Genomic DNA, 57,671 nt, shown 5'->3' with positions numbered 1-57,671 from the left:
CAAAGACCACCGGCGTGCCCGGGTTGATCAGGTTGGCAATGGCTACACAAGACAGGGTCTCAGCGACGGCTTGCGCCAGAGTGCCGGCCAACGGCGCAGGAGACGTAGCCCCGGCTTGCGGCGGGACGGCCAGATCGCAGACAAGCCCCATCTTTGCTGTATCAATCAGGATTTCCAGATTTTCCCGCCCGAATCTGAGCGGTGAAACGATGGGGCACCCACCAAAGATGACTGAGGGTTTTTCAAGGAACTTACCCTCTCCCCCTGAAGCAAGATCGAACAGATGGATCGCATCCTGAATATGCTCGCGCGTGCGGAATGTCAGACAGGATGGTTTCTCGCTGCCCGCCAGAATGGCGTAAAGCATGCTCATGTCATGCTCATAATCTTGCGGAACATCCGTCGCCAAAACCGTATCACCTGTCATGTGGATGTTGTCGAGCCGGTCCACCAGACGGGTGAAATCGTAAATATCCTTGAGCGTTGACGGCCGGTAACTGCGTGTTTCCGCATCGAACGTGGTCACCGCCGTGCCGGAGTTCGCATAGTACACCTTGTCCTTGGTGCAGTGCATGTCATCCTTACCGGCCCGCGATCCGCGTGCATGGACATAGAATTCGCTGGCCGCTTTGGCCAACAGGTCTTCCATCAACGCCCGGGGAAAGCACAGCCTGCCATGCTCGTTAACCGTCGCCCCCTTTGGCAACACGAGATCCAGAACTTCCTGCGTGGGGTCCCCGACGCCTGTCCGTTCCAGAATGTTGAGCGCGGCTTCGTGAATGCGCGCCATATCTGCGTCTGTCAGCGGCTTGTACCGGCCACCCGAAATGCCGGGCCAGATTGCTTGCGAGGCGGCGTTGCTGGTGCGCACTGCTGCACGTGCTTCACGCCCGCCCCCGCGCCGTCTTGATCTGCGCTGAGTTAACTCTGTCATGTTTAGTCTCCGAATACTGAGCGTGTCAGATCATGTTGAAGTAGTTGCGATAGAAACCGGGAATGCTCCATTCCATTTCGGACAGCGGCCCTGGCACGAAATGGTATGAATTCACGCCTTCCTGATTGTGCCGGATGATCCGTTCGTCATCGAGCGATGTGACATGCCACAGCCATGTCAGGGCGTCCTTATCGTAGTCTCGACCCTCTTCAGCGTCGCCGCGTACGTACCAAACGATCTGAATGTCTGTTTCTTGCAGGGCACGCGGGACGAACCGATACCCAACCACATGATCTGCGTAGACGAGGAAGTAGTTAAGGGTTCCGATCCCCAGGTCAGTAGCACCACCATCATGGCCCTTCAGTTCACCCAAAGGTCGCGCAAGTGGCGCACCATCCTTGCTGCCCGTCAGATAACCGGGGAACAGCGGGTAGCGCCGCCAATAAACATCCGCACCAGGTGCGATCGCGTTTTTGCCGGTCAGGTCCAGCTCCTCAGAAGGTATTCCAGCCTCTTCCATCCGCTCATGAAGCGCACCGCTGAACTCCAGAACCTGCGCCGGGTCTTTCAGAGAATGGCTACGCGAATAATCCTGATGGGACGGCGCGCAGTGATAGCATTCCAGATAATTCTCCAGTGCCAGTTTCCAGTTTGCCGGAACGGGATATGAGGCCTCATGCGCGACCTTCAGATTTCCAAAATCGAATGGCTGTGAAAGTGGTGCCAACCTTTCCAAAGCTTCATCCAGTGGCGGCGGGTTTTCTGCCGCGCAGACAAAAATCAGACCCTGAAAAATCTTCACGTGAACCGGGAACAAACCGTACTGACCCGGGTCAAAATCAGGCCCCATCGAACGCCCGTTTCGCAGCTTGCCGTTCAGGTCAAAGGTCCACGCGTGATAGGGACAGATGAAATTACGCGCCTTGCCTTTGTGTTCAATGCAAACGCGCGATCCCCGGTGGCGGCACACGTTCTGATGCGCACGTACCTCGCCCTCTCGATCCCGAACGATAATCACGGATTCGGGCCCGTAGTCGAAAAGGAAGTAGTCACCGGGTTCAGCGACCTGGCTGACATGGCCGACCCAGATCCAGTTACGATTCCAGAACGTGTTGATATCGTTCTCGTATACTGCCTGAGACGTATAGAAGTGACGCGGCAAGGCGAACCCTTCCCGTTGCGCTTCCATCAAGTCGCGCATTACTTGCAAGTCATCTTTTGGCATAGCGCACCTCATACAGGTTCAAGGGAAACGATTTCCCGGCGGAAAAATTCGCGGTCGATATCGCCCGCATCGCGTTCGAAATTTCGGGCAGCCATGTGGCCGGAGTAAACGGCGTCAGCGATCAAACCCGGGTTCGCGGCATCACCGACCAATTCCAACGTAGTCAGCGGATTGTTGGCCAAACCGCGCAGCTCATCGTAAAGGGTGGTTTCGCGCATTCGCTGCGTCACCAACACGACAGAGCTGCACTCAATAAATTGTTCTCGTCCGGTATAGGCACAATGCAACTTCGCTTGTTCGGGTGCGATACTGGCCAAAGACTGGGACAAAACCAGTCGAACGCCTTTTTCGAGCAGACTGCGTTGCACTTTGGTCTGTTCCAGCGTCAATTCAGTAAACGGCGAAACAATTGAGGCTGGCGTCACAAAGACGACCTCTCGTCCGGCCTGAGCCAAATGATCCGCCAAAACTCCTCCGAGATAGGCTTGGTCATCATCGTAAACCATGATCGGGCCGTCCTCCGGCACAGCGCCGGACATGATGTCGTCCGGAGTGAAAACCTGAGAGCCTGAGCCTATCGAAACGCCCCGAAACGCAGACTTCCCGCGACCATCTCGCCGCCATGGCGCGCCAGTTGCTAGAAAGACATTTGGAATGCCCAACTCAACGACCTCGCTTGCTGATAAACGGCTGTCGGTGAACAGTTGCACGTTTCCGCGTTGCTGCAAGTCATAGATCCTGTGATCTGTCACGCGCTTCCATGCGGATAGCCCGACCAGACCGGATTCCAGCAACACGCGACCACCAAGCTCTTGCTTGCCTTCGGCCAGGGTTACGTCATAGCCCCGACGCGCCAGTTGCATTGCGCATTCAAGCCCGGCGGGACCGCTGCCAACAACGAGCGCGGTTTCTTCTTTTCCCCGGCGTTCAATGGTCTCAGGGTGCCATTTCCTTCGCCACTCTTCGCCCATCGTCGGGTTTTGGGTGCAACGGATTGGAACACCCAGCGTATCGGATGAAACACAGATATTGCAGCCGATGCATTCGCGGATTTCTTCGATGCGACCTTCCTTGATTTTGTTAGGAAGAAACGGATCAGCAATGGATGGTCGCGCCGCGCCAACAAAATCAAGAACGCCTTTCCTGACCAATGACACCATCAGATCCGGAGAGGTAAGGCGTCCGACACCCACGACGGGCTTGGACGTGACCTGTTTGACGAATTCGATATACGAGGTCTGAAAGCCGTCGCGGGGTTCAAAGCGGGTCGTTGCAGAGTCGTTACTCCAGTCCGCGACGTTCACATCCCACAGGTCTGGCAACTCGGCCAGTAATTCGACAACGGCGCGACCTTCCTCCTGTGCTTGCATCCCATCTGAGCCCAGCATTTCATCGACCGCGAACCGCAGAGCAATGGCGCAATCGTCTCCAACCTCTTCCCGGGTTTCTTCCAGAAGCTCGCGGGTCAGACGCACCCGGTTCTCCAACGAACCTCCGTATTCATCTGTCCGGTCATTGAACTGTGGCAGCAGAAAATGATGTGGGAGGGTCATGTGATGCCCGGCATAAACATACACAATGTCAAATCCCGCCTCGCGCGAGCGCCGCGCCGCTGCGCGGTGCCACTTGCGAAACTCGCGAATGTCCGTCTTGTCCATAGCACGGGCCTGCTTGGGATACGGGGATTGCAGGGCGAGTTCCGATGGTGCCAGCAAGGGCGCCCGGCTCAGATGGTTTTGCGCATGGTGGCCGTTATGCGCCAATTCAATTGCCGCCAAAGAGCCCTTGTCATGAACCGCTTCTGTCATAAGACGCAGCGCCGGAATATCCCGCTCGTCCCATAGCCGGTTTTCGGCATAGGGGGACAGGTCAGAAGTCGGGTGAATCTCCGTCTCTTGATTGGACACGACAGCCCAACCGCCCTCGGCCTTCATTGCCCGCATGGCGGCTTCGGCCTGCGGTCGCAGATGCCCCATACCATTGCAGTGGGGCACTTGATAAAACCGGTTTCGAGCCGTCACTGGCCCGATCTGTACCGGCTCGAAGAGAACAGAGTATCCGTCAGCGCCTGACATTGCCGCGCTTCCTCCAAAAAATCGGAAATAGTTTCGTGGGAATGGAAGGGGTTCTACGTCCCCACCATTCCCGGCTGTTTCGTAAAAGTGCGCCTAGAAGCCAGCTTTGATGCGCTCGAACTCCTTCAACATCTTGGCTTCCAGCTCAGGGTTAACCGCGTCAAAGAAGAGAGATCCTTCAAAGAAGCTGTCCACGTCCGAGAACCCGTAGGTTTCAATCAGCGCCGGATCAGCCTGCGCAAATGCATCCTGGTTGGCATGGGCGTATCCCCAGCTTTCGATGATGTATTTTCCGCTTGCAGCAGAGCTGAGTGCGTTCAGCATGTCATAGACCTGCTCATCCGACTGTTTGGCGGATTTCAGATGCACGTAACCGCAGACCCAAGTGGCGATGCCTTTGTCCACGTCACGCATCATGACGGCCGGGGTTTCGTTCCAGATCAGGTTCAGTTCCGATTGGTTCCAGCCCCATCCCAGTGTGACCTCACCGCTGGCAATTGCCTGATCCAACTGGCCCGCATCCGACCAGTAGAAGCGCACATTCGGATGAATCGCCCGCAGGTAGTCTGCCGCTTTTTGGAATTCCTCGTCGCTCATATCGGTATAGCTGGAGGCGCCAGTTGCCAGTGCGGCCATGGCAAACGCGCTGGATGCGGCGTCCGGAACGGCAACTTTACCCTGATAGGCCGGATCTGCTAGCAGCTGCAGCGAAACATCGTCCGCCGAGATCATATCGGTGCGGTAAATCAGGCCGGTGTTGCCCCATTCGAACGGCACCATGTAGGTCTGCCCGTCAATCGTGATGCCATCGACCTCTTTGATCTTTGGCATCAGTTTGTCCCAGTTCTCCAGCTTGCTGGTATCGATCGGCTTGATCATGTCCGCCGCTACCCATTTTCTGAGGGCGTCCGTGCAGGGATGGGCCAGATCGGCCTCAAACCCGGATTGAAGCTTTGTAAACGCCTCTTCCACGCTGCCAAAATAGGTGTAGCTGGGCGCGCCGCCGTACTTTTCTACATAGTCGCCGTAAAACCCCTGATCCTCATATCCGGACCAGTCGAACACAGTCAGGTCAGCCGCATTTGCTAGCGCTTGGCTGGCCGTAAAGGTGGCAACAACTGCTGCCGTAAGTGATGCTGCTTTATTCATGTTTCTCCTCCCAAAGATTCACGTTTGCCCAAGTCGATCACCGAGGCGCTTTGGACGCCAAGCCAGACGGTATCGCCGCGGCTGTGATCGACTGTATGAAAGTAGTTCGGTACTGCGACGGCGATGCTGTCTTTCAGACCATCGACACGCACATAATAGTGGACGCTCTCACCATAGAAGGCGACGTCCGACACCTCGCCCTGAACATGAGCATCGTAGCCATCCGGTTTATCCGCGCTGATCTCCAATTGTTCGGGCCGAACGCCGACAAGAAGTTTCTTGTCATGCACCTGAACGTTGGGGTTCACACCGATTTCCATCTGGCCAAAGCCCTGAATGTTGACTTCCAGCGTTTCAGAATTCTCTGAAGTCACCTCGGCATCCAGAAAGTTCATTCCACCGATAAAAGACGCCACTTCCCGGTTGCACGGTTGGGAATACAAGACCTCTGGCTTATCCACCTGCTTGAGCTGCCCTGCGAACATGACGCCGATGCGGTCGGACATGGTCATTGCCTCGTACTGGTCATGCGTGACCATGACGAAAGTAATTCCAAGCTTCTGCTGCAAGCGGCGCATTTCCAGCTGCATCGCTTCGCGTAGGTTTTTGTCCAACGCGGATAAGGGCTCATCCAGCAGCAACACCTTTGGCCGCATGACGAGTGCCCGGGCGAGCGCCACACGTTGCCGCTGACCGCCTGACAACTCATTGGCCTTGCGGTCCTGCAAGCCGCCAAGCTCAACCATCTCAAGCGCCTCGGCCACTCGTTCTTTGATTTCCTTTCGTGCAAGCTTTGTCTTGCGCAATCCGAAGCCGACATTGTCGCCGACATTCAGGTGCGGAAAGATCGCATAGCTTTGGAACACCATATTGGTGGGACGTTTGTTGGCCGGCACCGCGCCCATCGCTCGACCATCAATCCGAATTTCGCCTTCTTCGTGATCCTGAAAACCTGCGATGATGCGCAAAGCCGTTGTTTTTCCGCAGCCAGAAGGACCAAGCAGTGAAAAGAACTCACCCTCTTTCAGGGTAAGGTTCAGGTCTGAGACAGCCACAAAAGATCCAAAGCGTTTTTCGACGCCCTGTATCTCGATGATGTTCTGTTCGCTCATCTTGTTCGTTTCCTTTGGCTTCAATCTGACGATTGGATGGAACGGCGGCGGAAATATTCGGCGATCAACAACAGCAGGACCGAGGACAGCAAAAGCAGCGACCCCAGCGCCAACGTGTTTGGCAATTTTGCCGGGAAGCGGATCTGACTCCAGATATAGACCGGCAGTGTCGGACTGTTGCCAGACAGGAAGAAGGCCAGCACGAACTCATCAAACGACACGGTAAATGTGACCAGAAGACTGGCGACTATGCCGGGCGCAACAATGGGCAGAGTGACACGCCGAAACGTCCCCACGACGCTTTCACCAAGGTCGAACGCGGCCTCCTCCAAGGACTGGTCGAAATCGTCAAATGCAGACTTCATAATCGACACGGAAAAGGGCAGTGCCACGAACACATGCCCGAGGATCACGGTGGTTAACGATGGTTTCAGACCGATGCTGATGAACAGAACCAGCATCGAACTGGCAACGATGATGCCGGGGATGACCAGCGGAAGCATGACCAGGCCTTCGGACACCTCGCGCCCCTTAAAGCGGTAGCGGACATAGGCGCGTGCAGCAAACAGGCCCAGAGACGTTGCCATCAGGGCGGTCACGCTGCCGACGATCAGCGAATTCACCATCGCCTGCAACAACGTGTCCTGCTGCCCCAACTGCGCGTACCACTTCAACGTGAAGCCCTTTAGCGGGAAGGCCACGATGGTTCCGTCATTGAACGAAAATAGCGGCAAAAGCAGTACTGGCAGGTATAGAAACACCAGATAGCTGACTGCGTAGATAAGCAACCATGGGATCCGGATGGCGTTGGTCATCTGATCCTCCGTCCCAAAGCGGTGACAATGACCACGAACAGGATTGCAACGCAGCCGACCGATAGCATGGCAAGCAGAGACAGGGTTGCACCCAACGGCCAGTTATTGGCGGCGCCGAACTGCACCTGGATCAAGTTCGCCACCATTTTACCCTGCGATCCGCCGACGAGAGCTGGGGTGACGTAATCTCCCACCGTAGGGATGAAAATGATCAGACAGGCTGCAATGATCCCCGGCACCGTCAGGGGCAATGTCACGCGGACAAATCTTTCCAACTTACTGCACCCAAGGTCGGTTGCCGCCTCCAACAGGCTTCGGTCGATCTTTTGTAGCGACACATAGATCGGTAGGATTGCAAACGGTGCCCAGGCATGGGCCAGCGTTAGAACAACGGCGAACTCGTTATAAAGAAGGAATGTCAGCGGTTCCTGTATCAGCCCCAGCGAAATCAAAGCCGAGTTCAGCACCCCGTTAAAGCCTAGGATCAGTTTCCAACTGAACACCCGCAGCAGGTAGCTGCTCCAGAAGGGTATGGTGATTAGCAATAACCATAAGGTTTTCTTCTGCGTCCTGAACGCAATGAAGTAGGCGATAGGGTAGGCCAGACAGACTGTTGCCAATGTCACCGCTCCTGCAATCGCAACGGAACGGATCATCAGGTGCCGCACCAAGGGATCGGTGAACGCCTCTTGGTAATTCGCCCAGGTTAGTGTCCGGTCAACCTCGACATATGTCTGAGTCCAAAAGCTGTAGGCGACAAGAATGCATAGAGGTACAGCCACAAGCAGGCCGACATAGAGCGTCGCAGGCGCGCTCAGTGCCAGGCCCTTGCCCGTTTCACTTCGTAGTACTCCGGTCATGCTTCCCTGCTGAACTTTGCTTTCGGTGGCGCAACAATGTCGATCACAAAATGGACAATCGTCCATTTAAATCTGGAATTTTTGGACTACTTGTGTCAACTGATATTTTCACAGCCGGGGTTGGCCAATATCGCACCAGCCACTAGAAGGCACCGCAAGAGACTGAAAACAAACAGAACCGCCTGATCAAATGACTGGAAGACGACAAGAAATTCGCGAACGAAATCGCCTTTCCCTGATCGAGGCAGTGCTCGACTCAGTCGCAGAGAAAGGGATTTCCGAGACCTCAGTCAGCGAAATCATTCACCGCGCCGAGCTTTCCCGTGGCATGATTCACCTTCATTTTGGTGGCAAGGATAACTTGGTTGACGAAGCCGCCCGCTACTCGTCCGAGCTATACTACAACGGTATCTATGCTTTGCTGGAAAAGACCGGACAAACGGGTCAAGAACATATTGAGATGATTGTTAGGGGAGACTTGAGTGAAGCGATCCTCAACAAGAAAAATGTTTCAATTTGGTACGCATTTCGCGGTGAGGCCCGAAACAGAGCTGCAATAGCCGCGTTTTCAGATACCCGCGATGTTAAGCTTCGGACACTAGTTTTCAACGCTTTCGCTCGAATTGCGAAGGAAGCTGGACTTGAACACCCCAATCAGGTTGCACGGGACGCTACGCACGGCACACTCGCAATGCTTGAAGGCATGTGGACCGATTATCTACTCCACCCGGATTCCTTCGACCGCAACGAGGCAACGAGAATTGTTTTTCGATTTCTGCGTGCAATGTTCCCTAAGCACTTTGATCTGAGCGGTGCCTTGCTATTTGAGTAGAATTTTCGACAAGCTTTTTGTCTGATCACTTTAGAAGTGGCTAATCTCCATCTTTCAATCAACAAGATGGAAGCACGGTACGGGCGCGAAAAGTTCATTTGAATAGACTGCTAAGGCGCTGCCTCGCCCCCCCAATCCGCATTCGCCACGTGGCAGACCGGCAGGAACAGGCGTCTTCGGCGTCATATCGAACAGCAGTTCCTTGTAGCGGCCTCTCTGCTGTATTTTTATAGTTGCAGTTCCCATTGTCACCGTTCGGATAGCGGACGATCGTGCTTCTCTCTGCAGCGGTGCGTTTTGGATTCGGAACCAACCTGCAGTGGTGCAGCTTAAACTTCGAAATGCCTGCCCTTTAAATGTTAGCTTTCTTGTCAATGCCCAGATGGGTTAGCGCGTGCAGCGAACGTCTGCTTCCCGCTAAGATGCCTTCCAACGCGGTTGCAGAATGCCCATGGCGGTCGTTCAAGCTCAGAACATTAACAGCAGGTTTGTCCGCACAACAGGCATCGGCGCTCCCTTCTGTGAACTCTCGAATGTCTGCTGTGAGCCCATACCTTCCGGATGCTGCAATATAAACAGTATGTAGCCAAGCGCAGAAAGCCAACGTTGGCCGCGTTCATCGCGGCCCATAGCTGCCGTCTGCTTAGGGCTTCAGATGCTGCGATGCAGCCAGCAAGACCAGACTTTCGCCGCAGCTGCACGATCTGAGTGCCCTCGAACTCACAGTCTGCGGGACTAAACCGCCCTTGGATTTGAAGTAAGGTTCTTAGTTTAAGCGCCCTCAAAAGCGGTGATTAACTCTGATCCGCAATATATCAAATTCGGTTATCACGTGGCGATCAGGCTGTGTCGCACAGCTCTTTGGGGGCGCCTCGATGGACCATTTGACACTTTCCATGCTAGTTTGCTCCCGAAACAAAAAACAGAGCCTGCATGGAAATCGACGTACGCACCTGGCTCGAAGACCTCGGGCTCGGCGAATATGCCGATGCCTTTGAGGAAAATTTTGTCGATGGGCTCGTTCTTGCGCACCTCACAGTAGAAGACCTGAAAGATATCGGTGTGACTGCCGTCGGCCACAGGCGGAAATTGCTAGAGGCGATTGCGAAAGTCGACGAAGCCTCAAATGAAAAAGCTGAGACAGCGCAGAAAAATGTCGAAGCAAAGACTGCCGCTCAACGCTCAGGTGAGCGCAGACAAGTAACTGTTTTGTTTTCCGATATCTGTGGATTCACCAAATTATCTTCATCGATTGATTCAGAAGCTGCTCACGAGCTTCTGGCTGCGTACTTCGAAGCTGCCGACGGCATAGTCAATAATTTCGGAGGAACGGTTGATAAGCACGTTGGCGACAGTGTTATGGCTGTGTTCGGAGCGCCGATTTCACATGGGAATGACGCAGAAAGGGCTGTCCGCGCAGCTATAGCGATCCAAGAAGCGATGTCAGGTGTCTCAGAACAGGTTGGTCGGCCGCTCGAAACTCACATTGGTATTGCCTGTGGCGAGGTCGTCGCAAGCGGCGTTGGTCCTGATAGCCATTATACTGTTATCGGAGAGTCGGTGAACTTAGCCGCCAGACTTACAGATAAAGCTTCCGCCGGGGAAATCCTGATATCTGAACTGGTCCGCCAGTCCATAGAAGGGAAAATTGGCGCTACGGAGGTAGGGGACGTTTCCGTCAAGGGTCTTTTGGAGCCCGTGCGAGTGCATTCAGTGCAAGGCAGCCAGGACTCTCCAAAAACGCAGCGTGCAAGTCCATTTCTTGGCCGCGTGGCTGAGATCCAGCAATTCAAGAGTGCCCTGAAAGTGTGTAAGGACGCCGAAGAAGGGCAGCTGATCCAAGTTCGCGGCGATCCCGGGATCGGAAAGACCCGTCTAACGGATGAATACTGCCATTTGGCCGAAGAATACGGCTTTTCGTGTCACCGTACTCTTATCCTCGATTTCGGTGTCGGTCTGGGGCAGGATCCGATACGCTCGTTGGTCCATAGTCTACTCGATTTGCCGATTGGAGAAGATATTGAAGGTCGGTGGGTAGCGGCCAAAAGCGCGGTTGCGGAAGGGTTTGTTACCGCAGAAAATGAAATCCATCTCAACGACCTCCTGAACCTGCCGCGATCTCCAGAGGACCAGGCGCTTTACGACGCTATGGACAATCTGACGCGTAACACCGGTAAGGTAGATACTGTTGTCGCGCTTGTCCGGGCGCTCAGTAGGAAGCTTCCTAGACTTATCGTTTTTGAAGATATCCACTGGGCGGACAAGCTTGTACTTAAGCAAATTGCCAGTTTGGGACTTGGTTCAATTGGCGCGCCCATCATGATCGTTCTTACTTCGAGGGTTGAAGGCGACCCGATTGATCCGGCTTGGCGCGGGGCCCTGGCTGGCGCACCCTTCATAACCTTGGATCTGGGTCCTCTTGGCGAGGCTGACGCCATGGGAATGGCTGCCAACTTTGTCGACATCGCCAATAAATTCGCTCGTTCTTGTGTAGAGCGGGCCGCTGGAAACCCCTTGTTCCTAGAGCAGCTGCTCAGAAGCGCTCATGAGGCCAACGACGTTCAAGTTCCGGGATCAATTCAGAGCATTGTACAAGCAAGACTTGACCGTCTGCCAGCGATTGACAAATCGGCCATTCAAGCCGCTTCAGTTCTGGGACAACGGTTTACGCTGGCTTCGTTGCGTCGGTTGATCAGCAATGACTCGTATGACAGTGCGAAATTGGTAGACCATCAACTTATCCGCGAGCAGGGTGACGGATATCTATTTGCCCATGCGCTGGTCAGAGATGGTGTATATGGCTCACTGCTTCGAGCGCGTCGAAATGAAATTCACCTTGCCGCCGCGGACTGGTTTGCAGACAAGGATCTTCCACTGCATGCCGAACATCTGGACTGTGCCGGCCACAAGGACGCGGCACAGGCGTATCTTCACGCAGCAGAAGCGCAACAGGCGGCGTTGCGGTTTGAAAGTGCAAAACGGCTGGCTGAACGCGGCGTTGCCGTGGCGGACAAAACTGAGATGTCCTTCGCTTTGTATTGCCTGCTAGGCGAATTGCTGCGGGAACTGGGTGAGACTGAAAAGTCGATCGAAGCATATCAGGAATCTCTTTCTCGTCATTCGGACAATACGGAAAAATGCGTTGCATTGCTCGGCATTGCTGAAGGTATGCGCATCATAGACCGCACTGACGAGGCACTCGACCTTGTGGCCCAAGTGCAACCCATTGCAGAAGCCAATGGTTTGATCGAAACCTTGATGCGCCTTCATCATTTACGTGGGAACTTGCTATTCCCGAAGGGCGATATCACTGGATGTGAAACGGGGCATCGGCAAAGCATCGAATATGCAAGACAAATCGGTTCGACCGAGGGCGAAGCAATAGGGCTCGGCGGTTTGGGCGATGCAGCCTACGTGGCCGGGCGCATGCGCACTTCTCATGATATGCTGTCACGCTGTGTAGAAATTAGTAGAGCCAATGGTTACGGGCGGACCGAAGTGGCAAACGCGTCGCAGGTCTGTCACACAAAGGTCTATATGCTCGAGCTTGATGAAGTACTCGAACAGGCTCGCAAGACAATCGATGCAGCTCGCCGCGTTGGACACGACCGTGCCGAAATGAACGCTGCTGCTGCTGCGCTCTTTGCAGCTGTTGAACTCAGCGACTGGTCATCAGTGGATACGCTATGTGAGCATGTGAAAGCTTTGGGCGAAAAGCTGGGAGCGAGCAGACTCATCCAGGAGGCATTGTCGTTCAATAGCATTTATTTGAATGCAATCGGGCGGCATCAGGAAGCACTTGAATCGATCAATCAGGCAATTATGGGAGCAAGGAAACTGGGAATGTCTTTCGGTGGGCCCCGAATGCTTGGTCACTTTGCCCGCGTCACTCAGGACAAAATAGAGCAAGACAAAGCGATATCGGAAGCGGAAGAAATAATCGCCAACGGCTGTGTGGGGCACAATCAACCCTTTTTCTACCGCGACGCTATCGAAGTTATGTTGCAGCGCAAAGAGTGGGCACAGGCCCAACGACATGCTGAATCTCTCGAGGCTTTTTTTGCGCAAGAGGACATGCCGTGGTCGGACTTTTATGTAGCTAGAGCTCGCGCTCTTATAGCATGGCATTCCGGCCATAGAAGTGCGGAGGGCTGCGTCGTTCTGCAAGCACTTCGCGATGATGCCGTGGAATTTGGTCTAAAGTCATCTTTACCAGCTATCGATCAAGCGTTGAATACTAGGTAGCAATGCAATTGCATACCTGCTGATGCACCGCTCACAGGGTCCGCTTCGGGCTCATCGCAGACCTCAGAGGCGACACGGCAGCCGCCTGCAGTACACCAGCCACTCCAAAATCCCTGCAAGCGCAGCGAATGGCTGCTCCCCGCCCGAGGTGCCTTCCACCACGGTTGCAGAGCGAACAAAGCTGACGCGCGGCGCATGCAAACATTCGATCGAAACAGAGCGCATTGACGCCCAGATGACAGTTCGGACATATCGCACGATTTCGTGTATGATGCCGCCGAGCCATACGCTCAAACAATTTCGAACAACGGCAATTTTGGAGACGATAGATGCAGCATTTGTATGCCAAAGCCAGCAATACTTTTGTCGCCTGTATTAGCTCGTTTTTTGCTTTCGCACCTGCAGTCTTAGCGGAAGCTAATTTCCAGACGACATGCAACCAGAATGCAGATCAGGCGTTCAATGAAGGTCTGAACCTCATCCACAACATGATGTATATTCAAGCCGAAGAAGCGTTCAACAAAGCGGCGGCGGCAGATCCAACATGTGCTATGGCGCAATGGGGTATCGCGATGTCGAACTTTCATCCTCTTTGGCCCGGCACTCCAAGTGAAGCCGAAACAGAAAGAGGCTCCGCTGCAGCCGAAAAACTCGCGTCAATGTCCTCCGAAAGCGCGCTTGAGCAAGCATTGATCGATGCTGCCGTTGCTTTCTACGCCCCGAACCAAGAAGGCTACCGTGCTCAGCTTGCCTCGTGGGCGGAGACACAAATCGCAGCTGCGGACCAACATACGGACGACGTAGACGCTGCGGCTTTCGCATCACTGGCGCGGCTTGCAACGGCGCCACGGGGCTCCGAAGGGATCAAAGTGAAGTCGCAGGTGGGAGACACGCTCGACAAACTTCACCAAAAGGCACCAGACCATCCAGGTGTCATTCATTACGCTATCCATGCTTATGACAATCCGCCACTAAAGGATCGCGGCAGGCCATATGCCGAGATTTATGACAAAACGGCTCCCAGCGCTCCGCATGCGCTGCATATGCCCGCCCACATCTTTACACGGACAGGGGAATGGAAAAAATCAATCGACCTGAATGGCCGGTCGGCCGAAGCTGCTCTTGAGCAATCCAAGGACGTTGTGCAAAGCCATTATGCGCATGCCATCGACTATATGGTTTACGGCCACTTGCAACTTGGCGACGTGGACGAAGCGGCAAGGCTCGTCGACGAAATGCTGGCAATCCAAAACCATCAAGTCAGTTTCGGCAGCGCGTATGCACTGGCTGCTGCACCTGTTCGGCTGCCGCTGGAGCAAGAGCAATGGGAAGTCGCCGCAGCGTTGTCGGAGGAGATGCATCCGGTCATCCCTTGGGAGAAATTTCCTCAAACCGTTGCCATGCGGTTGTTCGCCATCGGAATAGGCTCAGCCCGTAGTGGCGATGTTGACAAAGCGCAGAGCGCGGTTGCCGAGCTCAAGTCTCTGCACGCCGCAATGGAGGAACGCGGACAAGGTTACTGGGCGCAATTGACCGAAGCGCAGATTTTGACAGTGGAAGCTTGGATTGAGTTGGCCAACGGTGAAGTGGAAAGTGCGGTAGCCAAGCAGGCTGCTGCGGCCGATCTCGAGGACAAGATAGGCAAAAGCCCGGTTACACCCGGCCACGTACTCCCGGCTCGAGAACTTCTTGGGGACATGCTGGCGGAGCTAGGAAAGCCCGATGAAGCTGCGGTCGCTTATCAGGCGACGCTGGATATTTCTCCAAACAGAGCACGAAGCCTCTCGGCCCTTCAATAAGTGGGCAGAACAAGCTCGGTCGGTGTTTGTAATTATTGCTGCAGTATTGACCGCTGTGGGCTTGATGCGGTCAATCGCTAAATCGCAACGGACATCCACTTTAATGGACTTAGTTGCCTTTCGCTGCGGCTGCGCCAATGACCCCTATTGGGAAACTAGCAGGCAAAAGACGTTCGTTCTTGGGACGACCCAAGCTAGCGACCCAAGCGTGCCTAACAAATTGCTTGGTCGTTCTACTCTGCGTTCGTACCCTCGCTTCCATGACTGATAGCGACTAGTGGAGAGCAAAATGGCTCTTAGCCCCGACCAGGAATTAGCGTTTTCATTGGCTTTGGAAGCGGCGGTGTCATATCGGCGCAACGATCATACTCAACCTGTCTGCCCTACAGAACCGGCACCTTCCGCCCTAGAACGGTTTCGCGAATGCATGCCCGAAGACGGAATGGCCGCTGATGCGGTAATCGGCGAGTTGATTGATCGAATGGAACCCGGATTGATGGGCACGACCAACCCAGGATTCCTTGGCTGGGTCATCGGAGCTTCGCACCCCACCGCAGTCGCAGCAGACTGGTTAACCTCTGCCTGGGGGCAGGTTGCCAGCTTTGCCGACATCGCACCGGGTGCGTCAGCCGCTGAAGAAGTTGCTGCCGATTGGCTTCTTGACCTGCTGGGCTTACCCACAGATGCAGGGCTGGGTTTTGCAACAGGCGCAACTATGGCGAACTTTACGGCACTTGCAGCTGCTCGGACTGCGCTCTTGGATAAGGTTGGTTGGGACGTCGAAGCGGATGGATTGTTCGGCGCTCCCGACGTTAACGTCGTTCTGGGAGGGGAAGCACATTCGTCTGTCTATCTGACACTGCGAATGCTGGGCTTCGGCTCGAGGCGCGTTCATATTGTAGAAGCTGACAACCAAGGGCGGATGCGTCCTGACAGACTTGCTGAAGTATTGCGGAACCTAAATGGTCCAACGGTCGTATGCCTGCAGGCAGGCAACGTCAACAGCGGCGCGTTCGATCCATTCGAAGACCTCGTTCCTATCGCCCATGAACACGCGGCATGGGTGCATGTCGACGGGGCATTCGGGCTTTGGGCCGCAGCAGCACCAGGAACGAAAAATCTAACGAGGGGGATGGCCCATGCCGATAGCTGGGCCGCAGACGCTCATAAGTGGCTTCAGATTCCCTATGATTGCGGCGTTGTTGTGGTCCGTGACCGAGGCGCTCAACAGCGTGCAATGGGATCGACCGCCAGCTATTTACCGCAAGAGGAGCGACGCAACCCTGCGGATTACGCCCCCGAGCTTTCGCGGCGAGCGCGGGGCATTGCCGTTTGGGCTATGCTAAAGGCCTTGGGACGATCCGGCGTTGCCGAGATGATCGAACGTCACTGTTCAATTGCCAAACATATTGCGGACCGTCTCGCGCAAGAGCCGGGGTTAACGGTGCTCAATGATGTGGTCCTGAATCAAGTTGTCCTGACATGTGGAGATGACGGCGACCCAGACGCTGGTCGCAAGACGGAAGCAACGCTTGCCGCAATTCAGGCTGAGGGAACATGTTATCCAAGTGCTGGACATTGGAGTGGACGCACGGCAATGCGGATCTCAGTATGCTCTGGGCCGATGACGTTGGAAGATGGTGCTCGCTCAGCAAAAGCTATCATATCAGCTTGGCGAAGCGTCCGCGAATAGGATTCGTCCCTGTATTAGCCACACCGCTAGTAGCGGACATAGGTGCATCCCGCAGCATCCGTGATTTTGGGCTCAAGGCAGTCATCTGAGCATTTCTGTCGGATGACTACCTTGCGTTGGTGAGCAGTCAGTGCCCAATCAACGGATACGCTTCTGTACTTTCTTGTCGGCGCGGATAAGTTCATTGATGATCCTGCCCGTTTCTTCAGTCTCGAAGGGTCTTTCACCGTGCTTTCACGACGGATGGATTGGCCCATCAAAACTTCAAAAAGCCGCAACTACGAGACAATTTATTCCGGCTTCGGTTGCGTGTTTGCCATTCTTGGTCCTCCGTTTCCTAATCCTAACGGTGGGCCCATTCAAATAGGGAGGCTCAATGAAAGTGCCACAAAAAACACCACTCAATGAGAGTGTGCTTGCGTAATTGGGTAAAATCCAATGAAACTCGCTAGCGCGACTACAGTCATAAAACACGAAGGTTTAAACAACCTAGTGTGGGTCATCAAAATTCGAGGAAATTACTGTGGAACGTCACTGGTATTTGACTCAATCGACAGGCAAAACCTCAATAAATCGGTCAGTCACGTCATTCAATTCTGACCCAAACGTCAAACATTTCTGACCCAACATAAATAGCGGCGATTATTCGACACTACGTTTAGTGTCTCAAGTTGGTGGATCGGGTCAGTCTATTGTGCGCTGGTTTAAACATTCTCGGCTATGTTCATTGAACGCGAGACATTCTTACCAAGCGAATAGGTGTCGAGAATGCTCCTTTGCAAAAACGTTTGTTTTGCGTTGTTGATCGCTAGGCTCAGGACGCATAGCCAGTATATGACGAGTGCTGTGAAGGTGATTGTAGACAGAAAGACCTTTGGGCATCTGTCGCATCGGGTGGCCACAAGCCGCCAATCCTTGAGCCTGCCGAACATGATCTCGATGCGCTTGCGCCTTTTGTAGCGCCGCTTGTCGTATAGGACGGTCGTCTTCCATTGTTTCCGGCTCGGAATACAAGGGCGTATCCCTTTGTCTTTTAAGGCTTCACTGGACCAATCGGCATCATAGCTGCGATCCCCGAGCAGCCAGTCTACAGTTGGCAGGCTGTACAGCAATGCCCTTGCGCCGATGTAATCGCTGACCTGCCCAACGGTCACAAACAGGTTCAGTGGGCGGCCTTTGCTATCGCAGATGGCGTGCAGCTTGGTATTCATGCAGCCCTTTGGTCCGACCGATCAGGCGTCCACGCCCCCTTTTTGACGCCCAAACTGGTCGCGGCACGGTGGGCCTTCAGGTAGGTGGCATCGATCATCACGGTCTTCTCTTCATCGTGTTCGGCAGCCAGACCGGCCATCATCCGGGCGAAGATACCCTTGTCGCTCCACCGTTTCCAACGGTTGTAGAGCGTCTTGTGCAGGCCATATTCCTTCGGCACATCGCGCCAGCGCAAACCATTGCGATTAATGAAGACTATCCCGCTCAACACCCGCCGGTCATCGACGCGGGGTCTGCCGTGAGACTTTGGAAAGAAGGGCTCAAGGCGCACCATCTGGGCGTCGGTCAGCCAAAACAGATCAGATATGTTCACCGCTCGTTTTTCAAACCGTGAATCACGCAACCCCGCAGAAATCAATGGATCCTGACCCTAACGACATCCAAGCTCAAAAACCGCTGTTTTCCGAGCCTCGTTTAGCCTACTGGTTAAATGATTCAAGCGAGTCGTCGAAAGTTCAGGCGTAGGCCAGACGCCAAAGAGAACAACACTTCAGAATAAAGAAAGTGATGTACAGAATTGCTTTGGTAGGCCGTGGTTTAATTGGTGGTGCGGGCCAGAACCCAAAGACTACAGGCCTTGCGGAATTTTACCGGTTTGTACCCGCGCCAAAGCGAATTGAAGTGAACTTTGAAATTATGAAAAGTTCGTATAGTATCTTGGGTGTGTGCGCTTGAACTTGGCGAAGTTACCTAAACACTTGGCTAGGATATTTGATAAGGTAACCCATTCGAAGACTATCAACTGTCTTGTTGGTCGAAGGCAGAAAATTAGGGAAGGGGGGCAAATTATATTGAAAACAACCTCAATCGGAAAACAGAAATATCTCTGTGACTACGACTTCTGATTTCGGAAATATTCCATTCTGCTGCCAGATCTCGCCAATAAAATCTTTGGCGAAATACACAAAATAGATGACCTGCCATCTTCCACGTTGGTCATTTAGGCAGCCCTTCTGAGATGTGACACTTTTGAAGAACCGCCGACTCAAATGGAAATGAATTCGATTGAGAAATGAACTGACAAACATCCATTGTGCAATACGCCTTGAGAGGTGGTTGTGTTCATCTTTTTCAGTATGCACCGCTTGGGGGTATCTTGGCCTGAAAGAGGCGAAACGGATAACAACCGAAGGCTGTTGCAGTGAACGGCGCCCGGATTCCTCAATCAGATATTGTGCGGTGTTCGGGTAATCCGCAACGCGATCCCATTCGAAAATACTCCAGCGAATATCAGGGGAATTGAACTGGGGTTCCAAGGTTCAGAAAGCTTGAATTATTCCCGTAATGCGGTCTTTCGTGCGCGATTCAAAAAAGTAAGAAGCTTGCACCAATACGCAGAAGACCCCGGCGGTGCAAATTTCTTCATCAAAGAGTATGATTAATGCCATCGAATAATTTCACTAATCAAAACAAGGGCCACGAACCCCATTTTGGGTCGCCATCAGTGTTGACCAAACTCACTGCGAAAACTAAGTCGGCGGCCGCGCGCCTTAAGTACTCGATTTCAGTTTACCTACTAAACAATCCAAGGGCAGCGCGAGTCGGTTTTGCCATTGCGCGGCGAATTCGGCCTATTTTTTGCATTGGAACGACATTCATCGCAGTACGAGACTGTGATGTTCAAAACCTCTTGCATCGAGACGAGGACCTGCTGGTCGGTAAATTCATGAACCCACGCATGGTCTGTGGCCCCTTCATTTTGGGCATTGACTGGCGGGAACAACACACATCAGAGCGCACCGCCCTTGAAAACGCACGCCATAAGAGCGCCGACCAAAGGATAATCCGCGATTATGCTGTCAACTCTGCGCAGCGTCTGATCAATGATGCCACAAATGGTGCAGTACATGGTCGAGCACATCTCGACATCGCGCGAGGATTTTCCGAAATCGTGGCGATTGAGGTTCTCACTCGCTATCTGGGGTTGAATATTCCAACTGATGCGAAAGCGCGCGATGAGCTGCGGAATATCTCTACAGCGATTCTGGATCTTCCGCCCAAAGGATCAGTACAGGCGGACCAGCTCTTTCGCTCGGCGACGACAATATCGGAACAGGTTGAGCTCGAAATCAGGCGGATCTTCAGCGCGGCTAACCAGAAGGGTTCGGTACAGGGCGGACCAAGCAACAGCTTCATAAGTCGGCTGGCGCAGGGTTCGCTTGCGACATTAAGCGCTGGAGAGGCTGGAGAGGAATGTGCCCGCCGATCTATTTTGGGATTGTTGACCGCAGGTGTCGCAACCGTTGCACGCGCGACGACCCACGCGTTTGATCAATTGCTCGCCCGCCCGCGCGAATTCGCGCTTGCACAAGAAACCGCACGGGCACTTTCGGCACGCATGCAAAAGGTTCCCAATCGCCCCGCACAGGATGTGGATGTCGAGGTGATTGAATTACGGAACGCGCTATCCGGCTATATCGACGAGGCACTGCGATTTCGCCCCACTTTTCCCTTTCTCGTTCGCTTTGCCCCCCGGCGCACCATAATTGGAACCCAAGAAGAGGACAGGCGCTGCGTGAGGGGTGGAAGCACTGTGATTGCAGCGCCACTGGCGGCGATGTTCGATCCGACTGTTTTCGACTGCCCGGCAGAGTTTCGCGCCGATCGGGGGGCGACCTCGTATCTGCACTTCGGGACCGGACGACACGCGTGCTTTGGACGCTACATCGCCGAAACCGAAATCTTCGAGATGATCAGGGAGCTTCTCTTGCTCAAGGACTTAAGACGGGAGTCACGGCTGCGTCACGAAGGGCCAACAGTAAAAGAGCTCAAAGTATCGTTCGATGCCGGAAACGTCAGTCAGGGTGTCGAACCATGACTCTGCAACGGCTGTGCTTCATTGAAACGATCCGGGCCGAGTGTGAGGATGAGCTGCGAAAGGCTCTTTCAAATTACAACCCGGGCATCGCGACCGAAGCGCCAAGGATGCAGCCCGACGCAAAGGATAGCATCCATCAGGGGGGGGCGACCGGTATTTCGAGCCCGCGCTCAATCCGCGCAAAGTGCAACACGGACTTTGATTTTTCGGCGCTGCCCAACTTGCACATGGCAAGTTTCCTGATCATCCCCGGGGAAGGTGATAGCGCGCCAGCGCTCTGTTTCGAAGGCACCTTCGACGGAGAACGCACGCGCTTTGTACAAGATTTAGTGCAAGCCTGCAGCGAAGGTGTCCGTCACACATTCGGAGCATGTATCGGTTGCCCGGATCCGAACGAGGCGGCAGCCGAGATTATTGTGCGCTACATTCTCGACCGTCATGTGGACGCAAACCTCTCGTTTTCCGGTGCGCCAGGGCGACCAGTGTCGCGCATTCTTGGCGAGCAAGATTTGCGAGATGCAGCTGTCGACTACGTCAAGACATATCGCTCTTTCATGGTTACTGCACCATCAAGCTATGAGGCGATACTCGAAGACATTCTGGCAAATGTTGTCCGTCGAGGCACCGGAACCGGTACCCACTCCGACCTTCGTTGGGCGGAAGAGGTACCCGAAACCGCTTTCCGGGTTAAACATGGCAGATGGGCCCTCTTCGCAGCGGCAGCGGCAGCTGTTGTGTTCCTTGCGCTGATCCTCAAGTGGGCACTTGTTTTGTTCGGCATTTTGTCAAGCGAAACGCTAATTCAACGCGCGCAAGATTGGCCGTCTATTGTCAAAGCCAGCGCGGGTGCGTTTAAAACCCAACTGGACTGGATATACGGGGCGTTCGACGGTACCGGCCTTCTTATTGCTGCGGTTGTATTCGGCGCGTCTGGTTTCCTGCTCGACCGTTTGGGAACCGCGCGGCCAACGGGCGGCGTGATGAAGTCACCTGTTCTACAGGCCAAATTGCTCTTCTACGGCCTTCTCTTCTTTGTCTTCTTCGGCTTTTCGACTTCTTGGGCGACCCATGCCTTGATCCAGGCGGGAGGTTTCGCACCGCTCGGCCTGATTGCAACGCTGGCGGTCTGGCTCATAGCGCGGTGGATCGGATTTACGGTCGAAATCGTGTTTCCTGATCCGCGAAGCCGGGACTACTATCCTGAGATATTGCTGCTGGTCACTCGCTTCGTCGCCCGCGCAGCCTCGGTAGCACTTATCGTGTTAGTAATCGACTATGTGCTTCGTATCGGTGCCCAGGACGTCTACAATCTAAGGTACCTTGGAACATGGCTTGTCGGAGATAATACAGCCTATCCAATCAGCGTCGGAGCGCTCGCTCTCCTGGCGGCTGTCGCGTCTTATTTCTGGCTGGGCTATCTGCGTTCAACGCTATTGTTGCCGCTTGAGACGCGGTTTTTGTTGCCGACTGAAAAAGTGTTGTTGAGTCTGAAACTGCATTTTATCAAGGTTCTCCGCATTTTGGTGATGACTTTCGTCGGCCTTCACCTTGCGTTTCTGATCCTGCCCTCAACCTGGACCGACGCGCCTTTATCCGCGAACCTGTTGCTGTCGCATGCTATCCCTCTTGGGATCTACATCCTTTTTGCAATTATTTTTCTGTTTTTGATCTTTCTTCTGATCATAGTCTGGATGCGGTTTTGCGAGACTTCCGATCTCCGTCGATATGATCATCCAAAGCGCTTGCTTTTGCGTCCGAAAGAGCTGGCTCGTGCAACCGCACGTGAAGAACACGGAATAAATCTGCTTCAAAACCATTTGGCCAGTGTGACCCACGTGAAACCCGGAGTGCTCAGACTGTACTTCCTGCGATTTACATTATTTGTCATCAATCTGCTTTCTCACTACGTATTCACACGCGGTACGTTGGGTGGAATTCCAACCATTCTGCATGCGCAATGGACGCTGATCAACGAAGGACGGCGGCTGCTCTTCCTCGTGAGCTATTGTGGCTCGTGGGAGAGCTATCTTAACGAATTCATCGATCTTGGGGCGGTTTGGGGCGTTAATTCCATTTGGACGCATACCCATCTTCGTCCAGAGCCCGAGTCAAAGGTAATCGGATTTTCTCCAACTCGGGGTATCCTTTTTGGTGGGGCGCAGGATGCCCGGCCCTTCAAAGCTTATGTTCGCACCAGTCAGATCGAGACACTGGTGTGGTACAGCGCCTACCCGGGCATCAACACTACCAACATCAATAATAACAGCCGTTTTCGCGAGGGGTTGCTCAAACCTCAAAGAACCGAAACGGCAAGCACTCTGCTTAGGAATATCTGAGGGTTAACAATGGCGGTTCAAACGGTCGAATGGGAAGACGTCCAGTGCCTTTTGTTGAGCGGATTGGGCCATCACAAGCAGTCCAGGAATCTTCTCTTGCGGGTCAAGAATAGATCCGAAGCCAAGTCATGGCTGCGGGCTTTACTGGCAAGAGGCGTCGTGCGCTCGGCGCATCAGGTCAATAGTCACAATGTCGATGCGAGCGATCTGCCCGATCATATTGTAAGCATTGCCATGACGTTCTCAGGGCTTCGGGCGCTGGGGATCGAAGAGGATACTTTGGAAACCTTTCCGCCAGAGTTTCAGGAAGGGATGACCGGAACGGATCGGCGACGGCACATGCTTGGTGATGTTGACGCAAGCGCGCCAAGCAAATGGGCATGGGGCTGGCGCGCACTCGAACCACATGTATTGATCCAGGTGTTCGCGCGTTCAAAGGCTCATCTCGATCCAGTAAAGCTTGAGCGCGCGATAGGTACTCCAACCGGGTTCGTTACCGTTGATGGCGACGAAATCGGCCCCGAGGGTACGACTGGTCTGCTGACCTACGTGCCGGAAGACCGTCGTGAGCATTTCGGGTTCGTGGATGGTATCTCGCAACCGCTGATCGAAGGAACACCAAGTGCCGAATGCAGGAGATACGGCCCAAACGAAATCTCGATCATCAAGGCTGGGGAACTTATCCTTGGATATGACAATGAACGTGGACTGCAGGCACCCAGCCCGAGCGTAGATACAAATGCCCATGGGGCTGACTTACTATCGTCCACGCCGGGAAGGCGGGATTTGGGGCGAAATGGCAGTTACCTCGTGGTCCGTCAGATCGCGCAGGATGTCGCCGCATTCCACAAGTCGGTAGCCGCCATAGCGCCCTCTAAGAAGGAACAAGGGCTTGCCGCTGCCAGGCTCATGGGCAGATGGCCCAGCGGCGCTCCGCTCGTTCGTCATCCCCACACTGATCCGCTTGCTTCTGGCGATGAGTGGTCGCGGGAAAACGATTTCCTGTTTGACCGAGAGGATCCTGAGGGTATTCGCTGCCCAATCGGTGCCCATATCCGAAGGTCCAACCCAAGAGACTCTTTGCTCCCAGACCCAGAAACCGCACTTCGACTGTCCAAGCGGCGACGGATATTGCGACGCGGGCGGCTGTATGACCGTGGGGCCTGTGTCAGTACCGCACACAAGGAAGAACTCGGCGGGATATTCTTTATGTGCTGTAACGCTGACATCGCGGATCAGTTCGAACTCATTCAGCATTCCTGGATCAATAATCCGCATTTCTCGACGCTGTATGACGAAAGCGATCCAATAGCGGCCACACATAAGCCACGTGGAGACCGATTTACCGTCCAGGGGAGCCCAACCAATGTCCAGACGCCAGAATTAGAGGCGTTTACGACCGTCAGAGGCGGAGCCTACTTCTTCCTGCCGGGGCTCCGCGCTCTGAATTACCTATCACATTCGTAACAATGTTGAGTGTCATGACCAAGAACGAGATCGAATTTGACTATATCGTAATAGGCGCTGGCACCGCCGGCAGTTGCCTGGCGGCCCGGTTGTCCGAGGATCCGGACGTCAGCGTTTTGCTTGTTGAATATGGGATTGAAGACAACCCTGCTTTGACTGGAAACTCTGAGGTCACGAACGTCTTCGGCCTTTGGTCCAACCCCGGTCTGTCGACAAATTTCCCGATGATCAAACGAAACCAAACACTGAATCGGTGGCGGATGCTGACACGTGGCACCATGATCGGAGGTTGCAGTTCAGTGAACGCAATGATCCACATCCGAGGAAGCGTGCAGGACTATGACGCCTGGGGCGCCAACAACCCGGGGTGGGACTACGATGCTGTCTTGCCCTATTTCATGAAAAGCGAGGATTATCTCGGAACCGATGCCGCGCATCGTGGGAAAGGAGGGCCGATTGTCGTGCGCGATCTCCCACGCCGCTCGTCGGCTGCATCGGAATTCATTGCCTCGGCAGCGAAAGTGGGCTTCAAGGCTTCGGACGACGCCGATTTAAACGGGCGGTCGTTGTCGGATGTCGGCGGCTACTACCAATTTGCGATCGACGGTAACGAGCGACGCTCCAGTTCGGCCACGGGCTATCTGGCGGCCATCAGAAATCGGCCTAATTTGACCGTGAAGCCGCTGACCCAGGCACTTTTCCTCGATGTGAGCAAGAAAGATGGTGGTCGAGCTCAGGTTTCGGGGGTTCAGTGCCTCGACCGAAGAAGCGGATTTTCTCAGATGTACAAAGCGCACGAAGCGATCGTGCTGTGCGGTGGCACCATCGGATCACCGCATCTGATGCTCGTATCAGGGATCGGTCTTCCTGAGGATCTGAACGGAGTTGGCGTTCCATCGGTCCATCCTTTGCCGGTCGGCCATAATTTGCGGGATCATATGATTCTGTTAACCCGCTTCGAAGCCAAGAATGCCCTTCCTCAGCCCATGTTCTTTTCCGAAGCAGGTCTGTTTGCTGAACTCGATGCCAACGCCGGGGTCAAACCAGGCGGAAGGCCAAATATTCAGTACTTTGCACATTCCGGGATTCAAATAACGCGGCCTCCGGGGTTCCCGGAAAAATTCCTTGTTATTGCACCAGCATTGACGCGACCAAATAGCCAAGGGAAGCTTTCGCTTCTCAGCAGCGACCCACGAATTTTTCCAAAGATCGATCCCAACTATCTATCCGCTGGCAGCGGCGACCTTGAAACCATGTTGGCGGCAATCGAACTCACGCGCGAATTGTCGGACAACCATGCGGGGATCGTGCCTGGCGGCAATACGAACTTACCCGGATCGAAGGCGAGCAAAGCCGATAGAGAAGCGTTTATCCGGTTCGAGGCGCGTGGCCTTTGGCACCCCACCGGGACCTGCCGGATGGGGCCGGATACGGATTCAGGCGCGGTTGTGGGCGCAGACCTTCGGGTTCACGGGGTTGATGGGCTGATGGTTGCGGATGCCTCGGTTATCCCGGATGCGATCTGTGCCAATACCAACGCAGCAGCTCTGATGATCGCCGAGAAGGCGGCATCGCTTTTGCGCGTTAGGGGGCGACCTGCGCGTTGACGGCATCGGGAAGCAGATGGAAGCCGATGCGCCTTGCGATTTGCAGAGCATTCTCGCGATAGGATCGGGCCTGTTCGGTACCGGCTAGTCCTCGGCGACTATGCAATTCACTTAGACTCCAGTTGCACAGCGCGGCCTTTGGCCACTCACCCCGGAATGTAACAAGGGCAAGGCAGGATTCGAGCTCGTCTAGCGCGCTCTCCAACCGGTTCGCCGCCAACAGGGCCTGCCCCTTGGCAAGTGCCAAATGAGACCGGCCAAAATAGTCTTCGCCGTCAAATCCAGCATTGATTTCAGGTCGTTCGAAGACATCGATTGCCGAGTCGATCTTTCCACTGGCAAGATGTATTTCGATCAGTATTGAAGCGGCGAACGCATACATCTTGTCGATCTGAAATCTTTTCGACAGATCAAACACAAGCTCGATGGCAGAGAGCGCCGCTTTCAACTCACCACGCTCGGCATGGATCCTAGCACGGATCACATACGCCATAGTCTGCGTATATGGATGACGGGCTGCGTCGGCACGTGCAGTTGCGTCACTTGCAACAGCTTCAGCGCGATCCACTTGCCCCATCTCAAGAAACGCGCTGGCCAGGAACGCGTTGATCGACACGCTGGGAATGGATGGCCAACCAGGGTGCTTCTGATCGTATTCTGGCGTGAGCAGGTCAAGGGCGGTGCACAATTCGGTGACGGCCTTGTTGTAGTCGCCTACTTCGTAGGCGATCATTCCCAAGTTGTAGCGCCCGGCGAGCTCAAGGCCGGTATTACCTATGCGACGGCTAAGGTCGATTGCACTCCGCGCATGCTCCAGACCCTTGAGGTGTGCGCCAAGGCGCCAGTTCGCTGCGGCAAGCTGACAATTGATTGCGGCGTGGCGATCATCCTCACCATAGTTGACAGCGATGTTTCGGGCCTCTTCAAGCAGTTCCAGTGCCCGGGTCTGACGCCCCAGAGGCGTTAGTGCGCTGCACGCCAATAAACGAAAATCAATTTCTGCGCATGCCTTCTCCCTCGAGGGAGGCACGCGCTCCAATGCTGCTATCCCACTTTCCAGAGTGGCGATTGCGTCTCGATTGGCCCAATGGCGAACCGAGCGGGCCATAGCGGCAAGGTAAAACCGCCCGGCATTTGCCCAATCTTCGGCTTGATAGGCATGATCGGCCAGCCGATCCAAATGGGCGTCGAGGCGGGGTTTTCGCAAGGCGACGATTGCCTCAAATGCGCGGCCGTGAAGCTGCTTTCTCTGTTTGCGCAACATAGTCAAATAGGTGACTTCGCGGGTAAGTTCGTGTTCGAAAGAGAATTCGGTATCCGTGGCCCGATCAAGCTGGCGAAGAAAGCGCCCGTCAACAAGCGTTTTCAAAATGCCGTCAAGTGTTTGGTTCCGCGACACGTCAGCCACTGCCTGCAGCACCGCAACGGAAATATCTGTGCCCAGAACTGCCGCAGCCTGCAGGACGGATTTCTCTTTCGTGGACAACCCGTCAATCCGGCTGGCCAAAACGTTTTGAATTCTTGGTGGCACCTCAGATGCATCAATAAGCCCAGTCAGGCGATACCGGCCATGCGTACCCTCAAGCACGCCGAGCTGTGACAACGAACGTATTAATTCTTCAAGGAAAAGAGGGACTCCGCCCGCCTTGCGATAAAGTTCAGATGTTATCTGTGCAGAGCTGGCGTTCTTTCCCAACAACGCAACGGCCAGAGTGTCAAAGTCCTGGCGACCAAGAGGCGGCAGCTGCAAGTTGATTTGATCTGCATGTTTCTGCCAGTCAATTGCCCTTTCGGGGCGGAGCGTAAGGATAAGGACAACCCGAAATCCTTTCAGATGCGCAACCAGGTTCTCGAGAACTGCCATACTGCCGGCGTCCATCCAGTGCACGTCTTCAAAAACCGCAATCAAAGGTTGCCGATCGGAAGCCGCTGCGATCAGCCGCTCGAAGGCCTCGAAAACCTGCCCACGCTGTTGTACCGGATCAAGCGCTCGCCACGAGGAATTCCCGTCATCCTCAGGGTTTAGCAATGAGGCGAGCGCTGGCTGTATCGACTCCAGGCCAAGATCAAGGGAAGCTGCAGTTCGCAACATGTGCCCAAGCCCGGCCGAACCATCCTCTTCCGGGTCTAGGAGGGCCTTGAGAAACTGCGTGATTTGACGGTATGTCGTCCTCTGATCTTGACGATCCGCCGCGACTTCAATCGTTTGGAAACCCGTCGTGTCTACGGTATCCAGAAAATGCCGGACCATTCTGGATTTTCCGAAGCCCGGACCGGCAGTCACCGTGATGACCTGGCCCTGGCCGCGCCGCGCTCCTGCGACTGCCTCTTGCAGCACGGCAAGCTCTGCCTCGCGGCCTACAAATGTTGCACCAAGATATTTCGCGTTAGCAGTCGCACGTGGTGCATCCCTGAGACCGGTTAGCTGACATACCTCGACCGGGTGAACAAAACCCTTGATCTCGCGGCTGCCCAAGCTCACGATTGAGGCTTCACTTTCAACAAGGGCCGGTAGATCTCCACAGGTCAGAATTTCGCCTGCTGTCGCGATCTCCTGCATTCTCCTCGCGAGCACTACCGAAAGTCCGGTTGCATCGTAGTTTCCAAGAACGTCAGTCTCAACAAGACGAAGGATCGCGTTACCCGAGCAGAGCCCCGTGCGAACCCGCATCGCCGATCCAAATTCGGATCTTATTTTGTCATGCAGCTCCAAAGCTGCCTTACAAGCGCAAAGCGCGTGATCCTCCTGCGCGACCGGTGCACCAAACAGCGCCATGAGGCCATCACCTTCAATGTAGTTTACCAAACCACCGTATTGTCTGATTGCTTTGCGCATCACTGCGATGATGTCGTTGAGTCGATCAACCGCCTCTTCCGGTTCAAGGCTTTCCAGAATGCCGGTTGAGTCGACCAGATCGGAAAAAAGGATAGTAATGTGTTTTTGTTCTTCCACAAAAGTGGGACCGTCTTGCATAGATAATCCCGAAAATTTGCGCTGCGCTGTGTTATGCAAGCTAGCGCCACAATTCATGCAATACCTGGCTTCGGCACCGCATATCGCGCCACATCGTTGGCAATGGGTTTCCATTTGCCCTGTAGATTCGTCACTTCTATTTGTCGGCAGTCTACCCATTTCACACACCCGGATTCCGAGACTGACTGGTTACAAAACTTCAGTGTCACGCTAACATTATATCAATTAGCGGAAATTGGAAATTTCACATGAGGATCTGACACGGCATTGCTGTGCAATTCGGTTGAAGGCTTCACTTTTTTGGAACCAGTGTAATGGCCTGCCGACAAGAGCAGTTGGGCACCGACGAAGTAAGAGACTAGGGTAAGAACGCGCTGCGTGATTCACGGCTTCCAAAATGGAGTGGTGATATGAGCGACCTTTACTGGCTGACCGACAAGCAGATGGCCAAGCTTTCCCCTTTCTTCTCGAAGCCGCACGGCAAGCCACGGGTCGATGACAAGAGAGTGCTGAGCGGGATTATCTTCATCAATCGCAACGGGTTGCGGAAGCGAAGTTAGATCAAACGAAACATTCTGCGGGAGTATGACAAGGGGGTGTTGGGTCAGTTTATGACGCAAAGGTCAAATTCGTCTGACGCCCAACAATTACTCTGGAACGTCACTGATTTATGACTCAATCGAGGTCCAAAACCTCAAAAAAATCATTGAACCACGTCATTCAATTCTGACCCAAACGTCAAGCATTTCTGACCCAGAACGAAAAGCGGTCCTTCATCGAAGCCGCAGTTGTGGTCTAAATTGAGCCCAAACTTCCCGGATGCTGTACCTCGAATGAAAAGCGGCAAAGCTCCAAAACAATCATTAAGTCTGGTGATGGGACACAAGGCGGGCATGGGCCGAGTGTTGACATGATGCAGGGTTGCATGCCGAAAACCGCCCTTCGCGGACGGTCGTGCAGTTGCCAAGGCGTCCGGACGGAGCCTGCATTCGACTGCGAGTTTTAGCAACAACGACACGATCTATGTAGTTACCTGATCACGTGAACAGCACAATGTGCGTGCCGGACAACACGGGCTGCAGTTGATCCGAGCAGATAGTCCTGCAATCCGGGTTGATGACTTGCAATCACGATACAATCGATATTGTGCGAAGCCGCATAATCGAGAATGCCGCGCCCTGCGTGACCTTCGACGATCTCAATCTGAGCGTTCGTCGCACCATTCGTTAATGGCGTTAATTTCTCTGAAGCGACGGCTTTGACACGTTCCAAATGATCCTCGGGAAGCAAGTCGCTCGTATATTGAGGCAGATGCTCAATGACATGCAAAAACGTGATGTGACCAGCGCCGGAGTTAAGCGCACGCGCAACTTCAACAGAGCGCGCCGTGTCGCGGTCTCCATCCAGCGAGATCGGAACGAGGATATTCTGATACATTTGATTTCAAGCTCCTGAAGAATAAAAAATCAACGGCTTAAAGGTAAAGTAATCGCACCTTCAGGCCGTTGAAGTTTGGCCCGCAGCATTGTCGAGAAGAGGGCTGACGGACCGGGGAGTGTCTTCTTACGCGGCCGCGAACAGGTCCTTGTATTGGTCACGCAGGATGTTCTTTTGAACCTTGCCCATGGTATTACGAGGCAGTTCATCCAGCACGATCAACTGGCGAGGATGTTTGAATCGCGCAAGGCTGTTGCACACCGCGATCTTCATCTCTTCAAGGTTCGGGGTCTCACCTGGTTCGGCGACGATCACACCCAACACTGTTTCGCCAAAATCGGGATGCGGCACACCCACCACGGCGCTTTCCAGCACACCAGGCAGTTCATCCAGCAAAAGCTCGATTTCCTTGGGATAGATATTATAGCCACCCGAGATGATCAGGTCCTTGTTGCGGCCAACGATATGGACATAGCCATCCTCATCGACCCGGCCCAAATCGCCCGTGATGAAGAATCCGTTCTCGCGCAGTTCGGCGGCGGTTTTTTCCGGCATTTGCCAGTATCCCTTGAATACATTGGGACCGCGCACCTCGATCTCTCCGATCTCGCCTTGCGGAAGGGCATTACCATCAGAGTCGCAGATTTTCAGTTCAACACCGGGAAGCGGGAATCCAACGGTGCCTGCGCGACGGTCACCGTCATAAGGATTTGAAGTGTTCATGTTGGTCTCGGTCATGCCGTAGCGTTCCAGGATGCGATGACCGGTGCGCTCTTCGAATTGCACATGGGTTTCCGCCAGCAGAGGTGCGGAACCGGAAACAAACAGGCGCATATGTTCGGCCAGTTCCTTTGTGAACCGATCATCATCCAGCAGACGGGTATAGAAAGTCGGTACGCCCATCATGCTCGTAGCCTGTGACATCCGCCCGATGATTTCATCCAGATCGAACTTTGGCATGAATACGATGCTGCTGCCCGCAGCCAGTGTGACATTGGTTGCCACAAACAGTCCGTGAGTGTGAAAGATCGGCAGCGCGTGCAGCAGCACGTCGTCGGATGTGAAGCGCCATTCCGTGACCAGCGTTTGTGCATTCGACAACAGGTTGTTCTGGGTCAGCATCGCGCCTTTCGACCGGCCCGTCGTGCCAGAGGTATAGAGAAACGCCGCCAGATCATCACCGTCCCGGTCAACTGTCTCAAAGCTGACAGGCATGGCTGCGGCCTGATCCATCAGACTTCCACTACCATCAGCGTTCAGGATTTCGACTTGCGCCCCCAGTTGGGCACCGACAGGTGTAAGTTTCTCCTCACTTCTGGTGTCGCAGACGATCAGAGAGGCCCCGCTATTTTCAATGAAATAGGTCAATTCATCGACGGTATAGGCTGTGTTAAGGGGCAGGAACACCAGACCTGCCTGCGCGCAGGCCGCATAGAGCGCCAGCGCTTCGGGCGATTTCTCGATCTGCGCCGCAACCCGGTCGCCGGGTTTCAGACCCAACCGAGTAGCCACATTAGCGATCTGTGCCGCAGTACTCAGGAAGTCCTGATGCGTGATCACCGAACCGTCGAGCAGATGCAAAAAAGGTGTGTTTTTACCGGCATGAGCGCCGAACAAACCGTCATAGAGAGGATTGGCCATTAGGGTTACCTTTCCTGTGTCGTGGTGAGAGAGGCCGACGCAGCAAGCGACTTAGCCTCGGGAGAGGCGACAACCTCACGGGAATTGGCGAACTGCTCGTGGTTCTGTGCAACGCGGCTGAGGTCATAGAGGTAGTTAACCATCGTGCCGCCGGACTGCGCCCGGCCCTTGTCCGAGATATCGGCATCGGCATGAACTGCTTGGACCAGCGCGCCATTACCCAGATGGAACCGCGCTACAGGATCGAACGGTAGATCGCCCCGGCCTTTGGCATTCAACAGGTAATGCGCCGCCAGCGCCTTCATCTGATCGGGTTCTTCGATGTCCCACTCGATGCCTTCCTGAGACAGCCACTTGGCCAATCCTGGAATCGGCGAGAGGGTGACAAAGGTCTTCAACCCCGTCAGTTCCGCAGCCAAATCTGACGCCACCTGCTTGATGAGCGAGTTGCCAAACGAGATGCTGGCGAGCCCCGCCTGACAGTTCGAGATCGAATAGAACACCGCAGTATCTGCCTGTTCTTCTGGCATCGGGTCGCGGTCCTCGGCAAGCAGGGCCTGAACCGATCCGGGAATTCCGCTGTTCAGCGCAACTTCGACAAAGATCAGCGGCTCGTCCGGCATAGAGGGGTGGAAGAAGGCAAAGCAGCGCCGATCGGTGGGCTCCAACCTGCGGCGCAGGTCATCCCAACTGTCGATGGCATGTACCGCCTCGTAGGCGATGATCTTCTCCAGAATATGGGCCGGGCTTTCCCAATTGATCGGGCGCAGCACCAGAAAGCCGCGGTTGAACCAACTGGCAAACAGGTGGCGGAAATCCAGATCCAGCGCTTGCAGCTCGGGTTCTTTACCTCCCAACCGCAGCAGGTCGGCGCGCATCTGAACAAGCGTACCCGTGGCACCGGGTACCCGGTTCAGACGGCGGATCATCTCCTGCCGCGCGGGTTCAGCTGCAGCCGCGAAAGTGCGATAGGTCGCTTTTGAAGGCGCGCTTTCGTACGCGTCCAGCGATGAGCGCACCGCTTCGGGATCGATATTCATGGCGGTGGCGAGATACCGGAAGAACTCCAGCTTTTCGTCATCTTCCATTTTCTCGAAACGGGTCAATATCTCTTCCGCCAATACCAGCCCCGAGGTCTCCCCCGCTGACCCAACCAACGCGTTGGCCAGTTCAGTCAGCGGACGACCATCGAGGGCCGCTGCGCTGTCGCGGCGATAGCGCCGCTCGAACACGGTTGAGAGAAGATCGGCAAGCAGGGTCATACAGCTGCTCCCATCACCAGATCAGGAAGCCATGTCGCCAGGCCTGGGAACAGGCACAGCAAGACAATCGCGATTACCATGCAAGCCACGAAAGGCAGCGAGCCGGTCAGGATGGTTTTTAGCGAAATGTCCGGCGCGATGCCGTTGATCACGTAGAGGTTCAGACCAACCGGGGGTGAGATCAGACCAATCTCCATGTTGATGGTCAGAACGACCGCGAACCAGATCGGGTCAAAACCGGCGGTGGTGATGATCGGCAGCAGGATCGGCGCGGCCATCAGGATCACCGCGACGGGTGGCAGGAAGAACCCGGCGATCAGCAGGAAAACGTTGACCGCACCCATCAGTACCCAGCGGTTCACGTCCAGCGTGCCGATCCATTCGGCAATCGCCTGCGTGATGAATAGAGAGCTGAGCATGTACGAGAACACACCGGCAGCGGCGATGATGAACAGGATCATCACGCTCTCCTTGGTGCTGTCACGCAGTACGACCCAGATGTCCTTGGGGTTCCACAGCTTGTAGATGATCATCGCGATCATCAGGCATAGCAGTGCGCCAACGGCGGCCGTTTCCGACGGCGTGGCGATGCCGCCATACATGGCATAGAGCACGCCCAGAATGATGCCGAGGAAAGGCAGAACACGCGGCAGGATCTCGAACCGCTCACCCCAGGTGTAGCTGCCGGACCCCAGACGGGTGGCGTCGCCGGATTTCCAGGTGGAATAGAGCGACCAGGCCATGAACAGGCCCACCAACATCAGGCCCGGGATCACCCCGGCCAGGAACAGACGGCCAATCGAAGTCTCGGTGGCGATACCATAGACGATCATTGTGACAGAAGGCGGGATCAGGATGCCCAGCGTACCACCTGCGGCGATGGAACCGGCGGCGACACCATCGGGGTAACCACGCTTGCGCATCTCGGGGATGCCCATTTTACCGATGGCAGCACAGGTTGCGGGTGAGGAGCCCGACATGGCCGCAAACAGGGCGCAGGCGCCAAGGTTTGATACGACCAAACCACCGGGTACACGGGTCAACCAGCGTTCAAGGGCTTCGTACAGATCAGCCCCTGCGCGGGTCGAGGCGATGGACGCCCCCATGATGATGAACATCGGGATCGACAGTAGGGCGAAGTTATCCAGCTTACCGAACAGGATTTCGGGCATCAGTTCCAGCGAACGGGGGCCGTCGAAGACAATCAGGAAACCGGCCGAGACGATCAGCAACCCGATGGCGACCGATACGCCCGAGAACAAAACGAGGATGGTGGCGATGGCGACAATGGCGCCGAGCAGAAGGGGATCCATCGGCTTTACTCCAGACCAAAGGGTTTATCGATACCAAGCAGGACGGCGACGAGGTCGGCAATCAGCTGCAACAGCAGCAGTCCAAAGCCGACCGGGATGGACAGATAGGGAATCCAAAGGCGAACACCCCAAACGGTGTCGGATTTCCAGCCCCGCTCCCACGCGAAGTGCCAATACTCGTAGCCGTAGAACAGCATGACCGAGATGATGGCGATGGACAGGACCGAGGTCAGGATCGCCATGAAAAACCGCGCCCGCGGGGCAAGTGAGATTGGGATCAGGTCTACATTCACATGTCCTCGCAGGCGTTGCACATAAGGCAATCCAACCAGCGTAGCGGCGATGACCAGATAGATGACTGCTTCGGTTTGCCAGATGGTCGAGCCGTTCAGGACAAAGCGCACAACGATCATCTGGCATGTGATGGCGACGGCGGCGACGATCATGCCTGCGGAACACCATCCTGCCAGTGTTGAAAGCGCAGCGACAAAGCGAAGAAAGGGATTGTTCCCGGTATGGGAAGCAACGGCAGAGCTATGGCCAGCCATTTGCGCCTCCTGTGATTGAGATGCAATTAAGTCTGAAGATCAGAAATGAGATCAGGTGCCGGGCGGCATCAGGGCCGCCCGGCCAAAATGGATCATTCGACCGCCAGAGCCTTGTCCAGCAGATCCTGCCCGTCAGGAACCTCTTCCACGAACGCTTTGTAGGATGTTTCCATTGCAAGCGCGCGCCAGGCTTCGAAATCCTCTGGTGTCATTTCGGCGATTTCGACGCCAGCCTCTTCAAACACCTTGGCGGAGTTGGCATCCTGTTTCTTGGCTTCTTCAAGATAATAAGCCTGTGCCTTCTCAGACGCAGCCAACAGTGCGGCCTGCTGATCTTCGTTAAGCCCTTCAAAGGTGGATTTGTTCATCAGCAATGGCTGATACATAAACCACAGCGCTACATCTCCAGCGGGGGTATAGCAGCTGACCTGCTCGTAGATACGATAGCTGACAAAGGACGAGGACGAGGTATTGGCCGCCTGCAGAACACCGGTCTGCATGGCGTTGTAGATTTCCGATGACGCCATCGAGGCGATCGAGGCATCGGCGCCGGCCAGCATCTGTTCGAATGACTTGCCTGCCGCTCGAGTCTGTAGACCGGCCACGTCTTCGGGCTTGGTGATGCACTTGTCTTTTCCTGCAAAGCCGCCAGCCAGATAACCGTGGACCAGAACCATCACGTCATCATCGGCCATCTTGGCCTCAAGCGCTTCCATGAAGGGCGAGTCGGCCAGACGTGCTGCGTGATCGTGATTTTTCACAAGACCGGGCATCAGGGTCAGATTGTAAGCAGGTTGCTGACCACCGGCATAGGACAGTGGCAGAACCGTCATATCCAACTGCCCCCGGCTAAGCGGCTTGTACTGCTCGCGCGGTTTGAACAACGATTTTGAGCCGAAAATCTTGATTTCCAAATCGACATCCGCCGCAGCAACCTCATCCGCAACGATCTGTGCGACCTGATGCCGAATGTCCTTGTTCGACCACTGATGAGACAGGCGTAGCTCCTCTGCGGATCCCAATGTACCCGCAGATGCAAGCGCCACAGCAGCAACGGCTGTTTTGAACATGGCTTTCATTTTCTCCTCCCTTTTCCAAACCCGGGCTTGCCGGGGATGAGCAGAAGCATAGGGTGGTTATGTTTTTTAAGTCAACATTTTTGTATACAAGATTTGGAATCTTGAGTTATCACCCTTTCGTGAGTAAAACAGAATCCTATGGACCAAAGACTTGCCGACACCATTGCTCAGGATTTGGAAGAGCTGATCTTTGACGGGACATTTTCGGACGGTGACCGTCTGGATGAAGTCAAACTGGCCGAGCAATTCGGCGTTTCAAGAACACCACTTCGAGAAGCATTTCAGAGGCTTGCCCTGTCGGGGCTGGTCGACCTCATTCCGCGCAGGGGAGCTTTTGTTCGGCAGCCCGGTCCGGTGGAGCTGATGGAAATGTTCGAGGTCATGGCCGAGCTCGAAGCTGTTTGCGGTCGACTTGCTGCTATGCGTATCTCAGATGGAGCATTGAAAGACCTAACTGACGCCAACGCGAGATGTCAGGAGGCTGTCGATGCCGGAGACCCGGACACATACTACCTGGAAAACGAGCGGTTTCATCGAATCATATATAACCAGTCCGGCAATTCGTTTTTGGAACAGGAAGCGTCCAAGCTGCACAGACGGCTCAAACCTTTCCGGCGGCAACAGCTTCGGTTTCGGGGCCGCATGGCACAGTCGATGTCCGAGCATGAAGACATTGTGCGTGCTCTCGACAATGGCAATCCCGAGGAAACAGCAAGTGCATTGCGCTCACATGTCGCTGTGCAGGGGGAAAAGTTCCACAACCTGATGGCGTCACTGAAGAACGCACCCGAGTAGCACTGCGGGCAGCGGATTATCAGACATCCCTAAAGGAGCCGAACGGCGCAAAAAGAGCCGCCGCACAAGATATCTGTGCGGCGGCCGGATCTGCTTATTCGATGACCTCGCTGTAGTCACCGCGGACTTGTACCATCACGGATACATCACCAGAGTCGCGGTTGCGCCAGAACCAACCGTGCTCACCGGCAAAGGCCGCTTCAATGGTGCCGTCGCGTTTTGCGTATATCTTTGAACTGCTCTCACGCTTACAGGTGCCTCTGCAGCCTTGTTAAATCCCCTCCCGGGGGTTATCTCGGCTAATACGATTAAACCGCAAATACACGCAAATCATCCCGCACTCATTGACCGGCTGAAACGCGTCGCCGCATCGAAAGACTACCGCCTGCCTGGATATCCTCAAAAGAAAAGAGATACCTTCAGCCCACCGGATTTTGCCTCGTCCAGCTTCAAGACCGCGTTGTGGTGATCTGCTATTGCTTTTGCGAGTGCCAACCCCAACCCGCTTCCTTGCCTCGAGCGGGATCCATCCAATGTAAACAACGGCTGAAGAACCTTCGCTCGGTCCTTTGCCGGAATGCCAGGCCCGGTGTCTGAAAAGGTTAAACTCTTGTCATCTGTCCGGATTGAAATTTCAGCGCTATCGTCTGCATACTTTATTGAGTTCTCAATCAAGTTTGACCCTAGCTGCAGCAAAAGCTGACGATCCCCGACAATAACTTTGGAATTCCCTAAGTTCAGTTGCAATGATTGCCCAGCCTCATCCACGCTGTCGGCATAGAGGTCATAGAGCTGCTGTGCCAATTCGTCCAAGTTTATGGGTTCCATATGAGAACGGTCCGTACCAGCCGACAAACGCGATATGCGCAGGATTGCATCAAACGTGCGCAACACTTTGTCCGCTCTGGCAATCGCCAACTCCTGCTCCGGCCCATCCTCGATGCTCTCCAATGCAAGATGTAGCTCGCTCAGCGGCGTCCGTAGCTCGTGCGCCACGTTACGAGAAAAATCCCTCATCTGTTGGACGGAGGCTTCCAATCGCGCCGCGGCGATATCGAACCCATGCATCAGATCGTCCATATCATCGCGCGAGGATTGCTGTTCAATCCGGTAGTCAAGATTCCCACTTGCGATCTGTTCGAATGCGTTTTGCACCTTGTTGATGCGTCGCTGTTGAACCAGTCCAAGAATAGCTCCAACTATCAGAGTCGCGATCACGGTCACAATTGCGATCGGCCACATAATTTTGGGTAGCAATTCCAGCGTGTCTTCGACTTCATGAATAGGTGTGAAGACCGCCAGCCGACCTTCACGAGCGTTTTCGACCAAAACTCTCCAAAGTTTGGGATCATCTTCCCATTCATGGTGGTCGTCGTGATCTTCGACATCATCCAGTTCGGCCGCAATAGAACCCATCTTGGAAAAGAGCTCTGACCTGGTCAGGTTCTGAAACCCCAGTGTCTCAAAAACACTGCTTTTGATTGGTCCAAAATTCTCACCTGCATTGGAGATAAATCCGACTGATATGCCGATATGTGCAGCGTTCAGATTCCCGTGCTGTGCGTTGGACGTTGGCGCGCCAAAGTCGAAACTCTGGGCGCTCAAAGCCAAATCGTCATCAATCGCATCGTAGGCCTGCCGCGTCAGCTCGAACCGCAATATGCTGCCTGCGACAAGCATGATTGCAAGAAACACTGCAGCAAGAAGCAGGGAATTCCGCAATGCGCTCATGCGAAGAAAGTTTCTAAGCGCCGAAAACATATCCCGCCCCGCGAACCGTTTTCAGCAAGGAAGTTTTGAACGGTTTGTCTATCTTATTGCGCAGCCTGCTTACATTTGTATTCACAACATTTGTTTCAGGATCGAAGTTTATATCCCAAACTTTTTCGAGAAGCATAGAGCGAGTCATAACCCGACCTTTGTTGCGCATGAAAACCTCTAGCAAGCGGATTTCCTTGGCGTGAAGCTCGATCAGTTGTCCATCTCGGCGACAGGATCGGGCAAGTAAATCCAGTTCAAGGCCCTCATATTTCAAAGTCGTCTCTTCGCCTGACGATACCGAAGGGGCCCGGCGGCCAAGCGCAGCTATCCGAGCAGACAACTCACTAATGGCAAAGGGTTTGGCAAGATAGTCGTCGGCACCGGCTTCCAATCCTTCGACACGATCTGACACTTCATTTAGGGCAGTCAGTATCAATACAGGCGTTGTGTTTTTGGCGGCGCGCAAGGCCTTGAGAACCGACAATCCATCAAGTTCAGGCACCATCCGGTCGAGGATAAGTACGTCATAGCTACGGGTGGTTGCTGCAAAAAGAGCATCAGGTCCGTTACCGAAACAATCCACGGTATGCCCTGCGTCGCCTAAACCCTTCTCGACCCACTGAGTGATCTCCGAATTGTCTTCGAGTAGTAGTATCTTCACCCTGATCACACCCGCGATAATTTCAGGAGGCAACATATATGCTGCCTCCTGGTAAGTTTAGGCCTTAATGATCATCTTCGTGGCCATCGTGCTCGGCCCCATGATCATCGCCATCGTCGTGGCCATCGTGATCAAGCTCTTCCAACATCGCGTGCAACGCTTCTGCTGACGCTGCTGTAATCGTATTGTTCGCAAGCACCTCGCCAGACACGCCGTCGATCTGCAGCATCGTGTGAGTTGTGGTGCTCTCAAGTTCGGCAACGTAGATCGGGCTGTCGCCATAGTGGTCCACTTCGAGTGCCACCAAGTTGCCTTCTGCGACCCCTGTCGCGATCTCCATTGCTTTCGCGAAGGGAACTGATGGCGAAATCACCTTTTCTGATCCAACCGGCTCAGCGAATGCGAGCGTTGACAGTGCCAGAAGCGCAAGGCCAGATGCACCGGCAACAACCAGTTTTTTAACGTTCAAAGAGTTCATGAAGTTTCCTTTCGTGTCAGCGAGGTTCATCCGCTCGCATGACAGGATTTAGGAACCTTAGGTTTCATGCGGATTCGTTAGAGAATACGTTTGTGTTATCTTCTAACTTACCGCTGATACTGACGTCCCAAGATAATGACGCGTACGAATTCTGTTGGCATGCGGGAAAAAGACAGTTTGCTCAACGATAGCCACCATTTGTTCTAATGCAGCGAATTCAAGATTCGTCGCGCATTGTGATCTTCGCCGAACCGAATCTCGAATGGCAGGTTTTCGCAACCACCGGATGAATGACAGCGTCGTACCAAACTGCGAACATCTCTGAAGCGGTTTTAAGTGAAGCGATCTCTGGTTGAGTGGTCGGATCATCAGCGGATCCAACGAACCTCCACTTCAGTCCGTCAATTGCAGCCTTTGATCTTGTATGCAGAGAACGTCAGCGATTAGCCCAACTTGACCGATGCTGAAGTCTGCGCGAACGACTAATTTATCCGATCTGGTTGACTGGCAGCCCGGGATCAGTTTCGGCGACGCTTGCCCGCTCAGATGCCCAACCCCACCAAGCGGATAAACGACTATAATTGCGGAGGGCTGCTTCTCCCTCAGGTGCCTGAACAAAGTAACCCAACATCGGCGCGAGGTGACAATCAGCGAGCGTGAATGTCTGTCTATCGAGGACATGCGCTTCTGTTGCCATTGTCTCAAGCGCTTGAAGAACGGTACGCGATGCCGCCAACCCAATTTTGATCTCGGCCTCGTCACTTTCTTTTCCGAGCGCAGGGCCGAAGACCCTGTGAGCAAAAACCTGTCGGACCATTGGACGGTAGCCGTAACTGTCAACGATGGAGACAATTTGCGCCAAACGAGCAAGGCATTCGACTTCAAGGGGAACTAATCGAGGACCTTCGAACGCCGCGTCAATATAACGACCGATAGCCGAAGTCTCATAAACATCGAATTTGCCGTGGCTCAAAACCGGGACGCGACCGAATGGTTGCCGCTGCATGTAGTGCTCTGGAACGTCTTCCGCAAAAGGATCGATTTCCTCAGTTTCGTAGGAAACGCCTTTCTCGTGTAGCGCTATCCGCGCGATGCGGTTGTAAACACTGAATTGATAGCCTCGAAGTACGACAGGTTTATTCATGTTCAAGAGGCTATCGTCGATGCGGATTCATGGGAAGGGTTACTCAAGGCAATCGATAGACCTCTGGTTGAGAAGCGGACCTTTAGATCAACAGGTCCAAAGTCAGCTCCGTCCCGCGCAGCGGTCATTGATGCGTTGTATCGCGAACGATTGCTGAAGGTCTGTCTCCTTCCAGTCCCATTGGTTTTGAGTCCTCAATCCGGTATCCAGTCCGGCTGCGTTTTCGGTTTAAATCGAACCCAGCCCAAAACCGACGAACCAACCAATGGAGGGTGCCATGTGGTCCTGAAACTGCATGAAAGGTCAAAGGCATCCACTGCGCGCCAGCGCATGAACCGATCGAAACCTGCAGACAGCGACCCGTACACACATGAAAAGGAAAATTTTCGAAATTCAGCCGTGCGTTTCTCAAAAAGCGACGAAAACTCGTTGGGAGAAAATTGTCCAACCCGCAGGTCCAGTTAGACAAAAAACGCGCGCAACTCATTGAGTTTGCGCGCGTTTTTTTGAATTAGTGGCGGACCGAGGAGGATTCGAACCCCCGACCCCTTGATTCGTAGTCAAGTACTCTATCCAGCTGAGCTATCGGTCCGCGTTGGTGAGGCGCTGTTTAGACTCAGCGTCAGTGGTGCGCAAGCCGATTCTTCAAAATTCTCTCAAAAAGTCATGTCACCCTGCGGGAGCCTTATTTCAAAGGTCGTTCCCTCGGGTCCGGTGTTCTTGAGAACCAGTTCCCCACCGTGGCCGCGCACCAGTTCCGAGGAAATTGCCAGCCCCAGACCCGAGCCGCCCTTGCGCACGCCACCCTGAAACGGAGTGAACAGATTCTCTTGCGCTTTGGGGGGCAGGCCGGGTCCGGTGTCACGCACCTCGATGCACCAGTCTGTCCCATGCTCACAGGCAGCAACGGTGATCTGGCCCGGCTTGCCCGCCGCCACTAGGGCCTGCCGGGCGTTTCGGACGAGGTTCATGATGATCCGGAACATCTGCTCGGGATCGGCCCGGATGATCAAGTCCTCTGGCACTTCGTTATCAATCGTCACACAGCCATCGGCCAGTGCCAGCCTCTCGCTCGCTGCGACATCTTCGGCAATAGGCCGCAAGGGTACCATCGACAGGGTAGGCGCCGGTTCCTCGGCGCGACCAAATGCCAGCGTGCTTTCGCAGAGTGAGACCGCGCGGGTAATGGAGTTCACCAGCTTGGGCGCCATCCGGCGTACCAACGGATCTTCGCTGGCTTCGATCCGGTCGGTGAAAAGCTGCGCGGATGTCAGGATGTTGCGTAGATCATGACTGACTTTAGCGACTGCGCCGCCAAGCTGGGCCAGCCGCTCGCGTTGTTTTAGGGCATGGGTGATCTGGGTCTGCAGCATCTGCAAGGCTTCCTCGGCCTCGCGCAGCTCGGTCACTCCGGCCTGTGGCTGGATGATGCCGCGGACATCCTCAGGTGCGCGCGCGTATCTTTGCATGTACCCGACCACGCCCTTGATCGGCCGAACCAAAAAGGCGCGGACCGCAAGAAACAGGAAAAAGGCAGTGATGATCGAGATGACAAGCGACAAAAGCAGAATTCTCAGCCCGTAATCGATCATCGCCATTCGCAACGGATCGGTATCCATCGTCACTTCGATCAGCAGACCAGCGTCCCGTACCGGTTCACCGATCACGCGAATGATCTCGTTCTCGGGCTTGAAGAACCGGTTGAGCGCGTCGCGGATCAGCACCCATGCGCCGGCCATTCTCAGATCGTAGGTCTGTGTAATTTGATCCGGTATAGGTGAGGACAACATCAGTTGGCGCACCTCGTCACGGCGCAGCACGACGTTGTAGACCCCGGCATTTTCCAGCAATTCAGCCTCAAGCTCTTCGGCGAGCATGTCGTCGGCCAGCAGTGCGAGCGACGCGATTTGCGCCCGTTCCAGACGGTTCAACAGGAAATCTTCGCGGAATCGCGCAATCGACGGGACAAAGATCAGAACTTCGGCCAACATCACGAAGACCGTCGTCAGGATCAGAAATCGTCCCGAAAGCGAGTTCAAATTACGCTCCTTTTCCGATCAGGGAATCCAGCGCTGGACGAACCTGACCACTCGTTTAACCGTCTGATTCTCAAACAGCCTTGGCGAGAAATAAGCACCCGCCACGCGTTTGTTAAGCTCTCCGATCGTCGGGTAGGGCGACACCATCGCCGCGATCTGGCCCATCTTCAGGTTATTGGCCAGCGCCAGCGACCACAAGTTGATCAGTTCGCCCGCCTGATGCCCCACGATTGTGGCACCCACCGGGCGCCCCTTGACCACCATGACCTTGATGAAGCCGGTGGTTTTACGCTCGGCCACGGCGCGATCATTGTGGTGATAGTCGAAACGGGCAACCTCGAGCTTGTCACCGTATTGCCCCTGTGCCTGCTCTTCGCTCAATCCGACCTGCGCCAGTTCGGGGTCAGTATATGTAGCCCAGGGAATATGCGCCGTCTTTGCCTTTGCCGGCAGCCCGAACACAGCAGAGCGAATGATCACCCCGGCCTGATAACCCGCGACATGCGTGAATTGCAGACCGCCTGCGACGTCACCAATGGCATAGACTTTACGGTTCGAAGTGCGCAGCGCCTCATCCGTTCTGATCCCGTTTTTTGTTCTGTCGATGCCTGCCGCTTCCAGATTCAGGCGTTCGATATTTGCCTTTCGACCTGCCGCCAGCAAAAGATGCGTGCCTGCAAAGATGTCTCCGTTTTGAGTCACAACCTCGATTGCACCGGCCTCACCGCGAATCTGCGCCACCATCGACTGCTCGTGAATATCGACGCCTTCCTCGCGCAGAGCAGACAGCACGACAGAGGCAGCTTCGGGGTCATCCTTGCCCAGGGCTTGCAGCCCCTCGATAACCGTCACTTTGCATCCCAGACGAATGTGGGCCTGCGCCATCTCCATCCCGATCGGCCCGCCGCCGATGATCAGAAGATGTTCAGGCTTTTCACGCAGGTCAAAAATGGTCTCGTTTGTGAAATAGGGGACCTTGTCCAGACCGGGGATCGGCGGGACCAGCGGCGAGGAACCGGTGGCGATCACGATGCGGCGCGCCGATATAGTGTGATCTCCGGCCTGTACCTCAGTCGGAGACAGGAACGAGCCGTATTCGCGGATCACCCGAACACCGAATCCTTCGAACCTTTCCGGGCTGTCCATTGGGGCGATTTGCGCGATCACATCCTGCACATGATCCTTGGTCGCAGCATAATCGACTTTTGGCTCCGCATCCGCGATCCCGTATCTGGCTGAATGACTTTGCGCATAGGCAGCCTTACCGCTTGCGATCAACGCCTTGGACGGGACGCAGCCGAAATTCAGGCAGTCGCCACCCATTTTATGGCCTTCCAGCAGGGTCACATCCGCACCCATCTGGCTGGCGCCTGCAGCCACTGACAACCCACCGGACCCGGCCCCGATCACCAGGATGTCGGTCTTGATCTTTTTCATGGGTCAGGTTTCCTTCCGGCCGCGCAAGGTCTTGATAAGGATAGGCAGGGCGGCCAGCACGCACAGCCCCAGGATCGGTCCGATGATAAACGGTTCCCACAAAAGCGAAACATCCGGTGTCTCGCCGCGATCGAAAACACCGCCAAGTCCGACGCCGATCCAAGTATAGACGATACCACCGGGGATGATGCCCAGCGCAGTCGTCAGCAGGAAATTGCGGAACTTCACGCCAACCAGCGCCGGAACCAGATTGGCGACAAAGAACGGCACCACCGGCACAAGCCTAAGCAGGAACAGGACAGAGATTTCGTTCTCTCTTAGTCCATCCTTAAGCTTCTTTACCGTGCCTTCGGATGCTTCCAACCGTGCAGTCAATGCCTCACCCAGCCCCCAGCGCGCGGCCAGGAATATGGCAGACGCCCCGACGGTAGCGGCAAATACATTGAACAGGGTGCCTGCGAATAATCCAAACAGAAACCCGCCGGTCATGGACGCAACCGCCGCCCCAGGCAAAGAGAACGCGACGATCACGATATATACGGCAATGAAGGCGGCGGCCATCGACCAATAATTAGCGTCACGCCATGCCAGAAGCGCCTCGCGATTATCGCGCAGGGTTTCGAATGTCAGATAATCGCCAAGCGTAAAAAAGCCGATCAGGGCGGCAGCAATAATTGCCAACAGCGGTATGTGACGGGCCAGCCTGCGGCGGGGCATGTGAGTCGTGTTGCTCATCTGATCATTCGGCTTTTGTCGATTCATTCTGTTCACCAACATGCGCCCATGCTGCAGCAAGCAACAGATACTTCACGTCGCCTTGAAGTGTCCGGTCAAAAATGTGAGTGTTTGCAGCCACAAAACACGGTTTTGAAACCTTTGCCGGGCAAGCAGGCGGTTTTTGTTGCAAAAGACACCGAAAAGCGGGCTCAGAGGGTTTGACTTACTGCGCGCTTGCCAGTAGAGGACGGACTTCGAACACCACGGGCAGGCGAATCCGCGCCGAACCCGACCGCAAGAGATTGGAGACGGAGCGATGAAACGCACCTATCAGCCTTCGAACCTGGTTCGCAAACGCCGCCACGGTTTCCGCGCGCGCATGGCCACCAAGGCTGGCCGCAAGATTCTGAACGCACGTCGCGCACGCGGCCGCAAGTCGCTGAGCGCGTAAGCCGCCACCGACTGACGTTCTGACGAAAATGACGCCGCCGGAGGCCCCTGTGGATGGTACTGACCAACCCGGGGATACGCCCCCGGCGGCGTCCGTTTGCGCGCCCGAAACTCTGACCGTTCTAAAAAACCGGTCCGATTTCCTGAAGGCCGCGCGTGCGCGGCGGCAGGGGACGGCCTCGATGATGGTACAGGCCCGCAGGCGCGCTCCCGACGAGGCATCTGGCATTCGGGTTGGGTTCACCTGTTCAAAGAAGGTGGGCAATGCGGTGGCGCGCAATCGCGCCAAACGCAGGCTGCGTGAGGCCGCCCGTGCTGTCCTGCCGGTTCTGGGGCATGACGGCTGGGATTACGTATTGATCGGAAAAGCCGAAGCAACCGCATCCCGGCGCTATGACCAGTTGCTGGACGATCTGAGATATGCGCTGCGCAAATTGCACGACAAGCGAAAATGACTCTGCTGGCACATATCCTGGCTGTTCCCGTGCGGGCCTACCGGCTACTTTTCAGCCCGTGGGTTGGATTTAATTGCCGATATCAGCCGACCTGTTCGGCCTATGCGCTGGAGGCGCTGGAAAAGCACGGCGCGTTCAAAGGGTCCTGGCTTGCGGCCAGACGCATCGGTCGCTGCCATCCTTGGGGCGGCGACGGATATGACCCGGTACCGGGGCCAGTCAACAACGACAATCCCCAAGACCGGCCCTGATGCGGTGCGTGACGGGCCGTCAAACTTGACCAGCATGGCGGCCCTCTGAAAACCTGAGACAACAATTCCCGAGGTCTCAATGAAATCAGCTGCCCGTCACAGCCTGCCAACTCACGACGTTCACAACCAGCCGCCAGAGCGGGGCAACGGTAATCTCTGGACGTCGGACCCCGTTCTTCGAGAGGGCGTCGCGCGTACCCGGGGGCGTATCGAACCTCTGGCAAACTACGGTCAGACACTGGGCCAGACAGAATTGCGCGAGGCCGGTCGGGACGCCAACCGGCACCCACCGGAACTCCGGCTGTTCGACGCTGGGGGCCGCCGTCTGGATGAGGTGCGGTTTCACCCGTCGTATCACAAGGTCATGCAGACCAGCCAATCTGCCGGATATGCGTCTGTCGCGTGGGACGGTCAGCCGGGCGGACACGTGACCCATGCCGCCATGGTTTACATGGCCAGTCAGGTCGAGCCCGGACATTGCTGCCCGCTGACAATGACATATGCATCGGTACCGGCGCTTGCCGCCAGCGATCAGGTTTCCGCGATTTGGCGACCCAAACTTACCGCACGATCGTATGACCCTGCGGTCAGACCCATAGGCGACAAATCCAGCGCCACTCTGGGTATGGCAATGACGGAAAAGCAGGGCGGCTCGGATGTGCGTGCCAATACGACCGTGGCTGCACGCGACGGTGAGCACTGGCGGCTGAAAGGGCATAAATGGTTCTGCTCGGCCCCGATGTCCGACGGGTTTCTGACACTGGCGCAGGCACCGGGCGGGTTGACCTGTTTTCTTCTGCCCCGCTGGCTGGACGGTGAACGCAACGCCATTCATCTCATGCGGCTGAAAGACAAGCTTGGGAACAAATCGAACGCCTCGTCCGAGGTAGAGTTCCACGACGCGCTGGCCTTCCAGCTGGGCGATGAAGGAGCGGGAGTGCGCACCATCATAGAAATGGTGCATCACACTCGTCTCGATACAGCGATGGCCCCCGCCGGCCTGATGCGCGCCGCACTGGTCGAGGCACATCACTGGGTCAGCCACCGCAGCGCCTTTCAACGGCGTTTGATCGATCAGCCGCTGATGCGTTCTGTTCTGGCCGACCTGACGCTGGACTGGGAAGGTGCGCTGACTCTGGGGCTGCGTATCGCGCAGGCGTTTGACGCAAACACAGCCGAGGAAAATGCCTTCGCACGTATCGGCGTCGCGCTGGCCAAGTTCCTCGCCAACAAACGGTGCCCCGTTGTCACCGTCGAAGCGATGGAGGTGTTGGGCGGCATGGGTTACGTTGAGGATACACCCATGCCCCTGCTTTATCGCGAGGCCCCGCTCAACGGTATCTGGGAGGGGTCGGGAAACGTGATCTGTCTGGACATCCTGCGCAGCCTTGCACGCGAGCCGCTGGCTGCGGATGTGTTGCGTGCAGAACTGGCTGCCGGATCGGGCGTCGACCACCGGTTCGACGAGGCGTTGAAGGCACATCAGGCACGCTGGCCCACCCTGCCGCCTGAAGCCGAAGCGCGGTGGTTTGCCGAACGCACGGCCCTGTTGCTGACAGGTTCGCTTCTGCTGCGCCATGCGCCCGGCGCGATTGCCGACGGCTTTATTGCAACCCGCATCGCGGGCGATAGTGGGCGGGTGCCCGGCGCAGTCTCTGGTCTGGACACGCGGACAATTCTTGATCGGCTGGTGGCCTAGAAACCCCCGGCGCGGCACTCTTGCCCGTTAAAGGCAACTCCTGTAGAGGCGGGCCATGTTCGACGAAGCCGACGATATCCATCCGCTCTTTGCAGGCGCGCCCTCGACCACCGAGTTCAAGAAACTGCGCAAACGCATCGTGCGTCAGACCCGCGAAGCAATTGACCAGTATGGCATGGTCGAACGCGGCGCCAGATGGCTTGTTTGCCTGTCTGGCGGCAAGGACAGCTATACCCTGCTGGCGGTCCTGCACGAGTTGCAGTGGCGTGGCCTGCTGCCGGTCGAGCTGCTGGCCTGCAATCTGGATCAGGGTCAGCCGGGATTTCCCGCAACCGTCTTGCCCGAGTTTCTAGAGAGGATGGGTGTACCGCACCGGATTGAATATCAGGATACTTATTCGGTCGTTATGGACAAGGTTCCGCAGGGGCGCACCTATTGCGCCCTGTGTTCGCGCCTGCGTCGTGGCAACCTGTATCGGATCGCCCGAGAAGAAGGCTGTTCAGCAGTGGTTCTGGGACATCACCGCGACGACATCCTTGAGACGTTTTTCATGAACCTTTTCCATGGTGGCCGCCTGGCAACCATGCCGCCCAAGCTGGTGAATGAAGAAGGCGACCTGTTCGTCTATCGCCCATTGGCCCATGTCGCCGAGGCTGATTGCGAGAAATTCGCCACCTCGATGAACTACCCAATCATTCCCTGCGATTTGTGCGGCAGTCAGGATGGTCTGCAGCGGCAACAGGTCAAACAGATTCTGGATCAGTGGGAAAAGAACTCTCCGGGCCGCCGCCAGGTCATGTTCCGCGCTTTGACCAATGCCCGCCCATCGCACCTGCTGGATGAGAAACTGTTCGATTTTCAGGGCCTGACACTCAGTCCCGAAAAAATAAGCGAAAATTCGGACGAAATTCCCCAGTTGCGTTAACGACCGACTCATATTGGTTTCCTAAGGTTGACCAGTGCGTGCGATGCGCTGGCTGAGGGCCGTTGAAACCGATGTGGAAAAACTCACCAATTACCCAGATCAAGGCCCGGATCCTATCACTTGTGGCCGGGCCGCAAATTCTGGCGTTTGTTCCCGCCCTGGCTCTGGCTGCGTTCTGGCTGGGTGGCGAACCCGTTCTTGTGATTGTTGCGCTGGGGCTGCCTTTGCTGTTTGCGGGCTCGGGCGCATTCAGCGACTGGGGCAGGCAACCACCCATGCGGCCCGTTTCCACGAATGGTCTTGTACAAGCCGACGCATTTTATTCCGAAGTGGACCGTCGAAGGGAAGAGGCTACCAGGGCCGGGCAAAGTTCCGCCTGCTTCCTTCTGGAACTCGAAGACCTTCGAAAGATCGAAGGGCGACACGGTTTGGCGGCCGCGGACCTTGTGGCCGAACAGTGTGGTCAAAGACTTTTGTCAGTTCTGCGCAATCAGGATTTGATCACCCGGCTTGACCGAAACAGGATCGCAGTTTGCCCCGCAGCGTCACCGAAGTTTGACTTGGAGGCTTGTATCCAACTGGCAGGGCGCATGCAAAGCGCTGTCGAAGAACCCACAAATCTGAATGGCCTGAAGCTCTATGTTTCGTGTTCGGTTGGGTTTTGCTTGAGCAGTGATGCCCCTGATCACACGGGAAAGGAGTGGCTGGAGGCAGCGAGACTGGCGCTGTCGGAGGCCCGCAGTCACGGACCTTCTACAATCCGGGCCTTTTCGAAGGAAACACGCCGCCGCACTATTGTTCAGGGTGACTTGTGTAACGAAATCCAGATCGCTCTTGCCGCCGGGCAGATTCGGCCATGGTTTCAGCCGCAGGTGTCTACAGATACTGGCAGAATTACTGGTTTCGAGGCATTGGCGCGTTGGGAAAACCCGACAAAAGGCGTATTGGGCCCGCAGACGTTTCTGCCGCTCATTGAGCAGGCGGGGTTGATGGGGCAACTTGGCCAGACAATGCGCCATCAGGTATTTTCGGCCCTGAAATCATGGGACCAGGCTGGTTTGTGCATACCTCGGGCTGGTGTGAATTTCTCAGCGGAAGAATTGCGTGATCCAGGGCTGGCCGAACGTCTGCAATGGGAGCTTGACCGTTTCGACCTGACGCCGGACCGGCTGGCTGTTGAAATCCTTGAGACTGTGTTCTCCTATGCGCCTGACGACGTCATTTCGCGCACCGTGACAGGGCTTGCCAAAATCGGCTGCTATATCGATCTGGATGATTTTGGCACAGGGCACGCTTCGATTGCGTCCCTCAAACGTTTTGATGTGTCGCGGATCAAGATCGACCGGTCCTTTGTCACCAAAGCGGATCAGGACCCCACGCAGCAACAGCTGATCAGTGCCATATTGACGATGGCCGAACAGCTGAAGCTTGAAACACTGGCGGAAGGCGTCGAAACGCCGGGCGAACACGCGCTGATGGGCCAGCTTGGGTGTCGACACGTTCAAGGCTTTGGAATCGGCAAACCAATGCCGTTCGACCAGACAAGTGGCTGGATCGTGGCATATCAGGCAAAACTGGCCAAAACCCCTGAAATTGGGCGCAAAATGGGCTGACACATTCAAAGAAGAAACAACTGAACGCTCGGTCCGTACATTTTGGGGGCGATTCTGCTTGACCTTTGGGCCTGCACTCTGTTGAACCCACCGGTGTCTTTCAATGCTCAAGGTGGCTGTCCCAGATGGACGATCAGAACAAGAATCTCATCCTTGCAACCGTGCTCAGCTTTCTCGTGATCCTTGTTTGGTTCGTGCTGTTCCCACCGCCGGAGCAAACGACGACCCCTGAAGATAGCGTGATCAGCGCCTCGGAAGGCAACGAGGTTCAGACACCCAGTGCCACCGGCACTGACACGTTGGGCGAGGCATCCTCGGTCACGGCCGAGACGGAACCGGACGCAGAAGCGCCGCGCGTCCAGATCGACACCCCGCGCCTGACTGGTAGTCTGTCTCTGTCCGGCGGTCGGATCGATGAACTGTCGCTGAAAGACTACAAGGTCTCCTTGGCCGAGGATTCCCCGATTGTGGAGCTTCTTTCGCCGGTTGGTTCGGAATCCGCCTATTATGCCCTTTACGGCTGGGCCCCCGGAGCGGGTGTAACCGGATCGGAAGTACCCGGACCGAACACATTGTGGTCTGTGGAACAGGGCGAGACATTGGGCGTAGACAGCCCCGTGACGTTGAGCTGGGACAATGGCAAGGGTCAGCTGTTCCGCCGCACCATCTCGGTCGACGAAGATTACATGTTCACCGTCACGCAATCGGTCGAAAACACGTCTCAGGCCGAGGTTGGCATGGCCCCGTATGGCATTCTGGCCCGCCACGGCATTGGCGAAGATGCTGATCTGCCCGAGCTGAAGAACTTCTTCATTCTGCATGAGGGCGTGATTGGCATGGCTGACGGGACACTGACCGAAATCGATTATGGCGATGTGCGCGATTTCGACATTGATCCGAATGAACGTGCGCAGGCCGAGGTATTTCAGGTCAAGGAAAACGGTTGGATCGGATTTACCGACCACTACTGGATGACTACGCTGATCCCTGAATCCGGTTCGGCCTTTAAGGCGGCTGCGAAATTCGACGACCGCCGCAAGATTTATCAGACCGAAACCGTTTTGCCGACACTGACGGTAGCGCCGGGTGAGACAGCCGAGGTTACGACCCGTCTGTTTGCCGGTGCCAAGGAATGGGAAGCCATTCGCGAGTATCAGGCAGACGGTGTGCAGAAATTCATCGACAGCATCGACTGGGGCTGGTTCTTTTTCCTGACCAAGCCGATCTTCTGGCTGCTGCACAACCTGAACCAGCTGATTGGCAACATGGGCTGGTCGATCATCGGCCTGACCCTGATCATCAAGGCGATCCTGTTCCCTCTGGCGTTCAAATCCTATGTCTCGATGGCGAAGATGAAGGAGTTGCAGCCGCAGATGGAGGCCCTGAAAGAGGCCGCTGGCGACGACCGCCAGAAGATGCAGCAGGGCATGATGGAGCTGTACAAAAAGGAAAAGGTAAACCCGGCCGCTGGCTGTTTGCCGATCCTGATGCAGATTCCGATCTTCTTCTCGCTGTATAAGGTGATCTTTGTCACGATCGAACTGCGTCAGGCGCCCTGGTTCGGACCGTTCCAGGACCTCAGCGCGCCGGACCCGACCTCGATCATGAACCTGTTTGGTTTGCTGCCGTGGGCCGGGCCGCAACCGGACTCGCTGATGGCGCTGATCTTCATCGGTATCCTGCCGCTGCTGCTGGGTATTTCGATGTGGCTGCAGCAAAAGCTGAATCCGGCGCCAACTGATGCAACACAGGCGATGATCTTTGCCTGGATGCCGTGGGTGTTCATGTTCATGCTGGGCGGATTCGCCAGCGGACTGGTTGTCTACTGGATCGCGAACAACACGATCACATTCACCCAGCAGTATCTGATCATGCGTAGTCAGGGCTATACGCCGGACGTGTTCGGAAATATCAAATCCGGCTTCAAGCGAACGCCCAAGACGGACGACAAATGAGCGGCACCGTCACCAGCCTCTGGCGGCACCCCATCAAAAGCCATGGCCGCGAGGCCCTGGAGGAGGTGATTGTGAACCCCGGGCAAACCATGCCCGGGGATCGCGTTTGGGCCGTGGCGCATGAGATGTCGCGGGCGGACGGAACCGAGTGGGTGAATTGCGGAAACTTCAGCCGGGTTTCCAAAGCTTCGGAACTGATGGCAGTGACCGCGCAGTTGAACGGCGAGCAAGTCACGCTGAGCCATCCAAAACGCCCCGACCTGACCTTTGATCCGGACAGGGATGTTCAGGTTTTTCTGGACTGGGTCGACCCGTTGATGCCTGCTGACCGGGCCGCATCGGCCCGGATCATTCGCGTACCCGGGCGCGGCATGACGGACAGCGATTTTCCGTCAATCACACTTTGCAACATGGCTTCGCACCGCGCGGTCGAGCAGAAACTGGGCCGTGATCTTTCCATTCACAGATGGCGCGGGAACATCTGGTTTGATGGCCTGCCGGTCTGGGAAGAGTTCGACTGGCTGGGCGGCGATGTGCAGATCGGCGAGGCGGTTTTTCATGTCCGCGAGCGGACGGATCGCTGTGCCGCAACTACTGCTAACCCTGATACCGGCGTTCGGGATGCTGATACGCTGGGCGCTCTGGGCACCTGGGGGCATCAGGATTTCACGGTTCGCGCCGAGGTTAAACAAGGCGGTGCAATCCGCGTTGGCGACAAGGTTACACCGCTATGACGTCATTGCCGTTTTCACTTGCTGAGGACCCTGACCAGATTGCGCTTGAAACGGGGCGCAAGCTGTTTGCCGGGGAATCCGAATTCGTCAAAGGTGTGGTTGCGATGTCCGGTCTGCCCGCCCCTGATCGGCTAGAAGTCTGTTTTGCCGGACGATCCAACGTCGGCAAGTCCAGCCTGATCAATGCCCTGACCGGCACCAAGGGGTTGGCGCGGGCGTCAAACACGCCGGGTCGAACGCAAGAGATCAACTTTTTCACCCAAGGTCCCGAGCTGTATCTGGTGGACCTGCCGGGCTATGGCTATGCCAATGCGCCGGTCAAAGTGGTTGAGAAGTGGCAAAAACTGCTCAAGCAGTATCTCAGCGGACGCCAGACCCTGCGACGTGCTTTTGTCTTGATTGACGCACGGCACGGGGTGAAACCCGTTGATGATGAAATCATGAAGCTTCTCGACAGCAGCGCCGTGACTTTTCAGTGTGTTTTGACCAAGGCTGACAAGGTCAAGGCGAAGGATCGCGAAAAGGTTTTGGAGCAGGTGCGCGCTGCGTTGTCAAAACACCCGGCGGCCTTTCCGGAAATCGTGCTGACCTCTTCCGAAAAAGGCGACGGTATTCCCACTCTGCGTTCGATTATCGCGCATCTGGAATAGCCGGGCTTTTGCCGCCCGACCACGAAAGCGCTGTTCGCACTTGGCAGCCCCGCTCAAAGGTCCTAACACCGTTGGTCAAAGGGACCCAAGCTATGAAGACACGAGACATGAACCGGGATTGGATCGCCACCGCCGCCACCTTGAACAGCGCGCTGCCCTATCTTCAGCGATATGACGGGGCCATTGTGGTCATCAAGCTGGGCGGGCATGCCATGGGCAGCGATGAAGCGATGGAGAGCTTTGCCCGCGATGTGGTGCTGATGCGCCATGTGGGCGTGAATCCGGTGATCGTTCATGGCGGCGGCCCGATGATCAACGCGATGCTGGACAAGTTGGATATCCAGTCAGAGTTTGTGAACGGCAAGCGTGTGACCGATCAGGCAACTGTGGAAGTGGTCGAGATGGTCTTGTCCGGTCTGGTCAACAAGCGGATCGTGCAGGCCATCAACGCGCAGGGCGGCGTCGCGGTCGGACTGTCCGGCAAGGACGCAAACCTGATGACATGCGACCAGACTGATCCGTCGCTGGGCTTTGTCGGAACACCGTCCGAAATGAACCCCAAACTGCTGAACGATCTGTTCGCGCATGACGTGATTCCGGTGATCGCTCCGCTGGGAACAGGTCGGGACGGTGAGACGTTCAACGTGAACGGCGATACCGCCGCCGGTGCAATCGCGGCCGCACTCAAGGCCGATCGCCTGCTGCTGCTGACGGACGTTTCCGGCGTCAAGAACGCTGCCGGTGAAGTCGTGACCGAACTGAAGGCCGGTCAGATCAGGGAAATGACCCGCGAGGGGACAATTGCAGGCGGCATGATCCCCAAGACCGAAACAGCACTGGATGCCTTGCACAGCGGTGTCAGAGCCGTGGTCATATTGGACGGTCGAGTTCCAAACGCCGTGCTGCTGGAACTGTATACCGAGCATGGCGCAGGCTCGCTTATCCGTCCGGACTGACAGCAATCCGGCGCGCTGGGCTTGCGCTGCGACTTTACATAGTCAATCGTGAATGCATGGAGCAGGAAGCATTCATCCGCCTGGGAATTTTCCTAGGGCTTTTCGTTGCGTTTGCCATAGGCGAAGCGCTGGCTCCGCGCCGTGCCCGAAAGGTCGCGCGCTGGAACCGCTGGCTGACAAACCTGTCAATCACCCTTTTGAACACCCTGCTTTTGCGAGTCATGGCTATTGGGCTGCCCCTTTTGGCCGTCGGAGCAGCATTGGACGCCTCCCGGAACGGATGGGGGCTGTTCAACATATTGGGCTGGCCGGTCTGGATCGAGATTCTGTTGTCAGTCCTGATACTCGATTTTGCGATCTGGGCGCAGCATCTGATCACTCACAAGGTGCCGCTTCTTTGGCGGTTGCATCGAGTTCATCACGCGGACCGGGATATGGACGTGACGACAGCGGTCCGGTTCCATCCGGTCGAAATCGCGCTGTCGATGTTTTTGAAGATCGGGCTGGTTTATGTGATGGGGCCAGCCGCATTGGCTGTCGTAATCTTTGAAGTTCTTCTTAATGGAACAGCTTTGTTCAATCATTCGAACATCAAAATCCCGCTGGCCCTCGACACGGTGTTACGTAGAGTTCTGGTGACGCCGGATATGCATCGGGTCCATCATTCAGTGCTGAGAAAGGAACATGACAGCAACTATGGCTTTGCATTGTCCATCTGGGACCGGATGATGGGCACATATGTAGCGCAGCCCGGTGAAGGGCACGACAAGATGACAGTGGGGTTAGAATGGCAGGACGATCGTCCAACGCGGCTGGGGTGGAGCCTCGCGCTGCCTTTTCAGCGCAAGTGACCTATGAGGTCGTTGAAAAGGCCGCGCGGGAATCCGGTCTGATCGTCATGGGAGCCCAGCATCCCGATAAGAGCCGAGCCAGCCAACTGAAAGGCGGTACGCTGATTTTGCTGGGCGCGGGGGCGGGGTTCTGGTCAGTGCTCAATGCTTCACCTGAGTGGCTGGACGGGTCGCCGGATCCGGTCGACAGGTGGTCTTTGCGTGTCATCGGCCAGATGTCTGAAACTCTGGGGGCCCGGGCCTATTTTCCTTTCGGCGGCCCCCCTTATACGCCGTTCATTGACTGGGCATTGAAATCGGGGCGTGCTTTCCAAAGCCCTGTCGGCGCGATGGTTCATGACACCGTGGGAATGTTGATCTCCTATCGTGGGGCGCTGCATTTTGAGCAGGAAATGAAAATTCCCGATGCAAATGGCTCTTCGCCTTGTATCAACTGCGAGGCGCCTTGCAGCACAGCCTGCCCTGTCGGCGCTTTAAGTACCGATAAATTTTACGATCTGGACGCCTGCCACAGCTTTCTGGACACGCCCGCAGGGCAATCCTGCATGAGCGACGGCTGCGCCGCACGACTGGCATGTCCGGTCAGTGCCGGTGCCGCTCGTAACCCCGAACAGTCGGCCCATCATATGAAGGCATTTCATCCGATATGACCCGTATCCTTGTTCTGACCCGACACGCAAAATCCAGCTGGGACAATCCCATGCTGGATGACCATGACCGACCGCTGAACAAGCGAGGGAGGGTATCTGCCAAAGCTGTCGGGACATGGCTGGCGGAAAAGGGATGGACCCCGGACGAGGTCCTAAGCTCCACATCGTTGCGTACTTACGAAACATGGCGACAGATGGAACTGGAGACTTCAGAGGTCACATTCACCCGCGATCTGTATCATCCTGATCCGGGACAGATTTTGCGCACTCTGACCACCGCAAAAGGCAGTGTGGTTTTAGTGTTGTCCCATAATCCCGGTATCGCCGAGTTTGCAGGTCGGATCGTGCGACAGCCACCAGATCACATGCGGTTTTTTGACTACCCGACATGCGCCACAACAATCATTCAGTTCGATATTGAAAGATGGTCTGACGTTGCATGGAAAACCGGCGAAGTGCTGGATTTCGTTATCCCGCGTGAGTTGCTGAAATAAGAAAAGGCGAGGATAACCCCGCCTTTTCCTGAATGTTCGAAGGCCGGAGCTCGCCCCGGTCGCTGTTTAATGCCCCAAAATTTGGCTGAGGAACAGCTTGGTGCGCTCTGACTGCGGGTTGTTGAAGAACTCTTCGGGTTCGTTCTGTTCCACGATCTGACCGGCGTCCATGAAAATCACGCGGTTGGCGACCTGACGGGCAAAGCCCATCTCGTGCGTCACACACAGCATGGTCATGCCTTCCTCGGCCAGTTCGATCATGGTGTCGAGCACCTCTTTGATCATCTCGGGGTCCAGCGCCGATGTCGGTTCATCGAACAACATGATCCGCGGCATCATGCAGAGCGAGCGAGCAATCGCCACACGCTGCTGCTGACCGCCCGAAAGCTGGCCGGGATACTTGTCGGCCTGTTCCGGGATTTTCACCTTTTCCAGGAAATGCATCGCGCGCTCTTCGGCCTCT

Annotated in this window: 45 protein-coding genes, 1 tRNA gene and 3 pseudogenes (1 of these 49 running past the window's edge); 23 read left to right on the top strand and 26 right to left on the bottom strand. The window is 55.4% G+C overall.

The window, feature by feature from the left end:
* The 7 genes from ACR0NW_RS13205 to ACR0NW_RS13175 all read right to left on the bottom strand — a co-directional run.
* On the bottom strand, window positions 1-934 hold the 5' portion of the coding sequence (locus ACR0NW_RS13205) for a trimethylamine methyltransferase family protein (RefSeq protein ID WP_480450638.1). It extends 635 nt beyond the left edge of the window; the window shows 934 of its 1,569 coding nt (coding positions 1-934); it begins with the start codon at window positions 932-934; its stop codon lies off the left edge, out of view.
* Between the two features lie 25 nt (window positions 935-959).
* Window positions 960-2,159 carry an aromatic ring-hydroxylating oxygenase subunit alpha gene (locus ACR0NW_RS13200; RefSeq protein ID WP_480450637.1) on the bottom strand — a complete coding sequence of 400 codons (1,200 nt, stop codon included), beginning with the start codon at window positions 2,157-2,159 and terminating at the stop codon, window positions 960-962.
* A gap of 8 nt (window positions 2,160-2,167) precedes the next feature.
* Window positions 2,168-4,234 (bottom strand): oxidoreductase, encoded by a 2,067-nt coding sequence (locus tag ACR0NW_RS13195; RefSeq protein ID WP_480450636.1) that lies wholly within the window; start codon window positions 4,232-4,234, stop codon window positions 2,168-2,170.
* A 93-nt stretch (window positions 4,235-4,327) separates the two neighbouring features.
* Window positions 4,328-5,383: an extracellular solute-binding protein gene (locus ACR0NW_RS13190; RefSeq protein ID WP_170653937.1), complete on the bottom strand. Its 1,056-nt coding sequence runs from the start codon at window positions 5,381-5,383 to the stop codon at window positions 4,328-4,330.
* Window positions 5,380-6,495: an ABC transporter ATP-binding protein gene (locus tag ACR0NW_RS13185; protein ID WP_480450634.1), complete on the bottom strand. Its 1,116-nt coding sequence runs from the start codon at window positions 6,493-6,495 to the stop codon at window positions 5,380-5,382. The genes ACR0NW_RS13190 and ACR0NW_RS13185 overlap by 4 nt, the downstream gene beginning before the upstream one ends.
* Before the next feature lie 20 nt (window positions 6,496-6,515).
* A complete protein-coding gene (locus ACR0NW_RS13180) occupies window positions 6,516-7,310 on the bottom strand; it encodes an ABC transporter permease (RefSeq protein WP_480450632.1) in 795 nt (264 codons plus the stop codon).
* A complete protein-coding gene (locus ACR0NW_RS13175) occupies window positions 7,307-8,170 on the bottom strand; it encodes an ABC transporter permease (RefSeq protein WP_170653940.1) in 864 nt (287 codons plus the stop codon). The genes ACR0NW_RS13180 and ACR0NW_RS13175 overlap by 4 nt, the downstream gene beginning before the upstream one ends.
* Window positions 8,171-8,360: 190 nt before the next feature.
* Here ACR0NW_RS13175 and ACR0NW_RS13170 point away from each other — a divergent pair, with 190 nt between their 5' ends.
* The 4 genes from ACR0NW_RS13170 to ACR0NW_RS13155 all read left to right on the top strand — a co-directional run bounded on the left by ACR0NW_RS13170 (window position 8,361) and on the right by ACR0NW_RS13155 (window position 16,739).
* Entirely contained in the window at window positions 8,361-9,002 is a 642-nt protein-coding gene (locus tag ACR0NW_RS13170) for a TetR family transcriptional regulator C-terminal domain-containing protein (RefSeq protein WP_170653941.1), read from the top strand.
* A 933-nt stretch (window positions 9,003-9,935) separates the two neighbouring features.
* Complete coding sequence (locus ACR0NW_RS13165; RefSeq protein WP_480450631.1) at window positions 9,936-13,247, top strand: adenylate/guanylate cyclase domain-containing protein; 3,312 nt, start codon at window positions 9,936-9,938, stop codon at window positions 13,245-13,247.
* Between the two features lie 329 nt (window positions 13,248-13,576).
* Window positions 13,577-15,046, top strand: coding sequence for a tetratricopeptide repeat protein (locus ACR0NW_RS13160; RefSeq protein WP_480450629.1), 1,470 nt, complete (start codon window positions 13,577-13,579; stop codon window positions 15,044-15,046).
* A gap of 289 nt (window positions 15,047-15,335) precedes the next feature.
* Window positions 15,336-16,739, top strand: a complete 1,404-nt coding sequence (locus tag ACR0NW_RS13155) for a pyridoxal phosphate-dependent decarboxylase family protein (RefSeq protein ID WP_480450627.1) — start codon at window positions 15,336-15,338, stop codon at window positions 16,737-16,739.
* Window positions 16,740-17,563: 824 nt separating this feature from the next.
* Here ACR0NW_RS13155 and ACR0NW_RS13150 read toward each other — a convergent pair.
* Window positions 17,564-18,318 (bottom strand): annotated as a pseudogene (locus ACR0NW_RS13150) (IS5 family transposase); the annotation flags it as partial.
* 496 nt (window positions 18,319-18,814) lie between these two features.
* On the bottom strand, window positions 18,815-19,267 hold the full coding sequence (locus tag ACR0NW_RS13145) for a hypothetical protein (protein WP_480450626.1): 453 nt from the start codon (window positions 19,265-19,267) through the stop codon (window positions 18,815-18,817).
* A gap of 125 nt (window positions 19,268-19,392) precedes the next feature.
* On the opposite strand from ACR0NW_RS13145, the gene ACR0NW_RS13140 reads away from it, so the two are divergent.
* The 4 genes from ACR0NW_RS13140 to ACR0NW_RS13125 are packed head-to-tail and all read left to right on the top strand — an operon-like array spanning window position 19,393 to window position 26,239.
* Window positions 19,393-20,829 (top strand): cytochrome P450, encoded by a 1,437-nt coding sequence (locus ACR0NW_RS13140; protein ID WP_480450624.1) that lies wholly within the window; start codon window positions 19,393-19,395, stop codon window positions 20,827-20,829.
* Window positions 20,826-23,165 carry a hypothetical protein gene (locus ACR0NW_RS13135; RefSeq protein WP_480450623.1) on the top strand — a complete coding sequence of 780 codons (2,340 nt, stop codon included), beginning with the start codon at window positions 20,826-20,828 and terminating at the stop codon, window positions 23,163-23,165. The genes ACR0NW_RS13140 and ACR0NW_RS13135 overlap by 4 nt, the downstream gene beginning before the upstream one ends.
* Before the next feature lie 9 nt (window positions 23,166-23,174).
* Window positions 23,175-24,632: a Dyp-type peroxidase gene (locus ACR0NW_RS13130; protein ID WP_480450621.1), complete on the top strand. Its 1,458-nt coding sequence runs from the start codon at window positions 23,175-23,177 to the stop codon at window positions 24,630-24,632.
* Window positions 24,633-24,634: 2 nt separating this feature from the next.
* Window positions 24,635-26,239, top strand: coding sequence for a GMC family oxidoreductase (locus tag ACR0NW_RS13125; RefSeq protein ID WP_480450620.1), 1,605 nt, complete (start codon window positions 24,635-24,637; stop codon window positions 26,237-26,239).
* On the opposite strand, the gene ACR0NW_RS13120 is transcribed toward ACR0NW_RS13125, so the two are convergent.
* Entirely contained in the window at window positions 26,217-29,213 is a 2,997-nt protein-coding gene (locus ACR0NW_RS13120) for an ATP-binding protein (protein WP_480450618.1), read from the bottom strand. The two genes, ACR0NW_RS13125 and ACR0NW_RS13120, sit on opposite strands and share 23 nt — an antisense overlap.
* Window positions 29,214-29,623: 410 nt before the next feature.
* Between ACR0NW_RS13120 and ACR0NW_RS13115 the strand changes: the two are divergent.
* A pseudogene (locus tag ACR0NW_RS13115) lies at window positions 29,624-29,761 on the top strand (IS5/IS1182 family transposase); the annotation flags it as partial.
* Between the two features lie 481 nt (window positions 29,762-30,242).
* Here the strand turns inward: ACR0NW_RS13115 and ACR0NW_RS13110 are convergent.
* The 6 genes from ACR0NW_RS13110 to dctP form a co-directional block, all read right to left on the bottom strand.
* The gene (locus ACR0NW_RS13110; RefSeq protein ID WP_480450617.1) at window positions 30,243-30,650 is read right to left on the bottom strand and encodes a universal stress protein; all 408 of its coding nucleotides are present in this window, start codon (window positions 30,648-30,650) and stop codon (window positions 30,243-30,245) included.
* A gap of 126 nt (window positions 30,651-30,776) precedes the next feature.
* Window positions 30,777-32,291, bottom strand: coding sequence for a malonate--CoA ligase (locus ACR0NW_RS13105; protein WP_480450615.1), 1,515 nt, complete (start codon window positions 32,289-32,291; stop codon window positions 30,777-30,779).
* 5 nt (window positions 32,292-32,296) lie between these two features.
* The gene (locus ACR0NW_RS13100; RefSeq protein ID WP_480450613.1) at window positions 32,297-33,553 is read right to left on the bottom strand and encodes a malonyl-CoA decarboxylase; all 1,257 of its coding nucleotides are present in this window, start codon (window positions 33,551-33,553) and stop codon (window positions 32,297-32,299) included.
* On the bottom strand, window positions 33,550-34,866 hold the full coding sequence (locus tag ACR0NW_RS13095) for a TRAP transporter large permease (RefSeq protein WP_170334000.1): 1,317 nt from the start codon (window positions 34,864-34,866) through the stop codon (window positions 33,550-33,552). The genes ACR0NW_RS13100 and ACR0NW_RS13095 overlap by 4 nt, the downstream gene beginning before the upstream one ends.
* Window positions 34,867-34,871: 5 nt before the next feature.
* The gene (locus ACR0NW_RS13090; RefSeq protein WP_170657240.1) at window positions 34,872-35,414 is read right to left on the bottom strand and encodes a TRAP transporter small permease; all 543 of its coding nucleotides are present in this window, start codon (window positions 35,412-35,414) and stop codon (window positions 34,872-34,874) included.
* Between the two features lie 92 nt (window positions 35,415-35,506).
* Window positions 35,507-36,493, bottom strand: a complete 987-nt coding sequence (gene dctP, locus ACR0NW_RS13085; protein ID WP_480450611.1) for a TRAP transporter substrate-binding protein DctP — start codon at window positions 36,491-36,493, stop codon at window positions 35,507-35,509.
* 138 nt (window positions 36,494-36,631) lie between these two features.
* Here dctP and ACR0NW_RS13080 point away from each other — a divergent pair, with 138 nt between their 5' ends.
* Entirely contained in the window at window positions 36,632-37,288 is a 657-nt protein-coding gene (locus ACR0NW_RS13080) for a GntR family transcriptional regulator (RefSeq protein WP_480450610.1), read from the top strand.
* Window positions 37,289-37,382: 94 nt separating this feature from the next.
* Here the strand turns inward: ACR0NW_RS13080 and ACR0NW_RS13075 are convergent.
* The 9 genes and pseudogenes from ACR0NW_RS13075 to ACR0NW_RS13035 all read right to left on the bottom strand — a co-directional run.
* Window positions 37,383-37,502 (bottom strand): annotated as a pseudogene (locus ACR0NW_RS13075) (transmembrane anchor protein); the annotation flags it as partial.
* A gap of 185 nt (window positions 37,503-37,687) precedes the next feature.
* Complete coding sequence (locus ACR0NW_RS13070) at window positions 37,688-39,049, bottom strand: sensor histidine kinase (RefSeq protein WP_480450608.1); 1,362 nt, start codon at window positions 39,047-39,049, stop codon at window positions 37,688-37,690.
* Complete coding sequence (locus tag ACR0NW_RS13065; RefSeq protein WP_170657308.1) at window positions 39,033-39,710, bottom strand: response regulator transcription factor; 678 nt, start codon at window positions 39,708-39,710, stop codon at window positions 39,033-39,035. Before ACR0NW_RS13065 ends, ACR0NW_RS13070 begins: the two co-directional genes overlap by 17 nt.
* Window positions 39,711-39,774: 64 nt before the next feature.
* Window positions 39,775-40,188 (bottom strand): hypothetical protein, encoded by a 414-nt coding sequence (locus ACR0NW_RS13060; RefSeq protein WP_480450606.1) that lies wholly within the window; start codon window positions 40,186-40,188, stop codon window positions 39,775-39,777.
* A 487-nt stretch (window positions 40,189-40,675) separates the two neighbouring features.
* Window positions 40,676-41,332 (bottom strand): glutathione S-transferase family protein, encoded by a 657-nt coding sequence (locus tag ACR0NW_RS13055; protein ID WP_480450975.1) that lies wholly within the window; start codon window positions 41,330-41,332, stop codon window positions 40,676-40,678.
* Window positions 41,333-41,847: 515 nt separating this feature from the next.
* Window positions 41,848-41,924: transfer RNA gene (locus ACR0NW_RS13050), tRNA-Arg, on the bottom strand.
* Between the two features lie 64 nt (window positions 41,925-41,988).
* Window positions 41,989-43,323: a sensor histidine kinase gene (locus ACR0NW_RS13045; RefSeq protein ID WP_170657310.1), complete on the bottom strand. Its 1,335-nt coding sequence runs from the start codon at window positions 43,321-43,323 to the stop codon at window positions 41,989-41,991.
* Window positions 43,324-43,389: 66 nt separating this feature from the next.
* Complete coding sequence (locus tag ACR0NW_RS13040) at window positions 43,390-44,808, bottom strand: dihydrolipoyl dehydrogenase family protein (RefSeq protein WP_480450605.1); 1,419 nt, start codon at window positions 44,806-44,808, stop codon at window positions 43,390-43,392.
* A gap of 3 nt (window positions 44,809-44,811) precedes the next feature.
* Complete coding sequence (locus tag ACR0NW_RS13035; RefSeq protein ID WP_480450603.1) at window positions 44,812-45,570, bottom strand: TVP38/TMEM64 family protein; 759 nt, start codon at window positions 45,568-45,570, stop codon at window positions 44,812-44,814.
* 271 nt (window positions 45,571-45,841) lie between these two features.
* Between ACR0NW_RS13035 and rpmH the strand changes: the two genes are divergently transcribed.
* The 13 genes from rpmH (at window position 45,842) to ACR0NW_RS12970 (ending at window position 57,208) form a co-directional block, all read left to right on the top strand.
* Entirely contained in the window at window positions 45,842-45,976 is a 135-nt protein-coding gene (rpmH, locus tag ACR0NW_RS13030; RefSeq protein ID WP_005980833.1) for a 50S ribosomal protein L34, read from the top strand.
* A 28-nt stretch (window positions 45,977-46,004) separates the two neighbouring features.
* The gene (rnpA, locus tag ACR0NW_RS13025; protein ID WP_480450601.1) at window positions 46,005-46,430 is read left to right on the top strand and encodes a ribonuclease P protein component; all 426 of its coding nucleotides are present in this window, start codon (window positions 46,005-46,007) and stop codon (window positions 46,428-46,430) included.
* Window positions 46,427-46,681 carry a membrane protein insertion efficiency factor YidD gene (yidD, locus tag ACR0NW_RS13020; RefSeq protein ID WP_480450600.1) on the top strand — a complete coding sequence of 85 codons (255 nt, stop codon included), beginning with the start codon at window positions 46,427-46,429 and terminating at the stop codon, window positions 46,679-46,681. The genes rnpA and yidD overlap by 4 nt, the downstream gene beginning before the upstream one ends.
* 79 nt (window positions 46,682-46,760) lie before the next feature.
* Complete coding sequence (locus ACR0NW_RS13015; protein WP_480450598.1) at window positions 46,761-48,380, top strand: acyl-CoA dehydrogenase family protein; 1,620 nt, start codon at window positions 46,761-46,763, stop codon at window positions 48,378-48,380.
* Between the two features lie 55 nt (window positions 48,381-48,435).
* Window positions 48,436-49,305, top strand: coding sequence for a tRNA 2-thiocytidine(32) synthetase TtcA (gene ttcA, locus ACR0NW_RS13010; RefSeq protein WP_480450596.1), 870 nt, complete (start codon window positions 48,436-48,438; stop codon window positions 49,303-49,305).
* 71 nt (window positions 49,306-49,376) lie between these two features.
* Complete coding sequence (locus tag ACR0NW_RS13005) at window positions 49,377-50,918, top strand: putative bifunctional diguanylate cyclase/phosphodiesterase (protein WP_480450594.1); 1,542 nt, start codon at window positions 49,377-49,379, stop codon at window positions 50,916-50,918.
* Window positions 50,919-51,043: 125 nt separating this feature from the next.
* The gene (gene yidC / locus ACR0NW_RS13000) at window positions 51,044-52,873 is read left to right on the top strand and encodes a membrane protein insertase YidC (RefSeq protein ID WP_480450593.1); all 1,830 of its coding nucleotides are present in this window, start codon (window positions 51,044-51,046) and stop codon (window positions 52,871-52,873) included.
* A complete protein-coding gene (locus tag ACR0NW_RS12995) occupies window positions 52,870-53,607 on the top strand; it encodes an MOSC domain-containing protein (RefSeq protein ID WP_480450591.1) in 738 nt (245 codons plus the stop codon). The genes yidC and ACR0NW_RS12995 overlap by 4 nt, the downstream gene beginning before the upstream one ends.
* On the top strand, window positions 53,604-54,257 hold the full coding sequence (gene yihA / locus ACR0NW_RS12990) for a ribosome biogenesis GTP-binding protein YihA/YsxC (protein WP_480450590.1): 654 nt from the start codon (window positions 53,604-53,606) through the stop codon (window positions 54,255-54,257). The genes ACR0NW_RS12995 and yihA overlap by 4 nt, the downstream gene beginning before the upstream one ends.
* Window positions 54,258-54,349: 92 nt before the next feature.
* Window positions 54,350-55,213, top strand: a complete 864-nt coding sequence (gene argB, locus ACR0NW_RS12985; protein ID WP_170657299.1) for an acetylglutamate kinase — start codon at window positions 54,350-54,352, stop codon at window positions 55,211-55,213.
* A gap of 56 nt (window positions 55,214-55,269) precedes the next feature.
* On the top strand, window positions 55,270-56,064 hold the full coding sequence (locus tag ACR0NW_RS12980; RefSeq protein WP_480450588.1) for a sterol desaturase family protein: 795 nt from the start codon (window positions 55,270-55,272) through the stop codon (window positions 56,062-56,064).
* Window positions 56,001-56,714 carry a ferredoxin gene (locus ACR0NW_RS12975; RefSeq protein WP_480791877.1) on the top strand — a complete coding sequence of 238 codons (714 nt, stop codon included), beginning with the start codon at window positions 56,001-56,003 and terminating at the stop codon, window positions 56,712-56,714. The genes ACR0NW_RS12980 and ACR0NW_RS12975 overlap by 64 nt, the downstream gene beginning before the upstream one ends.
* Window positions 56,711-57,208 carry a SixA phosphatase family protein gene (locus ACR0NW_RS12970; RefSeq protein WP_480450585.1) on the top strand — a complete coding sequence of 166 codons (498 nt, stop codon included), beginning with the start codon at window positions 56,711-56,713 and terminating at the stop codon, window positions 57,206-57,208. The genes ACR0NW_RS12975 and ACR0NW_RS12970 overlap by 4 nt, the downstream gene beginning before the upstream one ends.
* Window positions 57,209-57,274: 66 nt before the next feature.
* Here the strand turns inward: ACR0NW_RS12970 and ACR0NW_RS12965 are convergent.
* Window positions 57,275-57,671: amino acid ABC transporter ATP-binding protein (locus ACR0NW_RS12965; RefSeq protein ID WP_480791876.1), on the bottom strand; the 397-nt coding region annotated here is incomplete at its 5' end.

The organism is Ruegeria sp. CF5, from assembly GCF_056537325.1.
This window is presented reverse-complemented; position numbering and strand designations above follow the sequence as displayed.

Coding starts and splice junctions, on each gene's coding strand:
- ACR0NW_RS13135 (WP_480450623.1), top strand. CDS start 20,826: ATGACTCTGCAACGGCTGTGCTTCATTGAAACGATCCGGGCCGAGTGT.
- yihA (WP_480450590.1), top strand. CDS start 53,604: ATGACGTCATTGCCGTTTTCACTTGCTGAGGACCCTGACCAGATTGCG.
- argB (WP_170657299.1), top strand. CDS start 54,350: ATGAAGACACGAGACATGAACCGGGATTGGATCGCCACCGCCGCCACC.
- ACR0NW_RS13130 (WP_480450621.1), top strand. CDS start 23,175: ATGGCGGTTCAAACGGTCGAATGGGAAGACGTCCAGTGCCTTTTGTTG.
- ACR0NW_RS13200 (WP_480450637.1), bottom strand. CDS start 2,159: ATGCCAAAAGATGACTTGCAAGTAATGCGCGACTTGATGGAAGCGCAA.
- ACR0NW_RS13105 (WP_480450615.1), bottom strand. CDS start 32,291: ATGGCCAATCCTCTCTATGACGGTTTGTTCGGCGCTCATGCCGGTAAA.
- ACR0NW_RS13040 (WP_480450605.1), bottom strand. CDS start 44,808: ATGAAAAAGATCAAGACCGACATCCTGGTGATCGGGGCCGGGTCCGGT.
- ACR0NW_RS13160 (WP_480450629.1), top strand. CDS start 13,577: ATGCAGCATTTGTATGCCAAAGCCAGCAATACTTTTGTCGCCTGTATT.
- ACR0NW_RS13185 (WP_480450634.1), bottom strand. CDS start 6,495: ATGAGCGAACAGAACATCATCGAGATACAGGGCGTCGAAAAACGCTTT.
- ACR0NW_RS13110 (WP_480450617.1), bottom strand. CDS start 30,650: ATGTATCAGAATATCCTCGTTCCGATCTCGCTGGATGGAGACCGCGAC.
- ACR0NW_RS13045 (WP_170657310.1), bottom strand. CDS start 43,323: ATGTTGGCCGAAGTTCTGATCTTTGTCCCGTCGATTGCGCGATTCCGC.
- ACR0NW_RS13125 (WP_480450620.1), top strand. CDS start 24,635: ATGTTGAGTGTCATGACCAAGAACGAGATCGAATTTGACTATATCGTA.
- ACR0NW_RS12995 (WP_480450591.1), top strand. CDS start 52,870: ATGAGCGGCACCGTCACCAGCCTCTGGCGGCACCCCATCAAAAGCCAT.
- yidC (WP_480450593.1), top strand. CDS start 51,044: ATGGACGATCAGAACAAGAATCTCATCCTTGCAACCGTGCTCAGCTTT.
- rpmH (WP_005980833.1), top strand. CDS start 45,842: ATGAAACGCACCTATCAGCCTTCGAACCTGGTTCGCAAACGCCGCCAC.
- ACR0NW_RS13175 (WP_170653940.1), bottom strand. CDS start 8,170: ATGACCGGAGTACTACGAAGTGAAACGGGCAAGGGCCTGGCACTGAGC.
- ACR0NW_RS13190 (WP_170653937.1), bottom strand. CDS start 5,383: ATGAATAAAGCAGCATCACTTACGGCAGCAGTTGTTGCCACCTTTACG.
- ACR0NW_RS12975 (WP_480791877.1), top strand. CDS start 56,001: ATGGCAGGACGATCGTCCAACGCGGCTGGGGTGGAGCCTCGCGCTGCC.
- ACR0NW_RS13180 (WP_480450632.1), bottom strand. CDS start 7,310: ATGACCAACGCCATCCGGATCCCATGGTTGCTTATCTACGCAGTCAGC.
- dctP (WP_480450611.1), bottom strand. CDS start 36,493: ATGAAAGCCATGTTCAAAACAGCCGTTGCTGCTGTGGCGCTTGCATCT.
- ACR0NW_RS13155 (WP_480450627.1), top strand. CDS start 15,336: ATGGCTCTTAGCCCCGACCAGGAATTAGCGTTTTCATTGGCTTTGGAA.
- ACR0NW_RS13005 (WP_480450594.1), top strand. CDS start 49,377: ATGTGGAAAAACTCACCAATTACCCAGATCAAGGCCCGGATCCTATCA.
- ACR0NW_RS13140 (WP_480450624.1), top strand. CDS start 19,393: ATGCCATCGAATAATTTCACTAATCAAAACAAGGGCCACGAACCCCAT.
- ACR0NW_RS13095 (WP_170334000.1), bottom strand. CDS start 34,866: ATGGATCCCCTTCTGCTCGGCGCCATTGTCGCCATCGCCACCATCCTC.
- ACR0NW_RS13035 (WP_480450603.1), bottom strand. CDS start 45,570: ATGAATCGACAAAAGCCGAATGATCAGATGAGCAACACGACTCACATG.
- ACR0NW_RS13080 (WP_480450610.1), top strand. CDS start 36,632: ATGGACCAAAGACTTGCCGACACCATTGCTCAGGATTTGGAAGAGCTG.
- ACR0NW_RS13060 (WP_480450606.1), bottom strand. CDS start 40,188: ATGAACTCTTTGAACGTTAAAAAACTGGTTGTTGCCGGTGCATCTGGC.
- yidD (WP_480450600.1), top strand. CDS start 46,427: ATGACTCTGCTGGCACATATCCTGGCTGTTCCCGTGCGGGCCTACCGG.
- ACR0NW_RS13170 (WP_170653941.1), top strand. CDS start 8,361: ATGACTGGAAGACGACAAGAAATTCGCGAACGAAATCGCCTTTCCCTG.
- ACR0NW_RS12980 (WP_480450588.1), top strand. CDS start 55,270: ATGGAGCAGGAAGCATTCATCCGCCTGGGAATTTTCCTAGGGCTTTTC.
- ACR0NW_RS13100 (WP_480450613.1), bottom strand. CDS start 33,553: ATGACCCTGCTTGCCGATCTTCTCTCAACCGTGTTCGAGCGGCGCTAT.
- ACR0NW_RS13165 (WP_480450631.1), top strand. CDS start 9,936: ATGGAAATCGACGTACGCACCTGGCTCGAAGACCTCGGGCTCGGCGAA.
- ACR0NW_RS13090 (WP_170657240.1), bottom strand. CDS start 35,414: ATGGCTGGCCATAGCTCTGCCGTTGCTTCCCATACCGGGAACAATCCC.
- ACR0NW_RS13195 (WP_480450636.1), bottom strand. CDS start 4,234: ATGTCAGGCGCTGACGGATACTCTGTTCTCTTCGAGCCGGTACAGATC.
- ACR0NW_RS12970 (WP_480450585.1), top strand. CDS start 56,711: ATGACCCGTATCCTTGTTCTGACCCGACACGCAAAATCCAGCTGGGAC.
- ACR0NW_RS13055 (WP_480450975.1), bottom strand. CDS start 41,332: ATGAATAAACCTGTCGTACTTCGAGGCTATCAATTCAGTGTTTACAAC.
- rnpA (WP_480450601.1), top strand. CDS start 46,005: ATGACGCCGCCGGAGGCCCCTGTGGATGGTACTGACCAACCCGGGGAT.
- ACR0NW_RS13015 (WP_480450598.1), top strand. CDS start 46,761: ATGAAATCAGCTGCCCGTCACAGCCTGCCAACTCACGACGTTCACAAC.
- ACR0NW_RS13070 (WP_480450608.1), bottom strand. CDS start 39,049: ATGTTTTCGGCGCTTAGAAACTTTCTTCGCATGAGCGCATTGCGGAAT.
- ACR0NW_RS13120 (WP_480450618.1), bottom strand. CDS start 29,213: ATGCAAGACGGTCCCACTTTTGTGGAAGAACAAAAACACATTACTATC.
- ttcA (WP_480450596.1), top strand. CDS start 48,436: ATGTTCGACGAAGCCGACGATATCCATCCGCTCTTTGCAGGCGCGCCC.